The following is a 57,671-nucleotide window of genomic DNA, read 5'->3' as shown; positions in this document are numbered from 1 at the left end:
TATCGACCCGGAAGGAGGTGAGGGAATTTAATGCCTCCTCACCATTCTGAGCCACGCAGCAGATAGAAAAACCCAGCTCGTTCCAGTCAACCGCAGTCAGCATATAGTTTCTGAAAAGTATCTCATCATCAGCAATCAATACGTTAATCATAGTATTTCTCCTTCTATTAAAGAGTCTCTGTAAGAGGACTGGCAGGGATCATGATCAGGACAGTTGTGCCCAGTCCCGGTTTCGTGAATACACGGAATCTGCAGCTTGTGTTGTAATACAGGATCAGACGTTTTTTTACACTCTGCATTCCAAAATGGTGTTCTTGCTCCTCTGTTTCGAAGAGCTCTTTTAAGTATTCCTCTGTCATGCCGTTGCCGTTGTCAGACACGGCCAGCAGTATCTTACCGCACAGGAAACGGCCTATGATGCGGATGCAGCCGCCGTGACGGCTCTCCTTTAAGCCGTGGTAGAGAGCATTTTCCACCAGGGGCTGAAGAGTCATTTTAGGAACCTTGCATGAGGCGGTCATGGGATCCAGAACGATATCATAATTCAGGATATCCTGATAGCGGTATTTCTGGATAGCCAGATAATTTTTTACAATATCAAATTCATCCTGCAGGGAAATGACTTCCTGCCCGTTGCTCAGAGAATTCCTGTAGTAATTGGCCAGGTATCTTGTGACTGTGGCGGCATTTTCTGTATCCTTCTGATAACACATTACATATATCACATCCAGGACATTATAGAAGAAATGGGGATTTATCTGCGACTGGATCAGTGACAGTTCATATTTTCTTTTCTGCTTCTGCTCCTCCTTCATACATTCTGTCAATTTATCAATTTCTGAGACCATGGCATTAAAGCTGTCTGAGATCCTGCCTATTTCATCCTGGCGAGCCAAAGTAGAACGTGTTTTAAGATCGCCGTGTTCCACATTCTGTATTTTCGTATTTAAATATCCCAGAGGCTTTGTTATCATATGTGTAAAGAGCGCAATAAACATGAAAACAGTAAGACATGTCAGGATTCCCACACACAGCAGCAGAAGGCTGTTGTAGGAGATATTTGCTGTCAGTTCAGACATGGGGATCTGATTAACAAGGGTGAACCCCAGGCTGTCAATGGGATGCCAGGACAGGAAATATTCCATACCGCCTATTGTAAGCGATGTGTTTCCAGTAATGGAAGGGGAAACAGCTGTCGTTAATTCATCAGGACATTGTTTTAGCACTTCCGCCTTGTCAGTGGAAGACACGATCTGGTAAGCACCGTCTATCAGGTAATAGTGCTGGGAGGAGTTCGTAAAAAGGGCAGATACAGAAGATTCCTTCATGGTGAGAAGCAGGTGCCCCAGCGTTATCCCGGAATCAATATGTAATACCTTTTTATAGAATGTGAGCACCGGTTCGTCTGAAATACCCAGGCAGGGGCGCCATTCCAGGGGGAGAAAAATATTTTCAGGCGGCATGGGGCTGGTGAGGCTGTCCAGAATGGAGTCCCGGATGAGGGAGGGGTCTATAGTCCCTGATGAACCTGCAGCAATAGGCTGTCCGTCTTCAGGATAATAGATGATGGATGTGAGGAACGGAAAAAGGTGCAGGTTATAATTAAGAGAATAAGTGATGCTTCTTTGCAGTGATGCGCCTGATGTTTTTTTAGACAGGATCTGGTTTATTTCTTTAATCAATTCATTTGCACAAAGGGTTGTATTCTGATACATATTTTCCAGCTGCTTATTGATGAGAAAGCATTCATTATCCACATGCTGCTGGGCTGTTTTGATCTCCTGGCGGTTCAGCAGTCTGTTTGAAAACAGCAGCAGGAAGATATTCTGGGCAAAAATGCAGAACAGTATGATGAGTACAAGCTTTTTCTTCAGAGACAGTTCAAAAAAACGTGAGACAATCTTATTCCCGGTATTTTCCATAATTTTCACCTGCTTATAATGATATCTTCTTAGTGTCTATGTGCTTATTATAACATAGGAGGAGAAAGATAAAAGAGAATTGGCCAACCTGCCTGAATTTTACAAAAAGTCCTGATTTGTACAAATGGAAGGAATTGGATGGGAAAACAGTCTTGAATCTTTCTATTTCCGGCCCTCAGAAGCCTGGAAGATATAAAGAGGATATGGAATAATAAAGATATCAGAAAACATAAGGAGGAACGGTAATGAAGAAGAAAATGTTGAGCGTAATAATGGCCGGAGCGATGGCAGTGTCTATGCTGGCAGGCTGCAGTGCAGGAAGCGGAATACAGGATGGTGATAAGAAAATTCAGGATGAAGAAGAACAGGCCAGGATAGTGGAGACGAAGCAGGAAAGAACAAAGCAGGGAGAGGCAAAAAGAACACTGAAGATTTTTTCTCACTATGGCGAGGAAGAGAAGCCGGCAATAGACTATGCTGTAAGCAAAGTAAAAGAGAAGTACCCGAATCTGGAATTTGAAATCGAAGCACACCCCCAGGATGATGGACAGACATTAAAGACACGGGCGGCAACAGGTGATCTTCCTGATATTATGCATGTGAATGCAGGTGATGTGGCAGCTCTCTCTACCAGCGGCAGTCTTCTTGTTCTGGATGAATATGTGAAGTCAACAGGTTATGAGGACATTCTTCTGGATTCAGCTAAAGATACGCCTTATTATACGGACGGGAAAGCATATATTTTCCCGGATGGAGGGGCACAGGCACTGCTCCTGTATTATAATAAAAGAGTCTTCGAAGAGAACGGCATAAAGATTCCTGAAAATTACGAGGAACTGAAAGAGGCTTCAGAGAAGCTGATAGAAAAAGATATCATTCCCTGTTCAATCTTTGCAAAGGAAGGTTTTGTCATCGGCGGATTTTTTGATATGTTTGCCATGAAATATAATACAGGCGGCCTGAAGGCACTTTCAGAGGGAAAAGCCCATGCGTCTGATGAAGGATACACAAAGGCAATTACAAAAATGATAGACCTGGTTGACTTAGGGTTCTTTGAGGCAGGAGCCACATCTACTGATTATGAGACAGCCCAAAGCCTGTTTACTACAGGCCAGGCAGCAATGTTTATAAATGGAGACTGGGATATCAGCTCACTGACAGAAAAGCTGGGAGACGACCTGGGATATTTTGAGTCCTATCCTATGGCAGATGCGGGAAAAGAAAATGAGCAGAATCCATATGCGTTTGCAGGCGGCTTTTCCTATGAGGGTGTAGCTGTGTCAGCAACAACAGAAGATCCGGATCTTGTAGCAGATGTAGCTGCCATCTTTGCTGAGGAATCTATCATAGGAGGCTATATTTACCAGGCAAAGATACCGAAGATCATCTCTATTGATCCTGATATCAAACCAGAGATAGAGATCCCTGAACTTTCCATAAAAGAAGGGGAGGAGATATCAAAGATGACCTTCGATACTACATGGACACATGCGCTGCCAAACGTAGAATTTTCAACACCGTTTGTGGAAACGCTTCAGGAGATGCTGACAGGCATGGATGCACAGGAAGTGATCGACACGATCGATGATCTGGTGGATTCTGCAAACTGACAAAAACAGAGGGCCGCTGCGCGCGCGGAACAAAAGCTGCGCTATCCAAGTTACAGACTCGCGGGGGTGCGCATTGCGCACCTTCGTTCTTATAAGGAGAAATATATGAATAAAATGCTGGCTGATAAAAAGACGATTTTTATTTTTACAATGCCCTGTCTGCTGTTCTTCGGACTGATTGCCTTTTATCCGGTACTGCAGACCGGAATAAAAAGTTTCTATGACTGGGACGGGCTGACTGGCGGGACCTTTGTCGGAATAGATAATTACATAAAGCTGTTTCAGGACAAATTATTTGCCAGGTCTTTTAAGAATGGCCTTCTGGTGGCAGGGGTGCTGGTGCTGCTTCAGGTCATTGTGGGATTGTTTCTGACCCTGCTGCTTTTAGACAAACGCATAAAATGCAAAAAATTTATTAAAACCAGCTTCTTTATACCGGTAGTTTTATCAGTGACGGCAGTATGCCAGCTGTGGTCTTCCATACTGAATCCGGAGATCGGCCTGATCAACCGTGTCCTGGAAATGCTGGGATCTTCCTATCAGCAGGATTGGCTGTCTGATAAATCTATAGCGATCTTTGTCATTGCATTTGTGAATGCCTGGCAGTATATGGGATATGAGTTTGTCATCATGTATTCTTCTGCAAACGCTATACCCAGTGAATATATTGAGGCCAGCAGCATAGACGGGGCATCCAGATGGCAGACAAATTTCAGGATCATCATTCCTATGATGAAGGATACGCTGCGCACATGCCTTATCTTTGCTGTGACAGGCGGGTTTAATATATATGCGCAGATGCAGCTGCTTACCCAGGGAGGGCCGGGGACAGCTACTTACAGTCTGACATATATGACCTTCAGGAGTGCGTTTAAATTAAGAAAATACGGCTACGGATGTACGGTGGCAGTTGTCCTGATCCTTCAGTGCCTGTGTGCATTGATGCTGATAAATACACTGCTTTCCAATAAAGAGGAGGAGGGGAAAAGAAGATGGAGAAAAAGAAGCGTTCAATGAACAGAGTGAATCTTCCGGCAACGGTAATCCTGGTGGCATTTGCCCTGCTGAGTCTTTACCCTATTATCTATCTGGGATTTTATTCTCTGAAAACAAATGATGAGATCTTTTATTCAAATCCCTTTGGGCTGCCGCTCCATCCCCAGTGGATCAATTATGTGAAGGCAGTAACGACCTTTGATGTGCTGACTTATTTCAAAAACAGTGTCCTGACCACAGCGGCTTCCCTTGCAGGAATCTTTGTTCTCGTGCTGCCTTTCTCATACGCTGTAGCCAGGATGCGCTGGAAACTTAAAGGACTGGCTTCTATGTTTATTTCCATAGGGCTTTTTATACCGCTTCAGGTCAGCCTGATTCCCCTGTCAGTGCTGATCAAGGATCTGGGAATGGCTGATACCTACGGGGCGCTGATCCTGCCGTACATTGCATTTAATCTGGCATTTCCCTTTATGATCCTGTCTGTATCCTTTAGGGCGCTTCCCACTGAGCTGGAGGAAGCGGCATTCATCGACGGAGCCAGCGTGTACAGGACCTTCCTTTCCATTATGGTTCCCCTGGTAAAGCCTGCCATATCCTCTGCCATGCTGTTTTCAGCCCTGGGCATATGGAACGAATATATTTTACCCACTGTACTGATATCCAGCAATAAGCTGAAGACACTTCCGGCGGGACTGGCATCCTTTGTGGGACAGCACAGTACTAACTGGGGAGCAATGGGGGCTGCCATGATGCTGGCGAGCATTCCTACGATTATTTTATATTTGTGTTTTAGCGAAAAAATTGAAAATTCACTGACGATAGGAGGGGCTGTAAAAGGATGAGTAAAGAGCTGGAAAAAGAAATGCATCAATTATACTATCAGGTGCCGGGCACCTGGTTTGGGGACTGTATGCCCTTTGCATATGACGGAAAGTTTTATCTGTTCCACCAGAGGGATAACCGCAATCCTGTTCCCTTTGGGGAGCCGTTTGGATGGAGCCTCAGCGTGACGGAGGATTTTGTACATTATGAGGACTATGGGACTGTGATCCCGGGAGGTACGGATGAGGAACAGGACCAGTTCATTTTTGCTGGATGTGTATTTGAGGCAGAAGGCAGGTTCCACAGTTTTTATACAGGCTACAACAGAGAATACGAGAAACAGGGGAAAAAGCCCCAGGTCCTGATGCATGCCATGAGCGATGACCTGATACACTGGGAGAAATGCAAAGGCAGTCTCACCTTTACGCCTCAGGCCGGCTATGATCCTGGTGACTGGCGGGATCCTTTCGTACTCTGGGACAAGGAGAGACAGGAATACCTTCTGATCCTGGGGACTCGTAAAATGTCTCCTAAGACGGCACAGACAGGCTGCACAGTTTATTTTACGTCAAAAGACCTGAAGGAGTGGAGTTTTAAAGGTGATTTTTATGCTCCGGGCATATATACCATGCATGAAATGCCGGATTTGTTCAGGATGGGAGATTGGTGGTACCATATTTTCTCTGAATACAGTGACCGTGACAAGATGGTCTACAGGATGGCAAAAAGCCTGCATGGCCCATGGATAGCGCCAAAGGAGGAAGCGTTTGACGGGAGGGCTTACTATGCGGCCAGGACATGTGAGCTGGACAAAAAGAGATATCTCTTCGGATGGCTTCCCACGAGAGAAAATAATGAGGATACTGGAAATTTCCAGTGGGCCGGTGTCTTTGTCCCCCATGAGGTCTGTCAGAGGGAAGATGGTACGCTGGGGGTTATGCCTCCGGATACATTGTGGCAGGCATTTGGAAGAGAAAGGATATTGCAGGAAAGAGAGGCGGCCTGCGGGGACGGAAGGGCAGCTGTCAGGATCGGGAGCAGCCGGGAGGAACTTTTCAGGCTGGAGATGGAGATAGAGGCAGGTGAGGGCACTAAGGATTTCGGGCTGAGATTTCTGGAAAATGAGGAAACAGGACAGTCATTTCAGTATCATTTTTGCCTGCATGAAAACAGAGTGATTTTCGAAAAGAATCCAAACTGGCCCTGGTTCCAGTGCATGAATCTGGGCCTGGAACGCCAGCTTCCCACTCCTGAGGGCGGCAGGTTCCATATCCGTTTCATAAAGGACGGGACGGCATGTGTTCTGTATGTAAATGGGACTGCCCTCAGCAGCAGATGTTATGAAGCGCCGGGAGAAAGCATTTCTGTATTTGTAACACAGGGAAAGATCTGTGTCAGAGATATTTCAATTGCAGAAGGCCTGGTTTGAGCAGAAGGGAGAAAGTATGGAAAATAAATTGTGGTATGAAAGGCCGGCTGCTGTTTTTACAGACGCCCTGCCCTTTGGAAACGGCAGCTTTGGAGGGATGGCATATGGCGGGACGGCGGAGGATAAGATCACATTGAATCAGGATACTCTGTGGTCAGGAACGGGGACAAGGCAGGAGAGGCAGATACAGAAGGAAACTCTCCAAAGGGCAAGAGAACTCATATTCCGGGGAGATTACAGGGAAGCAGATGACTTCATACGGGATCATATGCTGGGCTTCTACAATGAATCCTACATGCCTCTGGGCACGCTCCTCCTGGAGTATGAAGGAATAGATAACACTTCCACAGAAAGCTACAGGCGCATACTGGACCTGGAGCAGGCTGTGATAACCACCTCATTTGCGGACAGAGGCAGGAGGATTGAGAGGCAGCTGTTTGCCTCCTTCCCGCAGAATGCAGTTTTCTGGAAGATCACATGTAAAGGGCAGGGAGGAATCTCTTTGCGGATGTACCTGGACTCTAAGCTGCGCCATAAGTGCATGGCAGATGGAGAAGCATACTGGATGGAGGGGGAAGCGCCTTCCCATGTGGAGCCAAATTATGTGGAATGTCCTGATGCGGTACTCTACGAAGAAGGTAAAAAGGGTATCCATTTTGTATGCAGTGTCAGGCTGCTGCATACTGACGGGAGAGTGAGACTTGACAGCGGGGGAATACATATCAGGGATGCCTCAGAAGCAGAAATATGCATTGTCTGTGAGAACGGGTATCAGGGCTATGGAAAGGAACTGGAATCAGACTTTTCCATACTGCGGGGAAGGGTCCAAAAGAGGGAAAAGTCTATACTGGAATCAGGTTTTGAAAAAGCCAAAAGGCTGCATATCCAGGATTACAGCCGGCTGTATAAAAGGGTTGTTCTGGATCTGGAAGAGGGAGCTTTTTCCGGCTGTCCAACAGACGTAAGGCTGGCTAAGTTCAGGGAAGGGGAGAAGGATCCGGCTTTTTCTGCCCTTTATTTTAACTATGGGAGATATCTGCTGATCAGCAGCTCCAGGAAGGGAGGACAGCCTGCCAACCTGCAGGGGCTGTGGAATGAGGAATTGAGGCCGGCATGGAGCAGCAATTATACGTTAAATATTAATACACAGATGAATTACTGGATGGCTGAGGAGTCTGGTCTGTGGGAATGCCTAGAGCCTTATATGGATCTGGTCAGGGATCTGAGCGTGCAGGGTACGATAACGGCCAGAGAACAGTTCCACTGCAGAGGGTGGGCAGCCTGCCACAACACAGATCTGTGGAGGCAGACTTCACCTGTGGCAGGGGAGGCAAAGTTTGCATACTGGCCCATGGGAGGAGTCTGGCTCTGCGCACAGCTGTATACGCATTTTATGTACAGCAGGGATCTGGAATATCTGCGGGAATGCGCTTATCCTTTACTGAGGGGGGCTGCTTTGTTCTGTCTGGACTGGCTGGTGGAGGGGAAAGATAAGAAACTTCATACATGCCCGTCAACCAGTCCTGAAAATGCCTTCAGGGATAAGAAGGGAAGAGTGTGCTCTGCCACATATTCATCTGCACTGGATATCAGCCTTATAAGGGAACTGTTTGAACATATGCTTTATATCAGGGAAGTCTTATGCCTGGAGGATGAGATCATGGAGAGGATCGAAAAGGCGCTGCCAAGGCTTCCGGAGTATAAAACAGGGGCTGATGGGTGCCTGCAGGAATGGCAGGAAGATTATGAGGAGACAGAGAAAGGCCACCGTCATTTTTCACTGCTGTACGGGCTGTATCCAGGAGAACTCATAACGGACAGCAGAAACAGTGAACTGACAGAGGCCGCGGAAAAACTGCTTGAGAAACGGACATCAAACGGCAGCGGACAGACGGGCTGGAGCTGTGCCTGGCTGATCAGCCTGTACGCCAGGCTGGGGGACGGACAAAATGCTTACAGGTATCTGGAACGGCTGATACGTATTTCACCGTATCTGAATCTGTTTGCATACCATCCGCCTCTGGGAGCAGGCTTTGAAGGTGAATCAGATGTGTTCCAGATCGATGGAAATCTGGGTGCGCCCGCGGGCATCATGGAGATGCTTCTGCAAAGCCAGGGAGGTGTGATAAGGCTTCTTCCGGCTCTGCCTGATGAATGGGAGAGCGGGAGAGTCAGCGGCCTTTGTGCCCAGGGCAATTTCAGGGCAGATATAACCTGGGAAAAAGGCAGGCTGAAGGAAGCAGTTATCTGTTCAGAAGCAGGCAGCCCGCTGAAGCTCAAGTACAGAGAACATGTCATGATCCTGGATGATGCAGGCAGACCGGCAGATCCATGTGTTTTGGAAAAAGGGACTGTGCCGGGCAGCAGTTATAAGGTCTTTGTGGTTTAGGGACGGTTCATCTTCATATAATCAGAGGGTGAATATCCATAGAAGCTTTTGAACCTTTTACTGAAGTAAAATACATCTGTATATCCAATCCTGTCGCAGATATCCTTCAGCTTCAGGCTGCCGTCGCACAGGAGGGCGCGGGCCTTTTCCATCCGGTATTTTGTTATATACTGGACGATGGAAAATCCTGTAATTTTTTTAAATGTAGTGCTCAGATAACTGGATGTATATCCCGTCTTGTCTGCGATAAAAGACAGGTCTAAATCAGGATCTGCAAAGGATGCTTCAATGATGCTTACGGCCTTGGAGACAAGGATATTTGGGCTGGCATGTTCAGCGGAGGAGGGATAATGGCAGGCAGAGGAAAGGTAACTGCTGCACCATGCGGCTATTTCTTCCAGCGAAAGATAGTTCTCCATTAATTCATGTACATAGAAGGCATTATCTGTACCTGAGGCTTCCTGGATCTCATTTGTATAGATGCTGCAGGAAAGGAAAAATTCAGAGAGAACAATCGAGAGGTTATATGCGGAAGGAGCCTCTTCCGCCATGCTGTAGAGTGCTTCTGTGAACACCTCACAGGCCTTCTCAGGATTGCCTGACCGCAGGCTTATAAGGAAGGCGGCGCGGAAATTGCACAGGAATCTCTGGGGGGAGGCTGTGATATCACGGCATTCATCCAGCCAGTAGATCCTGTTTTTCTTTAAAAATACGGAATGTCCAATAAGGGAGAGCAGGGCCTGGAATTCTTCGGGAAGACGGGTAAAATCAAGGCAGGGCTCCCCGGATATGATCACAAAAGGCCGGGAAAAAGTCTCCGGTATACAGCCGGATACCTTGTAATAACGGGCCTCCAGCCTTGTCAAAGACGGTTCAAATATAAGCAGGCCGCAGATATTATCTGTATAAATAAAGGGATAAAAATCCTCAAAAATATGCTGGTCTTTAATGAGCGACAGGAGATTTTTGAGGATATAAGGCTCTCCGTCTTTATTTTCTATTTTGATCAGGCACAGGGCAAAAGGGGTGTCATGGGGGAACTTATCTGTAAGCTCGTCAAAGAGCGGTTTATCTTCAGGGGGAAGGGTATCGCCCTGAAGATAATTAAGGAATATATTTGCCTGTTTTTCAGTATAGTACTGGTCTGCCATGGTGTGCAGATGACGGGATTCCATGATATTCTTTGACACATCCTGCAGCACGTCCGTGAGCATCAGCCTGTCCACCGGCTTTAACAGATAGGCAAAAACGCCATAATGTATTGACTCCTGGGCATAGGAAAAATAATCATAGCTGGTGAGGATTATGACTTTTGTCCCCAGCTGCTCTTCATGTATTTTCTGGGCGATATTCAGGCCGGACAACAGCGGCATTTTGATATCCAGTATTGCCAGATCAGGCTTTAATTCTCTGATCAGCTGCCAGGCTTTTTCACCATTGGCGGCTTCTCCTGCCAGTTCATATCCCAGTGACTGGTAATCTACAAGATGTTTCAAACGTTCACGTATAAAGTATTCATCGTCAGCTATGAGTATTTTCAGCATAAGTCTTATCCCTCCAGTTACAGCGCGGTATTTTAATGAGTATCTGTGTGCCGCATCCATAGCGGCTGTAAGCCTTCATTCCATAACTTTTCCCATAATACAGCTGAATACGTTCATGTACATTTCTAAGGCCAAAGCCTTTTTTGATGCTGCCGGGCGGGCTCTCACCGAACAGGGAGGAGAGAGTGTTTCTGTCCATTCCGGCTCCGTTGTCACAGACAGAGACGATCAAAAAGGAGGAGAAAGGCCTGATGCGGATCCTGATCATTCCTCCAGGCTCATGTGTCTCAAAGCCGTGGTAGACAGCGTTTTCCAAAAGAGGCTGCAGTGTCAGGCGCAGGGCGGTGTTCTCCATCACTGAGGCGGGGGCCTCCAGTGTATAAGAGAAGCTGTGGTAATAACGTATCTGCATGATTTTTAAATAGTTTTCAGCAATATGCAGCTCACGTTCCAGTGAGATCACAATGCTTCCCTTGCTGAGAACACCCCGGTAAAAATCGGTCAGGTTATTTACCATTTCAGACAATTCTTCGATCCTGTTCAGCTCTGCGAGAGCACATATGTTGTCCAGAGTATTGTACAGAAAGTGTGGATTGATCTGCTGGTTCAGCAGCTCCAGCTGGAATTCACGCTTTACCTTCTGCTCCTGTACGAGACTGTCTGTTTTTTTCTCTATTTCCGCCAGCATCTTGTTGAAGGTGTGGGTCAGGACCCCCACTTCATCCTGGGAATGATTCTCCACCTTTACCTTCCAGTTCCCATTCCAGACAGTCTTCATTGCACTGGTGAGATTGGAAAGATTGTGCGTCAGATTCCTGGATATCAAAGATGAGATAGCGATGCACAGAAGGATGAGACAGGAACCGATCATGAGCATATAGCGTATCATGGAGTTTAATCTATCCTGTATGATATGCTTTGGAAGGGAACTGATGAGCCAGGCGTCCAGCCTGTCATAATCCTCATACATGATATAGTTTTTATCTACGGAAATATAATTCCTGTCTGATGTAAACTGTTCAGTAGGCAGGGTACATTTCGTATAAAGAAGGCTGCTGTCGGGATTGCTGATCAAGATATTATCTCTTGAGATCATATACATGCTTTCTCCATCCACAATGCTGTCGGAATATGTCCTGGATATATATGACTCATCGATGCAGATACGCACAGTGCCTATCCTGCGCCCTGTCTGGTAATCAAAAATATGGCGTGTGAAGGAGACAACGGAGGGGCGTATTGTCTTGCCGGGGACTGCTATGTAGTAAGGGGCGTCTTCGGTGGGTATCCAGACAGGAAGATCTTCAGGAAGGTTCTCCTGGGCGCTTTCTTCATTCAGGAGGGTAATGCCCGAATCATATATATTTCCATATATGTCATAGATGAGAACTGCGCTGATCGTCTCAAACGATCCTACGATCGCATTGATCCTGTTCCTCATCATGATCTGATTCTGTGAAAGGACAGAGTCTTTTGGAGCATTCCTGGAGCTTAATATATCCTGTATTTTCTCGTCAGAAAGCAGGAGAATAGAATAATTCTCCACCATATTCAGCATATTATCCAGGTTATTCTGGGAAAACACCAGGTTTTTGCGGGCTGCTTCTATAGAGGATGACATCATATTTTTATAAGTATAAGTGATCGAAACAGCCATAAATGAGATCAGTATGGAGATGGATATAATTAACATGCCGATCCGTATTTTCCAGGTGATTGAAGTGCGCGCCAGTGTCCGCGAAAGCCATGAGTTTTTCAGGTGCCGCGCCTGCCCTAAAGGGTGTCCGGCGCCTTTTTTAAGTAGATTGTCCATATGTTTACCTCCGCTCAATATCCCCTGGGCCTATACTACCTCTTTGGGGTGTGGGACGTCAATAGGATTCAGAACTTATACCAATATTTGGATAATCTGCTGAAAATATAAAAAATGGATAAACAAACATTAAAAATTCCATGCCGCAGAAAAAAATTCCATGTAATTAATAAAAACCGGATGGTATACTGTGGTCACAATCAAATACAAGAGTGAGGAAAATCTCAAAGGAGGAATTAAGTATGAAGAAAAAAGTGATGAGTATCCTGTTGGCGGCAGCAATGGTATTGCCTTTCACAGGCGCGGCAGCTGTTGAAGCAGCGGACGGGGAGGGAAATGTAACGATCTCGATCCTTTCCAGGTATGGAGATGACACAGCAGTAGATGCAAAGGCTTTCAGAGAAGGTGTGGAAGAATATAAGGCGGCCCACCCGGAAGTTACGGTGGTTGACGAATCCATCACTGACGAGACTCAGTTTAATAACAAGTTTAAGACAGCCATGGCAACAGGAGATATGCCTACGATCTTTATGACATACGGAGGAGGTACTGCAAGGAGCTATGTGGAAAGCGGTCTGGTAGCTGACCTGACAAAAGATCTGGAGGCAGATGCCCAGTGGTATAATACTTTTAATGAGAACATGTTCGATATGATCAAATTTGACGGTATCGACGGCATATATGGAATCCCTTATGCGGCTTATGCAGATTCTCTTTTCTGCAATAAGGCCATGTTTGATAAGTATGGAATAGAACTGCCTGAGACGATTGAAGAATTTGAGGCAGCCTGTGACAAGTTTCTGGAAAATGGCGTGACACCGCTTCCTGTTGGAGATAAGAGTACATTCAGAGGCGGTCATCTGTTCGCTCTGCTGATGGCTAAACGCTCCGGAAATGAAGTTGCCTTAAAGCTAGCTTCCAGAGAAGCATCATATGAGGACGACGCAGTAAAGGATGTACTGACCACAATGAAGTCCTGGGCTGATAAAGGATATCTGGGCGACAGTATTACCACTCTGGACGGAGAAGGAGAATGCCAGCTCTTCCTTACAGGACAGTCTCCGATGACATTCAGGAATGCTTATTTTATTGGCAGGGTAACAGGAGAAATGGAAAATCCTGAGGATGTAGTGAACATGGCATTCCCATATTATTCAGATTACACCCAGTACCAGAACGCATGGCATGGCGGCAGCAGTGATATCTTCAGTATCTCATCAGGCGCCACAGAAGAAGAAAAAGCAGCAGCTCTGGAGCTTTTAAAGACATGTACCCAGGAAAAATATATGATGCAGAGAAATGAAGAATCAGCCGGCGGTTATGTGTCAGTACTTAAAGAGATCCCGCCCCTTGAAAACCAGCCTCAGATCACAACTGATTTCCAGGATAACTTTGCAAAGGCAGAGATTCTCCTTACAGAACCGGCAGAATATGATCCGAATGCAGGCCTGAGAGATGCCACACGTACCGCGATCCAGGCTATGTGGGCAGGTGAGTCTGTGGAAGATACCATCGAGACGATCCAGTCTGTGATAGACAGCGAATAAAATAGCCCTGTAAGGAGGAGATACCATGAATCATAGAAAGCGGAAGATAGGGGTGGCTGTGACGCTTCTCCTTATACCGGCTGTTATCTATTCACTGTTTTTTATCTACCCCATACTGTATACCTTCTACCTCTCAACAATGAAGTGGAACGGGATAGCGCAGGTGGACAAGGTATTTGTGGGTCTGGATAATTTTATTAAGCTGTTTTCACAGAAGGTCTTTTATAAATCCCTGTGGAATGCTCTGGTTTTCATAATCGTCAGCCTTGTAGTCATATTTCCCATATCGTTTTCACTGGCGATGATGGTTTCAAAGAAGAATAAGGTAAACGGCGCTTTAAGAACGATCTATTATATTCCGACCCTGCTGCCTATGGCCGCTACAGGAATGATGTGGACCTTCCTGCTGACAAAGAACGGCGGCGCTGTCAATGCCATACTGGAGTTTTTTGGCATGGCCGGGCAGGATTGGCTGGGAAACACAAAAATGGCCATATGGGTGGTTGCCCTGGTAAATGCGTGGATGTTTGTGGGAAGCAATATGCTTGTCTTTATCACCGGCCTGACAGCTATTCCGGGGGATATGATAGAAGCCTCCATTGTGGACGGGGCATCCAGCTTCCAGAGGATCATACATATCATTATTCCTAACATGAAGGAAACTTTTAAGATATTTCTGACGAGTGCGATTGCCGGCTCTATCAAGGTGTTTGACATTATCTATGTCATGACTGACGGAGGACCGGGGACTGCCACGGATGTGCCTGCCACTCTCATGTATGACCAGGCTTTCCTGTACAGCAAGTTCGGATATGGATCGTCCATCGGGGTTGTGATCCTTATGCTTGCCCTGATGATCACGTTTGGGCTGAACTATGTGCTGGATGAAAAGGATGAAGTACGGAAAATACATAAGAAAAGGAGGGGTGCAGTATGAACAGATACAGGTTTAAGAGATATCTGGGCAGATTCGGAACAGGCTTCTATGCAGCAGTCTATGTGGTGATCTCCTTATTCCCTCTGCTGTTCTCATTTTTAAGCTCCTTTAAAGACAATATGGGGATATATGGGGCGCCGTTCGCGCTTCCGGAGCACTTTTCATGGGATAATTATGTGTATGCATTTGAAAACACCTCCATACTGAGAGGCATGTTCAACTCCTTCATTTACTCTGTACTGTCTATAGCCCTGATCGTAGTGATGTCCCTCTGTATTTCTTTTGTGTACAGGATGGGCATTCCATATAAGAATGCAATATTTCTGTTTTTTATAGCTGGTATGACCCTGCCCGTACACGCGACACTGGTTCCCCTGGCCTCTATAGTGAACAGCCTGAATCTGAAGGACTCCACAGCAGGTATTGTTGGCGTATATGCAGCCACCAACCTGTCGCTGGCTGTATTTCTGGCAAATGGATATATGAAGGGGATAAGCAGGGAATTGGACGAGGCGGCTGAGATTGACGGGTGCGGCCAGTATAGGCTTTTATTTACAGTATTGACGCCTCTGATGAAGCCTGTTATATCAACGATTGTTATCATGACGTTTTTGAGAGTTTATAATGACCTGATATTTTCCATACTGCTGATCAGCGACAGGTCGAAGGCAACCTTGTCTGTGGCGCTGATGGCGTTTAAATCAGAATATGACATTAACTATGGAGGAACCTTTGCCGGAATCTGTATTTCCATCCTGCCTATGATCATTATCTACTGTATTTTCCAGAAGCAGATAGAAGAAGGTCTGGCAGCAGGGTCTGTGAAGGGATAGGAGGAGCAATATGTATTTTAATTATGAAGTACCGGAGGAATTTAAATGGTTTCCTGAAAGCAGATATGGATTATTCATACACTGGGGACCTTATGCGTTGACTGGCCGTGGGGAGCAGGCGCTGTTTCGTGACCATATGAATCAGAGAGAATATGAAAAGATGGCCTGCGGATGGAATCCCCAAAATTATGACCCCAGGGAATGGGCAGCCTTCTGCAGGGAGGCGGGTTTTAAGTATGCCTGCCTTACCACCAGGCACCACGACGGCTATTGCCTGTGGGACTGCAAGGTCACGGACTATACAAGTATGCGGCAGGCTCCCCACAGGGATTTTGTAAGAGAGTATGTGGAAGCGTTCAGGGAAGCTGGGCTGAAAATAGGACTTTATTATTCCTGGTGTGACTGGAGGATACCTGCCTATTATGAGGGACCTGGAAAGGATCAGGAGAAGTGGGATGAAATGCAGCAGTACATCTGGAAGCAGGTGGAGGAGCTGTGTACCGGATATGGAAAGATCGATTATTTCTTCTTTGACGGGGTATGGCCAAGGAATGCAGAGGATTTAAAAAGCCGCAGTCTTGTGGAGAAGATGCGCCAGTGGCAGCCGAGTATCATGATCAATAACCGTCTGGGCTTTTCCACAGATCCCGCGCAGCTGCTGGAACATGGCGGAGGCAATGAAGAGGGAGATTTTGGAACACCGGAGCACAATGTAAATCCGGAGGGAAGGCTCTGGGAGGCCTGCCGGGTCAGCTATTGGCGCTGGTGGGGCTACCACAGCGGAGAGCGTTTTCAGGAGACGGAAAGGCTTCTGGATACTCTGTGCACCTGTGCATCAGAAGGGGGAAACCTGATACTGAATGTAGGGCCGGATGCGGATGGCAGGATACCTGAAGAATTCAGGAGAAGGGCGCTTGAGATAGGCGGATGGCTGAAGAAATACGGGGAAGCAGTATACGGAAATGACGGAGGCAGCATGACAGAAGCGCTGACATACGGCTTCCAGACTATAAAAGGAAATGACCTGTATCTGATTTTCAGGTTCTGGGACGGAAAAACAAAATTTGTGCTGCCGGATCTGACAAGCGGGGTGGTGTCTGCAGAACTCATGGGCACGGGAGAAAAACTAAAGTTTGAGAAAAAAGGTGATGACCTTATCCTGTACGGACTTCCGGAAAAAACAGAGGAGCCGTTGTTTCCTGTTATAAAAATCGAATGCAGCACAAGACCTGATACAAATAGCTGGGGCCGCCAGAGACTCTGGGAGGGGGATCCGGGACGTGTAGCTGACTGGGCCAGGGAGCAGAGAGGTTCAGGATTATGGACCAGCATCTGACAGAAATTGTTCAGGATCTGATAAGGCTTGAGAGTGAGGCGCCGCCCGGAAGAGAGGCAGGAACAGGGGAATATATCTATGATTTTCTGAAGGAAGCGGGATTGAAGCCGCACAGGCAGTACTGTACCCCGGACAGGTTCAACGTGACGGCAGAACTGGGCAGGGGAGATGAGGGAAGCCTTTCATTTCTATACTGCGGACATATGGATGTGGTACCGGCTGGGGAAACTTCGGCCTGGACCACACCGCCCTACGAACCAAATATCAGGGAAGGAAGGCTGTACGGCAGAGGAGCATGCGATATGAAAGGGAGCCTGGCCTGCGCCCTGTATGCGGCAAAACAGCTTGCGTCCAGGTCGGACCAGTTTTCGGGCAGGCTGCAGCTTTTCTTTGATGTGGATGAAGAACACCGGAACATAGGGCTTTGGCGCTTTCTTAAGGACAATCCCAGCGCAGACTTTGTCATTGTGGGCGAGCCGACGGATATGGAGATAGCCCTTGGCCACAGAGGAGTCATGGCTTTTGAAATCACCTTTACAGGTAAAAGCGCCCATGCAGCCAGGCCGGGAGAAGGAAATAATGCCATTTATGCTGCAGGCAGTTTTATCGCCCGGATACAGAAGCTTCAGGAAGAGATGGACGCGGCCTGGAAATCCGGCAGCACGGACATCCGGCTTCCGTCCAGCGCTGTGCAGGTGACTGTCATTAAAGGCGGCACAAAAGTAAATATGATCCCCCAGGAATGTACTACAGAGCTGGACTGCAGGCTGGGGATGGGGGAGACACAGGAGAGCATGGAAGAGAAGATCCGCCAGATACTGGAACAGGTGTCAGAAGAGTCAGGCTGCGGATACAGCTTCAGAAGGCTTACAAGCTGCCCTGCCGGGTGGTGCAGCCCGGATGGCAGTGAAATTGCAGCTATAGAAGAGATACTGATGGAATACAGAGGCAGGCAGCCTGTGCCCGGTGTGTTTGGGGCCTCGTGTGAGGCCGGCCTTCTGCAGAAGTACCTGAATGCTCCGGCTGTCATACTGGGCCCGGGATCTATCAGACAGGCGCATGTGACGGATGAATATATTACTCTGAGTCAGCTGGAGGAGGGGGCTTATCTCTATACCAGGATATTTGAAAAGCTTATGAATGCAAAAGTGCAGAAAAGGAGTGAGTGAAATGTATGATTATCTGCCCACGCCGGCGGTAGTGATAGAGCTGGCACAGATGGAGGAAAATATCAGGAAAATGACAGAAGCGGCTGCAGGATATCAAATAAAGGTCAGGCCTCATATCAAACCCCACAAGAGTGTGGAGATTGCCAGACTTCAGCTTAGAATGGGATGCAGCGGCATCACCTGTGCAAAGCTGGGGGAGGCAGAGGTCATGGCAAAAGGTGGGATCGATGATATCCTGATAGCTTTCCCGCTCATAGGCCAGGAAAAGATGCAGCGGCTGAAGATTCTGAGCAGAAAGGCCAGGGTCATCACTATTGTGAACAGCGAAGAGGGCGCCAGGCAGCTCTCGGAGACATTTCAGAACAGTCCTGATAAGATCGAAGTTCTTATAGAGGTGGATGGGGGGATCAACAGGGGCGGGAAAAAGCCTTATGAGCCAACGCTGGAATTTGCCCGTCAGATAGCCGGCCTTCCAGGAATAGATATAAAAGGCATACTTTATTACGGCGGAACCATCTATGGGGAGACAGACCGTGAGGGCTTTGAAAAGACATCGGCAAGAGAGCGGGAGGAGATGCTTGGGACGGCCAGAATGCTGGAAAATGCCGGATTCCATATGGAGATACTCAGCGGAGGAAATTCCTATTCGTCCAAGATGCCGTGGCTTCTGGAAGGTATCACAGAGATAAGGCCAGGACATTACCTGTTTAATGATGTGGGCCAGCTGATGTCGGGTTTTGCAAAAGAGCAGGAATGTGCGCTGCGCGTGACGGCGTCAGTTGTGAGCATAGTGGATGAAAGGCATGCGATCATCGATGCCGGGAGCAAGACGCTCACAACAGACATATGTGCCAGAAAAGAGGGATATGGGTATGTGGTTGGAAGACCGGATATCACAATCAGCAAATTGAATGAGGAACACGGCTTCATTGAATCAGAGGGCCGGCTGGGCCTTGAAATAGGGGACAAGATCGCTGTGATACCCAATCATGCATGTGTAGTTCCGAATCTGGCTGAAGAAGTTTATGGCATAAGAAACGGAAAACTGGATCATTTGATAAGGATAGACGCCAGGGGAAAGAACAGGTGATGTAATGAGGACCCTGATAAGAAACGGGCTTGTATACGACGGCAGCGGCAGCAGTCCTGTATTGCATGACATCCTGATCGAAGGAGACAGGATACAGGAGGTCAGAAAAGCGGGGACGGCCAGCCTGGAGGGAGATATTTGTGTAATAGATGCTTCCGGCCTGGCAGTGACGCCGGGATTTATAGACAGCCACAGGCACTGTGATGCTGCAGCTATCTTAGATGAAGGCTTTGGGAAGGCTGAACTGGCCCAGGGGATCACCACGGCTCTGGCCGGGAACTGCGGGATGAGTTTATATCCCTCCTCTGACGCGTCCAGACAGGAAATGTATGATTTTCTGGAACCGTGCCTGGGAAAGATACCGGCGGGGCTGGCAGCAGAAGATGTGGACAGCTACCTGGACCAGCTCAGGCGCAGGCCGCTGCGCATTAACCTGGGAAGCCTGACAGGGACAGGAGCTGTGAAGATCGCAGTGAAAGGTTTTTCAAAAAGCGCATTTTCAAAAGAGGAACTGGACAGGGCTTGTGCACTTGTGAGGGAATCGCTGGAGGGAGGCGCTTTCGGACTCTCCTCCGGTATCATGTATGTGCCGGAATGCTACAGCAGCCATACAGAGTACATCCGGCTTTTAAAGGAGCTGCAGACGTATTCCAGGGTATTGTCCTGTCACATCAGAGGGGAAGGCGACAGTCTTGTGGAGTCTGTGAAAGAGATCACAGGCCTGGCAGAGGAGGCAGGGATTCCCCTGAACATAAGCCATTTTAAATCAGTGGGCTGCCAAAACTGGGGCAGCCAGATCTACAGGGCCATAGAAGTGATCGAATCCTCCAAAGCTGATGTGACGGTAGATTTCTATCCCTATACAGGAGGCTCCACCACACTGATGACACTGCTCCCCCCTGAATTTGTGGAGGAGGAGATGGCAGGGACCCTGGCAAAGCTGGAGACCGCCCGGGGCAGGGATCTGCTCAGGCACATGCTGAAGGAGAAAACTCCCGGATGGGACAATATGGTACAGGATATAGGCTGGGACAGGATCATAGTCTCATCTGCGGCCAGGCCGGAAAATGAAAAATACACAGGCAGGAGCATTGCGGATAATACACAGAAATATGGATTTGAGGATGAGGTGGGTTTTTTGGCTGAACTTCTCTGCGGGGACGGGGGAAAAACAGGGGGGATACTCATGAGTATGGACCAGAGGGACGTGGATACCGTGGCCTCCCTGCCTTATTCTATGGTGATATCTGATTCACTCTATGGCAGTGCAAGTTCCCCTCATCCCAGGCTGTATGGGGCTTTTCCCAGGTTCATACGGGAATATGCCGTTGAAAGAAAGATATTATCCATGGAAACAGCAGTGCGGAAGATGACAGGGCAGACAGCGGACAGATTTGGAATACCCCGCCGGGGTTACATACGGGAAGGATATTTCGCAGACATCAATATCTTTGACCCGGAGAAGGTAAAGGACGGGGCTGATTACAGCAGGCCGGTATGCTTAAGCAGCGGAATGGACTATGTATTTGTAAATGGGAAACTGGCCTGGGAAAAAACAAAGGCAGAGGGTGCCGCCGGAAGGGTGCTGTCACCAGGAAAATAAAGATAAAAGGAGTGTTGGATATGGATGTATATGAAAAGCTTAAGGAAATGAACCTCAGCCTGCCGCAGGCTCCGGCTAAGGGAGGCGTATATGCTCAGGCGAAAAGGATAGGAAATATTATATATATATCCGGCTGCGGACCAGTCACAGACAGGGAGGTAAAGGGAAGGCTGGGAAGAGAATTCAGTACAGAGCAGGGTAAGGAATTTGCAAGAGACTGTATGCTGAATGTGCTGGCTGTCCTGGAAAAGGAAACAGGGGACTTAAATAAAGTGAAAAATGCAGTAAAAGTGCTTGTGTTTGTAGCTGGGACAGAAGACTTTTATGAGCAGCCTGTGGTAGCCAACGGCGGTACCGGACTTCTTACAGAACTCTTTGGGGATAAGGCGGGAGCGCCTGCCAGATCCGCCATCGGCGTGTACAGTCTGCCCGGAAATATACCAGTGGAGATAGAGGCACAGTTTGAAATATGAAGCAGGATTTAGAATACTTAAAAAAATCAAAGCTTTAATTAAACTTTTCTAAACCCCCTTGACGGATGTATGAATTTTCCATATAATTAGCCCAATTATCCAGCAAAAGAAAAGATAACTGTCTGTCAGAGTCAATTATCCGGCACCTGGCTTGACTTTGCCCGATGCTGGCGGGAATTAACGGACAGCTATGGAAATGGCGCTAAAATGAAAATTCCGCAGCAACACAGTCATCATCAAGAAGAACTTATAAATTTAAAATAATAAAGGCATGACCCGCGTATGATAGAGAAGGGGGTCATGCCTTTTTGTGCCTGCGGCAATATTAAGGAAAGGATAGAGTATGGACAGTCTGGGAGAAAATGTCGAGAGACGGAAGAGATTTATCATTAATTTTATGTACTGGCTGATTATAGGAGGAATCGTTTTCCTTTTGCTTAAATACGGCCTGACGTATATCATGCCTTTTCTCATTGGTTTTGGGATTGCATGGATACTCAGGAAGCCTATCAGGTTTTTGGCAGATAAATGCCGCATAAAGCAGTCTATAGTAGCAGTATTGCTTGTAATAGTGTTTTATGGCGCAGCAGGAACCCTGCTGTCACTGCTGGGAATACGGATCGTGACTGCCTGTATGGATCTGTTCGCAGCCATACCGGGCTGGTATACAAAGGATATCCAGCCGGCCCTGATGGATCTCATTGCATCCCTGGAAGTAACAATGTCCAGATTGGATGCATCCGTTGTAGAGACATTGAATGAGGTGGCTTTGAACCTTGTCAAATCACTGGGAGAGATGCTTTCAGGATTTTCAGTGAAGGCAATCGGCGCTGTTTCAAATTATGCGTCCGCGTTGCCGGGATTCCTGATCAGGGTATTGTTTGCAGTTATCTCCTCCTTTTTCTTTGCAGTGGACTACGAGAAAGTGACAGGCTTTGCCATGCGCCAGATGAAGGAGAAGCACCAGAAGATGGTGATCGTGGTTAAGGATTATGTAGTAAATACTTTATTTAAATGTGTCCGCTCCTATGCTCTTATCATGTTTATCACATTTGTGGAACTGTCTATAGGGCTGACAGTCCTGGGGATTGAGAATTCAGTATTTATTGCATTATGTATAGCCGTCTTTGATATTCTGCCGGTATTGGGGACCGGCGGTATTATGATCCCGTGGGTAGTACTGGAGGCTATCCAGGGCAACTATCCGCTGGCCTTAGGCCTGCTGGCGGTATATCTTGTGGTGACAGTCATAAGGAATATTATTGAGCCTAAAATCGTGGGAAGCCAGGTGGGTCTGCATCCTCTGGTGACTCTGATGTCTATGTTCATAGGCGCGCAGCTGTTTGGCGTACTGGGGCTTTTTGGACTCCCGATTACACTGTCACTTTTAAAAAATCTAAATGACCAGGGAGTAATCCATATATTTAAATAATAAACAGGGGGAAATGAATGCCTGACAAAAAGAGTTTAAAGGAAACAGCTGTGACCGGAATAAAAGGTGCATGGGTTGGAGGCACAATGCTGGTGCCGGGTGTCAGCGGCGGTTCTATGGCCATGATACTGGGGATATATGACAGACTGGTGTCAGCAGTAAGTTCATTTATGGAGGAGCGAAAAGCAAATCTGGGGTTTTTGTGCTCCTTCAGTATAGGGGCGCTGCTTGGAATGCTGCTCTTTGCAGTGCCGATCCTGAAACTTTTACAGAAGTATCCCATGCCCGTGATCTATTTTTTTCTGGGCGCAGTGGCTGGGGGAATACCAATGATAATCAGGAAGGCAGGAATGAAAAAATTCAGCTGGAAGACGATAGTGTATCCGGCAGCGGGGGGAGCGGCAGTCATGCTTCTGTCCCTGGTCCCGGCAGGAAATCTGGCGGCTGGTATGGATATGGGACTGCTCAAGATATTGTTTTTGCTGGCGGCAGGCATGGTGGCGGCTGTGGCCTTAGTGCTGCCGGGAATCAGTGTCTCTTACCTTCTGCTCCTGCTGGGCCTGTATGAGGAGACTATGAAGGCTATCGGGAGCCTGGATATTGCTTTTCTGCTCCCGCTGGGGACAGGAGTCATTCTGGGTATACTGCTGTCTACTAAGGCGCTGGAGAAGGCCATGGTCAAATATCCTCAGATGACCTACCTTGTAATACTGGGATTTATACTGGGCTCTGTGGCAGAGATATTTCCCGGGATACCCACAGGGAGCGGGATCCTGCCCTGTATCCTTCTGTTCGCAGCAGGGTTTGCAGTCATATGGGGAATGTCCAGGTTAGAGAGATTACAAAAACCAAATTCAGATCAGAAAAAGGAAATTCTTGCAGAATCATCCATGTGATATTATAATAAAAAAGAAAAAGAAGTTACTAATAAATTAAAAAGTGGCAGCAGTTAACTGTTTTAACGGCTGTCTGGAATCCACAGAGGAGAAATATTATGAGCATTAGAATTGGAATTTTAGGTTATGGCAATTTAGGAAGAGGTGTAGAGTGCGCCATCAAACATAATCCGGATATGGAGCTGGTAGCAGTGTTCACACGCAGGGACCCGAAGGATGTCACTATTCTTACAGAGACAGCTGCCGTCTGCAGGACAGAGGAAGCTAAGGACTGGAAGGATAAAATTGACGTGCTGATCCTGTGCGGAGGCAGCGCCACAGACCTGCCTGTCCAGACACCGGAGTATGCATCCATGTTTAATGTAGTGGACAGCTTTGATACACATGCCAGGATACCGGAACATTTTGCAAATGTTGACGCAGCGGCTAAGAGCGCCGGAAAGGTGGGCATTATCTCCGTGGGCTGGGATCCGGGAATGTTCTCACTGAACAGGATGTATGCAAACGCTGTGCTCACAGAGGGATGTGATTATACATTCTGGGGAAAAGGCGTAAGCCAGGGGCATTCAGACGCAGTCCGCCGTATAAAAGGAGTAAAGGATGCCAAACAGTATACAATACCTGTAGAGTCAGCCCTGGAATCAGTCAGGAAAGGTGAAAATCCAAAGCTTACAACACGTGAGAAACATACAAGAGAATGTTTTGTGGTTCTGGAAGAGGGCGCAGATGCAGCCAGGGTGGAAGAAGAGATCAAGACCATGCCAAACTATTTTTCAGACTATGACACAACAGTACATTTTATCAGTGAGGAGGAGCTGAAGAGGGATCACAGCGGCATACCTCATGGAGGATTTGTATTAAGGAGCGGAAAGACCGGCTGGAATAATGAGAACAGTCATCTGATCGAGTACAGCCTTAAATTAGATTCTAATCCGGAATTCACATCATGTGTGATCGTTGCATATGCCAGGGCAGCTTACCGCATGGCGGCAGAAGGACAGACAGGGTGCAGGACAGTATTCGATGTGGCTCCGGCGTATTTAAGTGCTATGAGTCCGGAAGAACTCAGGGCATCAATGTTGTAAAAGGTTTTGATGCATATATAGTTGACTTTCAGCAGGTTTTCCTATAATATGAAAGCAGGAGTTGGGGGGGTTGCGCTTTGCAGCTCCCCCCTTTTGCTAATATTCTGAAGGAGGAATAGAATATGGTACTAAATGAGGCAATGAATGAACTGAATATGGATTCAGAGAAGATTTTGAGACGGTTCGGGGGGAACAGCGCCCTTCTTCATAAATTTATGAAAAAATTTATAGATGATGAGACATTTAACAAGCTTGCAGAGGCGCTAAGTAATAAGCAGGCAGATGAGATAGAGATCCAGGCCCACACGTTAAAAGGTATTGCAATGAATCTGGGCTTTGATGCACTTGGAGCTAAAAGCGCTGCCATAGTAGAATGCATGCGCAGTAATGACAGTGAGTGCCTGTGTATAGAAAAGGCCGGTCCGCTATTTGATTCTGCCCGGGAGGAGCATGAGAAAATAATTAATGTTCTGAATCAAATGGACTAAAGGAGACGGGTATGGAACCTCAGGATAAAATAATGCTTGTAGTAGATGATATGGAGCTGAACAGGGCTATCCTGAATGAGCTGTTCAGCAGTTCATATAAGATACTTGAAGCGGAAAATGGGAAAGAAGCGTTGAAGCTGATTGAGGAATACGGTACATCTATCGTCATAGTGCTTTTAGATTTGATCATGCCTGTGATGAACGGGTTCGAAGTATTGAGACACTTATCTAACAGCGGACTGATCGAGGAAATACCAGTTGTAATGATCACATCAGAGAGTTCAGAGCAGGCTATACTGGAAGGGTATAATCTGAATGCCACAGATGTGATCACAAAGCCTTTTAATCCTGATATTGTGAGGAAAAGGGTGGAGAACACTGTAGAGCTGAATTCTTATAAGCAGCATCTGGAGAACAAGGTCCAGAGCCAGGTGGATACTATAGAAAAGCAGTCTCAGGAGCTGGAAAAGGTCAATAATTTTATAATCGATACGTTAAGCACAATAGTAGAGTTCAGGGATGTGGATACAGGACAGCATGTGAAGCGCATCAGGATGCTGACCAAGGTCCTGCTGTATGCAGTTGTAAGTGAGCACAGGGAATATGCCATGTCAGAGGAAGATATCAATGTGATCTCCAGCGCTGCTGCTATGCACGATATCGGGAAGATATCTATACCGGATCATATCCTTTTAAAGCCGGGAAAGCTGACGAAGGAAGAATTCGAGATCATGAAGACGCATACAACAAAGGGCTGCAAGCTCCTGGATTCCCTGAATTACGTGAAGACAAGCGACTATTTCAGGTTCAGCTATGATATCTGCCGTTATCACCATGAGAGATGGGACGGAGGCGGTTATCCCGACGGCCTGAAGGGGGACGGGATACCTATCTGGGCGCAGGTTGTAGGGCTTGCAGATGTCTATGACGCCCTGACTAGAGAGCGTGTATATAAGCCGGCCTATTCTCATGAGACTGCGGTAAAGATGATCCTTGACGGGGAATGCGGAATTTTTAATCCGGTCCTTTTGGACGCTTTCCTCAAGGTCCAGGATATCATCAGGCTGGATGAAGAGCTGCTCAATGAAGAGATGCCCTCCGCGTCCATGTCAGTGGAAGTGCTTCCTGAAGAGAAGAGGAAAGATACTCAGATGGCGGCGCTCAAGGAGAGGACCCTCTGGCTGCTAGAGATGGAGAGAGAGAAATACAGAATACTGGCAGAGCTTTCAGGAGAGGTGATCTTTAATTATGATCTGCAGAAGGACTGTGTTGAATTTTCTGAAAAGTGCAGGGAGCAGCTTGGCTGTGAAGAGTATATAGAAAACTTCAGCGCTTATATGGAAAAAAATATATGTGTCTATCCGGAGGACAGGCAGGAGGCTGAGAAGCTCTCATATCTGCCGAAGCGCAAACATCCTAACGGGAGGGTCCAGGTCCGTCTGTTGACAGCGCGGGGTGATTATGAGTGGTTTGAAATCAATGCCTATGTGCTTACGTCCAATGAGGGGGCCCATGAGAATATTGTATATATAGGCAAGCTCTCAAACATTAATAAACAGAAACTGGAGAAAGAGAAACTGAGGATCGATGCAACTACGGATAATCTCACGGGGCTCTGCAATTATAAGAATGTGAAGGACATGATAAGGAAATACCTGAAGGCGGGACACGGCGGAGTAGGGGCATTTGTCTTTATCGATATAGATGATTTCAAGGCGATCAACGATACTTTTGGACATCTGGCAGGCGATTCTGTGCTGAAGGCTATGGGAAATGAACTGAAGAAGCTGTTCAGGAGTTCTGATATCATGGGCAGGATCGGCGGGGATGAGTTTATTGTCTTCATTAAGGATATTGATTCTGACATTCTTCTTGCCAAGAAGATGGACGAGCTTTTGAGGAAGGTAGAGAATATCAGAATAAAAGAAGACAATTCCTGCAGGGCGTCAGTCAGCATAGGACTGTCCTGCTGTCCAAGGGACGGAAAAGATTACAGAGAGCTGTTCATAAAGGCAGATAAAGCGTTGTATGACGCGAAGCATAAAGGAAAAAACCAGTTTACCATATATAATGCGGAGCTGGAGACCAGAGGGCATGCAACTGTCCTGACTAAATTTGACTAAACGTGGCGGAAAGTGATGAGAAGACAATATGGAATATCAGATAATCAGTGATGGTTCCTGCGATCTGGGGGTCCGGACTGCAAAGGAGAATTATATAGAGATCGTACCGTTTTATGTATCATTTGACGGGGAGAATTACAAGAAAGAGATTGAGGAAATCGGAGTGAGGGAGTTCTATCAGAAAATGGTGGATAATCCCACGCTGTATCCCAAGTCTTCGCTGCCGAATGTGGAAGACTATCTCAGGGTGTTCAGACCGTATGCAGCAGAGGGAATACCTGTGATCTGTATATGTATCACTTCTAAATTCAGCGGCTCCTATACATCAGCCGTAAATGCAGGACAGATCATTAGTGAGGAATTTCCAGGGGCCAGGATCGAGGTGATCGACAGCAGTGTCAATACAGTCCTTCAGGGGCTGGTAGTGCTGGAGGCAGCTAAGATGAGGGACGCAGGCTTTACATTTGAGGAAAATGTCAGAAGGCTTGAGGAAATAAAATCCACGGGGAGGATATTTTTTACCATCGGTGGTATGGAATATCTCGTCCACGGGGGCAGAGTCGGAAAACTTATGGGCGCGGCAGGGGCGACACTTGGTATCAGACCGCTGATCACCCTCAAAGAGGGGGAGATCTTCCCGTCAGGGATCAGCCGCAGCAGAAAAAAATCCATGCAGAAAGTCATTGAGCTGGTGAGGAAGCATTTCCATGAGACAGGGGAAGATCCAAACAGCTACAGCTTTGTGACAGGATATGGCTATGATTATGAGGAGGCAGTGGGATTCAGGGATGAGCTTCTCAGATCCCTGTCAGAGTATTCCAATGTCAGGCAGATGGATATTTATCAGATCGGAGCAACTATCGGGGTCCATACAGGCCCCTATCCGATAGGCACAGGTCTTGTCAAAAAAGCGGTTTAGTTAAGAGGGATGCCCGAAATATGGCATCCCTCAAAATTTTCTTAACGAATACCGCAGATATGAATAAGATAGTAGTAGACTCATTGAAATGTCAGATAAGGAGAATTCTATGATTTATGATAATGTGCTGGAGGCCATAGGCCATACGCCTATGATCCGGCTGAACAGGATGAGAGAAGAAGGCATGGCGGAGATTCTGGTAAAATATGAAGGTGTGAATATCGGAGGCTCCATTAAGACAAGGACTGCCTGGAACATGCTGAAGGCTGCTGAGGAAGCGGGGGATATCAGGGAAGATTCTATTATCGTGGAACCTACAAGCGGGAATCAGGGAGTCGGCATAGCTCTGGTGGGAGCGGTGAAGGGCTACAAGGTACGCATCATTATGCCGGATTCTGTAAGCGAAGAGAGAAGGAAGCTGGTGCAGCAGTATGGAGCAGAAGCAGTTCTTGTACACGATGACGGCGATATAGGAAAATGTATAAGCGAATGTCTTCAGATGGCGCTGAAAATGGCAGAAGAGGATGAAAGGGTCTATGTACCGCAGCAGTTCTGCAATCCCAATAACCCCCTTGTGCATAAGTATTATACGGCTGTGGAGATCCTGGAGCAGGCAGAGGGCCCGATCCACGGGTTCTGCTCAGGCGTAGGGACGGGAGGGACCCTCTCAGGCATAGGAGAAGTGCTGAAGAACCAGTACCCGGATATAACCATCTGGGCTGTGGAACCGGAGCATGCTGCCATATTGTCAGGAGGCAGCATCGGGACACATCTGCAGATGGGGATCGGTGACGGGCTCATTCCGGAGAATCTGAATATGGATATCTATGAGGATATCTGTGTGGTGACGGACGAGGAAGCCCTGGAAGTCTCCAGAAGGCTGGCAAGGGAAGAAGGACTGCTGTGCGGGATATCCAGCGGCTCAAATGTGGCGGCGGCCCTGAAGCTGGCCAGGAAACTGGGGCCGGGCCGGCGTGTTGTAACCATTTTGCCTGATACGGGGGAGCGGTATTTCAGCACACTTTTGTTCCGGTAATATTTGAATAGAGAAGTGCCTTATGTTATAATAGCTGCATTATAGATATTATAACATAAGGTGTGACATATGAGAGAGGAGAAACTATGAGCAATTATAAGATTGAGACTAAATGTATCCAGTCCGGCTGGAAGCCTGAGAAGGGGGAACCAAGAGTACTGCCTATCTATCAGAGTACCACGTTCAAATATGATACGACTGAGGAGATGGGGAAGCTCTTTGCACTTGAGGAGAACGGGTATTTCTATACAAGGCTCCAGAATCCCACCAATGATGCGGTGGCGTCCAAGATAGCCGACCTGGAGGGCGGAATCGCGGCTATGCTGACTTCTTCAGGGCAGGCGGCCAATTTCTATGCAGTGTTTAATATCTGCGAAGCAGGGGACCACATTGTATCCGCAGCGTCTATCTATGGAGGTACATATAATCTTTTCGGGACTACATTAAAGAAGCTGGGCATTGACTGCACATTTGTAGATGCAGATGCCCCGGCGGAGGAGATCGCAAAGGCATTCAGGCCGAATACGAAGGTATTATTTGCGGAAACCATCGCCAACCCGGCGCTTGTTGTCCTGGATATTGAGAAATTTGCAAAGCTTGCCCATGATCATGAGGTTCCTCTTATTGTTGACAATACATTTGCTACGCCGGTCAACTGTAGGCCTTTTGAGTGGGGGGCAGATATAGTGACACATTCCACCACAAAGTATATGGACGGCCATGCAATGCAGGTGGGCGGAGCTATAGTGGACAGCGGAAATTTTGACTGGATGGCATACGGGGATAAATACCATGGCCTCACAAAGCCTGATGAATCTTACCACGGTGTGGTCTACGCAGAGAAGTTTGGGAAGGCTGCGTATATACAGAAAGCAACGGCCCAGCTGATGCGTGACCTGGGCTCAATCCCGTCACCTATGAACTGCTTCCTGCTCAATGTAGGCCTTGAGACACTCCCACTGAGGGTGGAACGCCATTGCAGCAATGCGCAGAAGACAGCTGAGTTTCTGGATGCCCACGAAAAGGTTTCCTATGTAAATTATGCGGGCCTTCCGGGAGATAAATATTATGAGCTGGCAAAAAAATATATGCCGGACGGAACCTGCGGGGTCATTTCCTTTGAGTTAAAGGGCGGCAGAGAGACAGCTGTGAAATTTATGGACAGCCTTAAAATGGCGGCGATCGTCACACATGTGGCAGATGCCAGGACAAGCGTTCTGCATCCGGCAAGCCATACACACAGGCAGATGAATGACCAGCAGCTGGCCGAAGCCGGAGTGTCACCAGGACTCATCCGCCTTTCCGTTGGAATAGAAAATATAGAAGATATCATTGCAGACCTGGCTCAGGCTCTGGATAACGTAGAATAAACAGGTGCAGGTACAGTGAAATTTATTCATATAGCAGATGTGCATCTGGGGGTAACTCCGGATGCAGGTTTTAAATGGAGTGAGAAGAGGGCAAAAGAAATCTGGGACAGCTTTGGCAGGATAGTCGGACTGGCCCGTGAACAGGAGGCAGACCTGCTGCTGATAGCGGGAGATCTGTTCCACAGGCAGCCACTGGTACGTGAGCTGAAAGAGGTGGACTATCTTTTTTCAACGCTGACAAACACTCAGGTAGTGCTGATAGCGGGAAATCACGATTATCTGAAGGACGGTTCTAATTATTGGAATTTTCACTGGAGTGAAAACGTACATTTCCTGTATCAGCAGGAATGTGAAAGCGTCTTTTTCCCTGAACTAAATACCAGGGTATATGGCCTGAGCTATCACACAAGGGAGATCACGCAGCCGCTCTATGATGAGCTGATGCCCGTGAAGGATGGAAGCTGTTCCATCCTTCTGGCACATGGCGGTGATGCCCGCCATATTCCCATAGACAGGAGGAAGCTGGCTTTGGCCGGCTTTGATTATATTGCGCTGGGACATATCCACAAGCCCCAGGTACTGATTCGGGACAAGATGCAGTACTGCGGTGCAATAGAGGCGCTCGACAGGGATGATACAGGAGTCCACGGACACGTGGAGGGAATTATTGAGAATGGAAAGGTGTGTGCCAGATTTGTGCCGGATGAGGGCAGGGAGTACAAGGAGCTGGATATCAGAGTTGATTCAGGGAGTACAGACCTGTCAGTTATGCAGCAGATATCAGAGAAGATAGAACTCCTTGGAAGAAAACATTTTTATAAGATAAGGCTGGCCGGTTTCCGTGATCCTGATATTATCTTTAATATAAAGAGATATTATGAGCTGGGGCAGGTGGCGGATGTCAGAGATGAGACAGAACCTGATTATGATTTCACAGTCCTGGAGGAAGAATACAGGGACGGGATCATAGGTGAGTATATCCGCCAGCTTAAGGGGGACACCCTTATGGACCATCTGGATGAAATAACAAAAAAGGCCCTCTATTATGGAGTACAGGCTTTGCTGGAGACAAAGGAGTAGATATGCAGTTACTGGAATTGCGGTTAAAGAATTTCGGCAAATTTTCCGGCCAGAGGATCTGTTTTCATCCCGGAGTCAATATTATCAGCGGTGAAAATGAGATGGGGAAGACGACCATCCATTCCTTTATCAGGGGAATGCTCTTTGGAATCATTGCACAGCGGGGAAGGGCCGCAAAAAATGATGAGTATACGCTCAGGGAGCCGTGGGAAAACCCTTATTATTATGCAGGAACGCTGAAGCTGGAAAGCGGCGGCAAGGTATTCAGGATCGAGAGAAACTTCCAGAAGCGTGATAAGAGTGTCTCGCTGGTGTGTGAGACAGATGGTGAGGAGATGAGTGTGGAACACGGAGACCTGGAGGTTCTGCTGGAGGGGATGAATGAGCAGGCCTTCAGGAATACTATTTTTATCACGCAGAAATCCAGCGCTACTGATGCAGGCCTGGCTGAAGAACTGAAGAATTATATGACTAATTTAAGAGAGGCCGGGGACGCAGGTATTTACGTGGAAGCAGCTCTTAAAAGCCTGAATGAGAAGAAGAAGAGAACGCAGTCAATCATCAGCCAGGAAGAAGCCGGAAACGAAGAGCAGGCGGAGCAGATATCCCGCCGTATGGAATATGTCAGGCAGGAACTGGATTCTGCCGAAAGAGAAGTCCAGGAGCGCCGGATGAAAAGCAGGGAGCTGGAGGAGCGGTGGAAGCTGGCTGTCATGCAGTACAAGAAGGCGGCAGACGCCGCCAGGCAGCAGCATAAGGAATCAGAAGATGTGATAAGAGACAGTATAGGCAGAAGCCGCCGGGAGGAGGCAGAACGGAGGGCAGCTCTCAGAAAGAAGAGAAGGGCGCTGCAGCTGACGGCGGCCTTTTTAAGCCTGGCAGCCTTCCTGGGATGTATCTTCCTGCCGTCTGTCACAGGGAAAGCGGCGGTGGCGGCAGTGTGGCTGCTTTGTATGCTCGCAGGTGTATGGTATGTGATCAGAAGCGGCGGATCATCACAAAACGAGGAAATGGGCGCGGATACATACAGAGAGCCCGGCCCGGAAACAGGACGCATCAGGGAGCCGTCATACGGCACAGGAACAAATGCAGCCAAAGAGGCTGCAAAGCTGGCTGAAGGCCTGGAATCGCTCCAGGGTGAACGCCAGAAGATGTCATGGGGCATAGAACATCTGAAGGCGGAAATAGCAGAAAAGAAAATACTGCTGGGAAATCTGGAGGAGAGCCTGGAGGAAGCACACAGCCTGAAGGGGAATCTGGAAAGCCTGAAGAAGGAACTGGAGGCCCTGGAGCTGGCTGACAGGACCATACGGACAGTATCCAGGGAAGGGTATCTGACTCTTGCAGAACAGGTGGAGGAAAAGGCATCCGGGATCATCAGAGAGATTACGGAAGGAAAGTACACAAGCATCAGTCTGGATGAGAATATGGACGTGAAGGTGAATACCCCTGACAGGCTTCTGAAGCTCTCACAGGTCAGCAGGGGTACAGCAGACCAGATGTATTTTGCAGTCAGGATGGCAGCGGGGGAGGTATTCACAAAGGGAGCCTGCATGCCTGTAATACTGGATGAGGCATTTGCCATGTATGATGACAGGAGGCTGTTCAATACCCTGAAATGGCTGAAGAAGAGCGGCAGACAGGTGATTTTATTTACCTGCCACAGACGGGAAGAAGAGATGATGAAAAGAATATAACTATTCAGCTGGTCTGTGCATTTACTGCACAGACCGTAAGAAAATGATTCAAGTGTGTAAAAATAATCACAGCAGAGAGACAGATCAGGCCGCGGAATATTTCCGCGGCCTGAATTTAAATGTATTAAATGTACGTAATATGATCTACTGATTATGCTTTGCCAGGAAGTTATTGATCCTGTCTACAGGGCTTAACAGGCTGCTGATAGAAGCGTCATGGTTAAGAGTATCAATGATATAAGCAATATATTTGCTGAGGTCACAGTTCATATAGTAAGGCTTCTGAAGCAGCTCAGGTGTCTGGTAGATGAGGTTTGTCGTAAGGACAAAGTCAAAGATACCATCTTCATGTGCCTTGTCAAACTTATCCATACCATTGGTGAAGAGGCCGAAGGTCGCACAGATGAATATCCTTCCGGCTTTCCTCTTCTTGAGTTCAGCTGCTACTTCCAGCACACTTGTACCTGAGGAGATCATGTCATCTATAATGATCATGTCCTTGCCTTCCACATCTGAGCCTAAGAATTCATGGGCTACTATGGGGTTGGAGCCGTTCACGATAGTGGCATAGTCACGGCGCTTATAGAACATACCCATATCCAGGCCCAGGACATTTGCCATATAGATAGCGCGGTTCATTCCGCCCTCATCGGGGCTGATGACCATGGTATTGTCTTTGTTGATCTTCAGTGTGGGAACTGCGCGGAACAGACCCTTGATAAACTGGTATACAGGCTGTACAGTCTCAAAGCCTTTCAGGGGGATGGCATTCTGTACCCGGGGATCATGGGCATCAAAGGTGATGATGTTGTCAACACCCATGCGCATAAGCTCCTGGAGCGCCAGTGCACAGTCCAGGGATTCACGTCCGGTGCGCTTGTGCTGACGGCTCTCATATAAGAAAGGCATGATGACATTGATCCTTTTTGCTTTTCCGGCCACTGCTGCGATGATACGTTTCAGATCCTGAAAATGATCATCAGGAGACATATGGTTTGTGTATCCGCACAGAGAATAGGTCAGTGAATAATTGCAGACATCCACAAGAATATACAGGTCATCACCGCGGACAGATTCATTGATGATTCCCTTAGCTTCTCCGGAACCAAAACGCGGGACCTTTGTATTAAGGATATAGCAGTCCCTCTGATAGCCTTCAAAAGCGATGGTTGTTTTATGCTCCATCTCACGTTCTTTACGCCAGGTGACAAGATAATTGTTGATCTTTTCACCGATGGTCCGGCAGCTCTCCAGAGGTATGATCCCCAGCGGTCCTACAGGGATAGTTTCCAGATTGCGTTCTTCTATTGGTTGCATGATTGATTCCTCCGTTAGTTTTACATTTCTTCCAGATGCGGCAGAAGCGAAAAATGTAATTTTTTGCCGCATAACAGTATGAATATAGTTTATATCATATTGTATACAAAGGTCAAGGTTGTAAATTGCTTAATTTTTTTAATATTTCGACAGCTTCTTTTGTATACGTATGTCATCGCCAATGAGCTTCAGCATTTTATAGTTGCTTGTGATACGGGAAAAAACTCTTTCAGAATAAGTGTCTGCAAATATGTCAATAGGCAGATTTGTAGAAATTATCGTGGATTTCTTCCGGAGAAGCCTTTCATTGATAGTCAGGAAGAGCTGAGATGAGACAAAAGAATTTGTCAGCTCAGTCCCCAGGTCATCGATGATCAGCAGGTCACAGTCAAATATATAAGAATAAAGCTCTGCCTGTTCATCCTCTTTTACGCCTTTTCTGAATGTATTTTTGGCAAAGGTATCAAACAGCTCAAATGCCGAAAAATAGATCACGGAATGAGCAGAGTCGATCAGTTCCTTTGCAATGCAGTGGGAGAGGAAGGTCTTTCCCACGCCTGTATCTCCGTAGAAGAAAAGGCTCTCGTGCACCTCATCAAAGTTGTCGATAAAATGGCCGCATTCCGCGACTATTTTTTTTATGGTCGCCAGGGCCGAGAGTCCTGTGGCCGGTTCAATTATCAGGTCAGAATAATAACCGTAAGAAAAATTGGAGAAATTCTCTTCCTTTAAAACTTCACGGATATTTGACTGAGTATAGAGCAGGTCTATGATAGCCTGCTTGAAGCAGTGGCATTTTTCATTTCCTATATAACCTGTGTCTTTGCAGTCCTCACAGAAATATCTGGGTTCCAGATAGTCAGGGGGATAACCGTTTGATGATAAAAGGTGGGGACGCATAGCCGCAAGGCGGCTGATATCATTTTTGAGGCCGTCGAGCGCCCTGTCATCGCCTTCAAGGAGCTTGCGTCCTCTGGAAACGCTCAGGGCGGCGATCTGCTGGTCAATCTCCCTGAGGGCAGGGATAGCCTCATATGCCTCATCTATGCGTTTCATCTGGTCACGCCTGCTCTGAAGCTGCTTGCGGTTATACTCACGGATGATCATGTCGTATTGTGAATTCTTCAGTGCCAATTTTCACATTCCTTTCTCAGAGTCTGTCTGAAAACAGACATGCGCTAGCGGTTCAGAAGCTGCTCCTCCAGTTTCTTGTAATCGTATTCCCTCTGGTGGAAGTTATTGAATTTATTGCCGGAAGGAGCGGAGGGCGCCTTTTGTTTTGGGGCGGCAGCCTTTTTATTCTGCTGGTGCCTGATATCCAGCTGTCTGATGTCATTTATATGTTTGATTCCGTTTTTGTGCCAGTCCTCTAAAATCTTATTGGCATACTGGAAGTTGGGCTGGTGCGTTTGGGCTATTGTCCTGCTGCAGGCTTCCTGGATGATGTCCAGTGTAAAGTGGTATTCATTGAGCCAGCAGTTCATATAGTCAGTCTCTGGTTTGGCAGGCCCTCTGCCCTTTATACCGAAAGTATTTAATATAGTATAATAATTTTTATTATAAAGGTTGGTGCTGTCTTTTGCCTCCTGGACGGTCTTGATGCCCTCCTGTGACCATGCGAGGGCGACAGTCTCTATGTAGCGTGCACTTTTGCTGCCCTTTGAAACACAGTATTCAATCAGGTATTCGATCAAGTCTGCTGAAAAGTGCAGTACGTCATAGAAATACAGGATATTTGACACCTCTGAAGGACTGAGAGTCTTGCCTAGGTATTGTTCTGCAATAAAAATGAGCTGCCTGATGTCCTCAGAATCCTTAAGCGCCTTGACCCTGTCAGGGCTGAGGGCAGGTTTGGGGATGGAAACGGGAGCGCTTGCTGCAGGCTCATCGGAAGAAGTAAGATATTCAGACTCCTCCTGTACGCCCTGCAATGTATCCGCAGGCTGTTCTTCAGCAGCGGCAGCAGCGGTCTCTTCCACGGGAAGATCCAGGAAGGAGACTCCCAGAAGCTCATCGCCTTCCCCGTATGTGAGTTCAAGAAGGCCCAGCTTTTCCCAGTAAGACAGTCCCCTGCGTATATCCTTCTCTGTGTGGTCAAAGGTATCGGCCAGGGCGGAGACTGTTATGGCCCGTCCGGCGCAGGCACAGCGGAACAGGAACAGGTACAGCTTTACATATTCTCCGTTTGCGGCCGGCAGATAGTGGTCAAGAAAGTAATTTTGTATGATCGTCACGTCATTAGTGGGTCTTGTGTATAAAGATATTGATTTCAATTTATTCACCTGGATTTTCGTTCTTATTAATAATGGAATATTTATCGAACCCCAGTATAACACAGATTTTTTGAAAAGAGAATAGCAGTTTTCAGGAGCAGGGCTGTCCACAGGCCGGAGGAAAAACTTTGTGGATAATGTGGATAATGTGGATAAAATGGGGACAGAAAAAAAGTGCAACCTGTAGAATCCTTATAAAATAAGGGATTGTCGAATGTTGTGGATTTACGTAATGAAAGTTATGTAAACACAGGTATCCACAAAAAAATCCACATGTCCGGACACAATATAATGTGCATAAACATGTGGATAATGTGGATAACTATTGTCCAAGCAGGCTTTCCCCTATTTTTACAACGTCTCCGGCGCCCATAGTTATCAACAGGTCACCGTGCATACAATTTTCTAATAAAAAATTTTCTATTTCGTCAAAAGACGGGAAGTAATATGCATCTGAGCCTCGATCCTGAATATGTTCCATCAAAGTCTCGGAACTGATCCCCAGATTATCTGTCTCACGCGCGGCATATATATCAGCCAGCACAACTTTGTCAGCCAGAGACAGGGCTTCTGCAAACTCGTCCATAAGCGCTTTAGTACGTGTATAAGTATGTGGCTGGAACACGCACCATATAGTTTTATGGGGATATTTTCTGGCGGCATTTAAGGTGGCACGGATCTCGGTGGGATGGTGGGCATAATCATCGATCACTGTCACGCCTCCGATTTCTCCCTTTTTCTCAAAACGGCGGTTTGTGCCTGAAAACTCCATAAGGCCTCTCTGCATTGTCTCCAGCGGGATACCCATGATATCCGCCAGTGCCAGGGATGCACAGGCATTTGATACATTGTGGCTGCCGGGTACACTCAGGCAGAAATGTCCGAAAGTCTTTCCTCCTTTTATAAGGTCAAAGGAACCTAAGGCCAGCTCGTCATAGGTGATATCTGCCGGGGAATAGTCACTCTCGGGGGATGAGCCGTAAGTCACAACACGGCACTTGAGGCCGTCTGTGATTTTCTGGTAATCAGGTATGTCACTGTTGATAATGAGGATACCGTCTTCAGGAAGCCTTTCTGCAAAGAGCCTGAAGGAACGGCGGATATCATCCAGGTCTTTGAAGAAATCCAGATGATCTGCGTCAATGTTCAGGATAATGCTTATCTTTGGATAAAAATGCAGGAAACTGTTCGTGTATTCACAAGCCTCTGTAATAAAAGTCTCATGTCCGCCCACACGGATGTTTCCGTCTATTGCTTTCAGGATGCCGCCCACTGAGATAGTAGGGTCCATTTCAGCGGCGAGGAAGATATGGGAAATCATAGAGGTGGTAGTAGTCTTTCCGTGAGTGCCGGATACAGCAATAGGTGTCTTATAATTTCTCATCATCTGTCCCAGAAGCTCAGCTCTGGTCATCATTGGCACACCCATTTTTACAGCTCCCTCATATTCGGGATTGTCGGGATGGATGGCGGCTGTATAAACGACGAGTTCAGTATTTTCTTTTATATTAGAAGCACGCTGTCCGTAATACACGACAGCGCCTTTTTCCTCCAGCCATCTGGTCAGAGGGGATTCCTTTGCGTCAGAGCCTGAGACGACAAAGCCCCGGTCCAGCAGGATAGCGGCCAGTCCGCTCATACTGATTCCTCCGATGCCGATGAAATGGATGCTGAGTGGTTTTTTGAAATCTATCTGATACATAATAACGTTCTCCTTTGTTTCTGATAAAGGCGGATCTCCCTATAAGAAGTATCCGGTCCTGGCAGCAGACTGGGTCTGTGCTTTTTATATTATACCATATTCCGGGAAAATGGAAAGGGTTTCTTAATTCCGTACATATTTTAATGGAAGCAGAGGCAGAGGACGGGGGAAGATTGCCTTAAAACAACATAAAAGCAAAATAATAGACAAAAACAGACAGGAAATAACAAAGAATGGAACATGGAAAGAACAAACTGTCGAATAAAGATTGTGACTTTGTAAATTCAAAACAAAAATATGAAGCATTTGTCATAAAATGTAGTAAAAAAAATTCAAAAATATGTAAAATGTGTTCACTATTTCCAGGATGTGTGTTATAATAAAAAAACAAATAATTACAACAAGAGGTGATAGCGTGATTAAAAAAGAAATGATTGCAATGTTACTTGCAGGTGGACAGGGCAGCCGGCTGGGAGTCCTGACTGAAAAAGTGGCTAAGCCAGCCGTAGCTTTTGGCGGAAAATACAGAATCATAGATTTCCCGCTGAGCAACTGTATTAATTCTGGTGTAGATACAGTAGGTGTACTGACACAATATCAGCCCCTCAGGCTTAACACACACATAGGGATCGGTATCCCTTGGGATCTGGACAGAAATATCGGCGGAGTTACCGTTCTTCCTCCATACGAGAAGAGCGGAAACAGTGAGTGGTATACAGGAACCGCCAATGCAATTTACCAGAACCTCACCTATATGGAGAATTATAATCCGGAATATGTTCTGATGCTTTCCGGAGACCATATTTATAAGATGGATTATGAAGTCATGCTGGATTTCCATAAGGCCAGCAATGCAGATATTACGATTGCAGTAATGCCGGTGCCCATCGAGGAGGCCAGCCGTTTCGGCGTAGTCATCGCAGATGAGCAGAACAGGATCACTGAGTTCCAGGAAAAGCCGGAGCATCCGAAGAGCAATCTGGCTTCAATGGGTATATACATATTCTCGTGGAAAGTTTTAAAAGAAGCTCTCATTGCTATGAAAGACCAGAGCAATTGTGACTTCGGCAAGCACATCATCCCTTACTGCCACGAAAGAGGGGACAAGCTGGTAGCCTACGAATATAACGGATACTGGAAAGATGTGGGGACATTGGGCTCCTATTGGGAGGCCAACATGGAGCTGATCGATATTATTCCTGAATTCAATCTTTATGAAGAGTTCTGGAAGATATATACAGGCAGTGAGATCATTCCGCCGCAGTATATTTCTGCTGAGGCAAAGATCACAAAGAGTATTATTGGCGATGGTACAGAGGTATACGGGGAAGTCCAGAATTCCGTAATCGGTGCCGGTGTTACCATTGGCAAGGGGAGTGTCATCAAGGATTCCATCATTATGAAAGGAACGACCATTGGTGAAGGAGTAGTTATGGATCGCGCTATCATCGCAGAAAATGTTAAAATTGATAATAATGTGGTTCTTGGAGTGGGAGAAGAGGTTCCAAATAAAGTAAAACCAAATGTGTACTCCTTTGGATTGGTAACGATCGGGGAAGGAAGTTATATTCCGCCAAATGTTAAAATTGGTAAAAATACAGCGATTTCTGGTACTACGGTGCCGGAAGACTATCCGGACGGCTTACTTGAGAGCGGCGAGACTTTGAAAAAGGACGGTGAGGAAGCATGAGAGCGGTAGGAATCATTTTAGCAGGTGGAAATAACCACCGTATGAGAGAACTTTCAAATAAAAGGGCCATTGCGGCCATGCCAATAGCGGGCAGTTACAGAAGTATCGACTTTGCGCTGAGTAATATGTCCAATTCTTCCATACAGAAGGTAGCGGTGCTGACACAGTATAATGCACGTTCTTTAAACGAGCATTTAAGCTCCTCAAAATGGTGGGATTTCGGAAGAAAACAGGGAGGCCTGTTCGTATTTACACCTACCATTACCGCTGACAACAGCTTCTGGTACAGAGGCACGGCAGATGCCATCTATCAGAATCTGGATTTCCTCAAAAAATGCCATGAACCGTATGTGATCATTGCATCCGGGGACGGTGTGTACAAGCTGGATTACAATAAGGTACTTGAGTACCATATTGAGAAAAAAGCGGATATCACAGTTGTCTGCAAGGATATTGAGCCGGGCGAGGACGTGACCAGGTTCGGTGTTCTGAAAATGAATGAGGACTCCAGGATAGAAGAATTTGAGGAGAAACCTATGGTGTCCGCCTATAACACGGTGTCCACAGGTGTCTATGTCATCCGAAGAAGACAGTTGATCGAGCTGATTGAACGCTGTGCACAGGAAGACCGTCATGATTTCGTAAAAGATATCCTTATCCGTTATAAAAACCTGAAGAGGATCTACGGATATAAGATGAAAAACTACTGGAGCAATATCGCTACAGTTGAGTCTTATTATAAGACGAACATGGATTTCCTGAAACCGGAAGTAAGAGACTATTTCTTCCGTCAGTATCCTGATGTATATTCCAAGGTGGACGACCTGCCGCCGGCAAAATATAATCCTGGATGTGAAGTGAAGAACAGCCTTGTATCAAGCGGATGTATCCTGAACGGATATGTGGAAAATTCCGTGCTGTTTAAGAAAGTTTTTGTGGGAGAAAACTGTGTGATCAAGAATTCCATCATTTTAAATGATGTATACCTGGGAGACAATACCCATATCGAGAACTGTATCGTTGAGAGCCGTGATACAATACGGGCAAATTCATACCACGTCGGGGAAGACGGAATAAAGATTGTTATAGAAAAAAATGAGCGTTACGTGCTATAACGGAAAATGATGACAATACAGGGAAAGGGGCACATGAGCTATGAATATAACTGACGTAAGAGTACGCAAAGTTGCAAAAGAAGGAAAGATGAAGGCCGTTGTTTCTATTACAATTGATGACGAGTTTGTGGTTCACGATATCAAAGTAATTGAAGGTGAGAAAGGATTATTTATTGCGATGCCGAGCAGGAAGGCATCAGACGGAGAATACAGGGATATAGCACATCCTATTAACTCACAGACACGTGAGAAGATACAGGAAATTATCCTTAAACAGTATGAAGTTGCAGCAGCGCAGGAAGAGGAAGCACAGGAATAAGTCGGGGGTTTCTGATTACGCTGCATATAAACTTAAGATGAAAGGCCGCTGCGTTTGCAGCGGTCTTTCAATTTGACATGGACATTTCAGGATATTTACTGTAGAATATCATTTGAAATTTGTAAAATAGAATAAGGATGTGATGATGTGTACGTGATCGTAGGGCTTGGGAATCCGGGCAGACAGTATGAGCATACCAGGCATAACGCAGGCTTTGATGCTGTTGACCTGCTTGCAGATAAATATAATATTGATGTTGATACGAAGAAATTCAAGGCATTGTATGGAAAAGGGATAATAGAGGGACAGAAGGTGGTCCTGGCCAAACCGCTCACTTTTATGAACCTGAGCGGGGAGAGTGTAAGAGAGCTTGTGGATTTTTATAAGATAGATGAGAAGGACGAACTGATCGTCCTGTATGATGATATCAGCCTGGAGCCGGGACAGCTGCGCCTCAGGGGTAAGGGAAGCGCCGGAGGGCATAATGGCATCAAAAGTATAATTGCCCATCTGGGACATCAGGAGTTTAAAAGAGTAAAGATAGGGGTGGGAGAAAAGCCGCCCGGATTCGATCTGGCAGATTATGTGCTGGGGCGTTTTCCAAAGTCTCAGAGGGAGGCCTTTGCGGATGCATTAGAGAGGGCAGCCGGGGCTGTCGTGTCTATTATGACAGACGGCATGGATGCTGCTATGAACAGCTTTAATAAGAAAGCCTGAAATGGAGGGTATGATGAAGGCCTTTACACAGCCAATCAGCAACCTGGGGGAATTTGAGCAGATAACACGGAGCCTGTCAAAGACAAAAGGCATGGTAGAGGTTACCGGCTGCATTGATTCTTCGAAATCTCATTTTATCTATTGTGCGGGTGAGGCATACTCCTGCAAGGTCATTGTCACCTACAGTGAGCTCCGTGCAAAAGAACTATATGAAGATTATAGATTTTTTGATAAGAAGGTCCTTTTATATCCGTCTAAGGATCTTATATTTTACAGCGCCGATATCCACAGCAACCTGCTGGTACAGACAAGGATCTCGGCGCTAAAAGCGCTTCTGGAAGAGGAAGAAGTAACCATCATTACCACTATGGGAGGCTGCATGGACCATCTGGTCCCCCTGTCTGACTGGAAAAAATATATCTTCAGGCTGGACGCTGCCAGCTCTGTGGATGTGGAGAAGATGAAAAAGCAGCTGGTTGAGATGGGATATGAACGTGTGGGCCAGGTGGAAGGCAGCGGACAGTTTGCAGTACGCGGAGGGATCATAGATATATATCCTCTGACAGAAGAGAATCCTGTGAGGATCGAACTGTGGGGGGATGAAGTTGATTCTATAAGAAGCTTTGATGTGGAGAGCCAGCGGTCTATAGAGAATCTGGATGCAATAACTGTCTATCCGGCAGCAGAAGTTATTGTGGATAAGCAGCGGGCAGAAGCCGGTATCCTGAAAATGGAAAAAGAAGTCAAAAAGCTCCGCAGACAGTTGAGGGATGAGAACAAAACTGAAGAGGCACATCATCTGTCAGAGCTTCTTGAGGAATGCAGAGAAAAGCTGGAAGAGTATGGGGTAGGCGCAGGGCTTGACAGCTATGTAGACTATTTTTATGACAAGACAGTATCTTTTCTGGATTACTTTACAGACAGAGACACTCTTGTTGTACTGGATGAACCCAACAGAATCTCTCAGGAGGGGGATGCGATTGAGCAGGAGTTCAGGGAAAGCATGATGAACAGGCTGGAGAAGGGATATGTCCTGCCCGGACAGACGGGTATCCTCTACAGCAGCCAGGAAGTGACGGGAAGACTGAATGCCATGAGGTGTATGGGGCTGTGCACTCTGGAGGCTGCCAAGGGCAGTTTCAGGATCACGGATAGGTACAGCATTTTCGTTAAATCCGTAAATCCTTATAACAACAGCTTTGAACTGCTGGTTAAAGACCTGAAAAGATTTAAAAAGGAAGGATACCAGGTTATCCTGCTCTCAGGTTCCAGGACCAGGGCAAAACGGCTTGCTGAGGATCTGCGTGAGTATGAGCTGAACAGTTTCTATACAGATGATATGGAGAGAGTGGTTCAGCCAGGAGAGATCCTTGCAGCCTATGGAAATGCCAGAAAGGGATATGAATATCCCCTTATTAAGTTTGTTGTCATCTCGGAGAGTGATATCTTCGGCAAGGAAAAGAAAAAGAAAAAGCGAAAGGTGTATGAGGGGAAGAAGATCCAGAGCTTTTCGGAGCTGGCTGTGGGTGACTATGTGGTGCATGAAAACCACGGCCTGGGCGTCTACAAAGGCATAGAAAAGATAGAGGTGGACAAAGTCACCAAGGATTATATGAAGATAGAGTATGCAGGCGGCAGCAACCTCTATATCCTGGCGACACAGCTGGACGTGATCCAGAAATATGCAGATTCCCAGGCAAAAAAGCCAAAACTGAATAAGCTGGGATCCCAGGAGTGGAACAAGACAAAGACAAGGGTGAGGAGCGCTGTAAGGGATGTGGCCAGAGATCTGGTGCGCCTCTATGCAGTCCGGCAGAAAAGTGAGGGGTTCCAGTTCAGTGAGGACACTGTGTGGCAGAGGGAATTTGAGGAGATGTTTCCCTATGAAGAGACGGATGACCAGGTGCTTGCAATAGAGTCCACCAAGAAAGATATGGAAAGCCGCAAGATCATGGACCGTCTTGTCTGCGGTGACGTGGGATACGGCAAGACCGAGGTGGCTATCCGTGCTGCATTTAAGGCAGCCCAGGATGGGAAACAGGTGGTTTTCCTGGTACCCACTACCATACTGGCACAGCAGCATTACAATACCTTTGTTCAGCGTATGAAAGATTTTCCCATCAGGGTAGACCTGATGTGCCGGTTCAGGACCGCAGCGGAACAGAAAAAGACGCTTCAGGATCTGAAGAAAGGCCTGGTGGATATCCTTATCGGAACACACAGGGTGCTGTCTAAGGATGTGGAATTTAAGGACCTGGGGCTTTTGATCGTGGATGAGGAGCAGCGCTTTGGCGTCACTCATAAAGAGAGGATAAAGAAGCTGAAAGAAAATGTGGATGTGCTCACTCTGACAGCTACGCCGATCCCCAGAACCCTGCATATGAGCCTTGTGGGCATACGTGATATGAGTGTACTGGAAGAGGCGCCCCAGGAGCGCCAGCCTATCCAGACATATGTCATGGAATACAATGAGGAGATGGTCAGAGAGGCCATAAGCCGTGAACTGGCAAGAGGCGGCCAGGTATATTATGTATATAACAGAGTTAACACCATCGTGGAGATGACAAATACAGTGGCAAAGCTGGTGCCGGAGGCAAATGTGGCATTTGCCCATGGGCAGATGAAGGAAAGAGAGCTGGAGCGCATCATGTATGATTTTATCAACGGAGAGATAGATGTGCTTGTATCCACAACCATCATTGAGACAGGACTGGACATCTCCAACGTGAATACCATGATCATCCACGACGCCGACAGTCTTGGGCTTTCACAGCTGTACCAGTTAAGGGGAAGAGTCGGCCGTTCAAACAGGACGGCATATGCCTTTCTGATGTACAGGCGCAACAAGATGCTGAAGGAGATTGCAGAAAAGAGGCTTCATGCCATCAGGGAATTTACTGATCTGGGAAGCGGCTTTAAAATAGCCATGAGAGATCTTGAGATCAGAGGCGCGGGGAACCTGCTGGGAGAAGAGCAGCACGGCCATATGGAAGCAGTGGGATATGACCTGTACTGTAAGATGCTCAATGAATCTGTCAAGGAATTGAAGGGGGAGGCAGAGCCGGAGGAAGAATACGGCACTTCCATCGATCTGGATATCGATGCCTTTATCTCTGAAAAATATATCCGCAGTGAGTCCCAGAAGCTGGATATTTATAAGCGTGTGGCCGGTATCGAGAGCGAGGAAGAGTATGATGATATGATGGAGGAGCTGATGGACCGTTTTGGAGAACCGCCTAAATCAGTACAGAACCTTCTGGCTATCGCAAATCTGAAGGCCATGGCCCACAAAGCGTATATTACTGAGATATCCCAGAAGGGTGACTCTATCAGGTTCACCATGTTTGAGCGTGCCAAAGCAGACCCGGCTAAAATCGAACATCTGGTAGAGAAGTACAAGAATAATAACAAGAACCAGCTTAATTTCAAAGTAGATACAAATCCTTACTTTGAATACAAAAAACCACGCAAGAGCCTGAAAGACAATGATGATATACTGCAGGTGGTCAGGGAGCTGGTGGAGGAAATTGCGCTGGTGAAGAGCGTGTGAATGGATCAATTTCATATCTTTGCCCAAAAATCGGGATGAAAGTCATTTTTTAAAAAGCTTTCATCCCGATTTTTAATCAGATAAAGTTCCAAGTTCGGGCGTCAATACAAGAGAAAAGAGCTATTTATAGGGTATGGATAAATATCACTCTTTCGTATAATTATATCACTTTTTAGCGGACTATTTGCCGCGGATTCTTCTGAATGCCAAAAAACAGCGGTTTTAAGCCTTTTTTGCGCTCTATATAAATTTATGACAAAAATTACCTTGTTTTTTTGAAGTTGCAAAAAGCATTTTTCTTGCTATAATGATTTAAGTATAAAGATTATAGATATTTTGTAACTGCTCAGTACTTTCACAGTTACCTGCAAAATCCATTTAAAATCGCCTTTGGCGATGGGATTTTTGCACTCTTGAATCATTTTCTCACGGTCTGTGCAGTAAATGCACAGACCTGCTGAATAGTTACGATATTTTATACATTATCGTGCGAAGCACGCCTATCCGTAAGGATCTGAATTATGGGATGCACGGAGTGTATACATTATCGTGGGATGCACGGAGGTGTATAAAATTTCGCGGAAATAAAACAGAGAGAGCAGTTCTGCAAAGATAAGGTTTATAGAATATGAGGAAATACATATGAGCAGACTCATTCCAGAAAATGTAGGTAAAAGTTCGGGGGTACGTTATGAAATAGTCCTGTGTCAGCACGGCCGGGGCTTGTTTGATGTTCCGCAGCAGCAAAGCTGCATTAAGGTATTGTATGTTCTCCGCGGACAGCTTCAGATTGATGTCAATGGCAATTCCTGTATAGTAGGCACGGGGGATTTGTTTGTTGTTTTGGCGGAGGAACTGCATATGATCACATCTTCATCAAAAGATGATGCTGCATTTTGGGAGATTGCGTATGACCAGGAGCTGTTATATTCGGCCAGTCAGTCTGCCTCGGATAATAAGTTTTTGTTTTCATTTACAATTTCCGGCCGTCTTGGACAGCGTCTGTTTACACGAAATACTCTGGTGGAAAGCCGTATATCTTCGCTGATAGAGGATATGCTGGAAGAATATGAAAATCCTGAATTCTGTTCAGATATTGCCATCAGGCTGTTCCTTTGCCAGCTTTCACTCTGGTTCTTACGCAGCTGGAAGGCACAGGATGAAGAAAAGGATCTTACCAGTATCAATGATATTTATTCCATGGATCTGCTGCAAAAAATATTTACTTTTGTGGATCAGGAATATATGAATAAAATCAAGATGGAAACGATTGCGAGCCAGTGCAACATGAGTTATCATTCATTTTCAAAATTCTTTATTGCACATACAGGTAAAACCTTCCCAGGGTATGTGAACGAGGTACGTCTCACAAAATCCAAGATATTACTTACTACCACAGGAATGAACATTACGGAAATAGCAATGGAAGTAGGCTATATCTCCACGAGCCATTTTATTCAGCGTTTTAAGGAAAGCAACCAGATGACACCGCAGCAGTTTCGCAAGGAATTTAATAAATAGGGATTTATTAAGTATATTACATAAATTAAAGAAAGCAGGAATATTTTTATGACTAAAACTATTAAAAAAGATCTTCTGAACATTAAGATGTATCCTTCAAGGAGTGAGATGGGATGTGGGGCGGCCTGTGATATAGAAAAGGCCGTTTCTTCCGTAATCGCTCAGCGCGGTGAATGCAATATTATTTTTGCGGCAGCGCCTTCCCAGCGTGAGGTGCTTGATGCACTTTCGATATCCTCCAAAATTGACTGGGATAAGGTCCATGCTTTCCACATGGATGAATACGTAGGCATCAGCCCTGAAGCGCCCCAGGGGTTTGCAAAATTTCTGCGGGATGCTCTTTTTGATAAAGCAAGGCCTGGTTCAGTGGAGTATTTGAATTCTACGGCAGACCCGGAAACTGAGTCAGAGCGCTATGCTGCACTTCTAAAAAAATTTCCTGCGGATATTGTAATTATGGGAATTGGGGAGAATGGGCATATTGCTTTTAATGATCCCCATGAGGCGGATTTTAATGATGATGCGCTGGTAAAAATCGTGACACTGGATGAAAAATGCAGGCAGCAGCAGGTAAACGACGGCTGTTTTTCCAGGCTGGAAGATGTACCTGAAACTGCATTGACGCTGACGATTCCAGCTTTAGTTGCTGCCCCTCAGGTTTTCTGTATAGTTCCGGCAAGGACAAAAGCCGCTGCCGTGTATGATACAGTACATGGTCCGGTTTCAGAAACATGTCCGGCCTCTGTTCTGCGCCGTCATCCAAATGCTGTGTTATATCTGGATCCTGACAGCAGCAGTCTGATGGCTACTGTTTAAATGACGCCGTGCTGCTTGGAGGGTTTGCTGAGGGAGGTATAAACAAATGAATAATGAGCCTGCAGTTGCTTTTTATATTAGAAGTTAAACTTGAAATGTAATGACTTTTGCGTTACAATTGCATTAAAAGAAGGAGGTGCTGTCTTATGGAAAAAACAGCTACATTGAACTTAAGAGTTAATCCAATTGTAAAAGAACGTGCAGAAGCAGTGTTATCAAGATTAGGTGTGCCGATGTCAACTGCAATCGATATTTATCTAAATCAGATCTCTTTGACTGGTGGAATTCCATTTAATGTTACATTGCCAAAAGCACCAGATGTTATTAACGCTGATTTGATGACAGATGAACAGTTTCATAGAAAACTTAAAAAAGGTTATGATGATATTGAAGCTGGCAGAGTACAGAATGCAGCGAATGCTTTTGAAAAGTTTAGGGAAAATCATGGAGCATGATACAATACATTGTAGAAATTACAGATGAAGCATTGGCAGATATGGAACAGCTTTATAATTATATTGCGTTCTCGCTTCTTTCGCCGGAAAATGCAATCGGACAGTATAATCGAATTGCAGATGCAATCTTAAAACTGGATATGCTACCAGAACGTTTTCGTATTATGGATTCAGAACCAGAACATTCAAAAGGGATTCGCCAAATGCTGGTAGACAACTATTCTGTTTTCTATGTGATACAAGGCGAAAAGGTTACAGTGACAGATGTATTGTATAGTGCATCAGATATTGATAAGCGATTAAAGGGATAAAAGTAAAGGAATGGCTGCAAAGTAATAAGCTATAACAATAATAAAGACCTGAATGATGGTGAGCACATCAATCAGGTCTTTTTGCTGCTGCTAAAAGATGATACATCTTGCCTAAATAACGCTATACACACAGCAGATATCTATCTATAATGAAATCAAATACTTTGAATATATCCAAAAGGATCGGGACCTATGAAAAAAGTTGAATTAAGAGAAGAGAACCTTTATGTTGACGGCCGCCCGTTTTTAGTACGAGGGGCAGAAATCCAGTACTTTCGTTTGAATCCGGAAAATTGGGAGGAGATTCTTTCTAATGCCCAAAAAAGCGGAGTGAATCTTGTTACTACCTATATACCCTGGTTTTTTCATGAGGAGGAAGAAGGGGATGTAGACCTGGATGGACATACTCATCCATCCAGAAACCTGCGCCGTTTTTTTGAGATTGCATGCAGTCTTGGCCTCTATCTTGCTGCCAGGCCAGGCCCGTTTATTAACAGCGAATTACGTGACGGCGGTTTTCCCCGCTGGTTGTTTGAGAAGTATCCAGGGACTTTAAGCCGCAGTGCCGCAGGCGGTTACTGCCTGGGACGTCCATGCCCCGCAGAAGGGGAGCCCGTCTACCGGGAAAAGGTATACAACTGGTACAAAGCAGTTATACCTCTGATCGCAGAATTTCAGGACAGGGAAAAGGGCGGTGTGATATTATTTCAGCCGGATAATGAGCTGTCAAGCGCCTGGAGCTTCGGGCTGCTGAATTCACTGTACGACCCTGAGATTATTAATGTTTACTGGCCGCAGTATCTTCAGGAATGTTATAAAGAGATTGAAATTCTGAACAGGCACTATGAAAGCAGCTATATGCAGTTCTCTCAGGTAAAACCTCCCAGGGCTTTTCCAGGGTCACCTCTGGAGAAAAAACTTGCGGATGACTGGATGAACTTTAAGCGCCGTTTTTTTGCCGACTGGGGTATTGATATGACACGCTGCGCAATGGACCTTGGAATCCATGTACCGGTTACGCTGAATGAGCCTGTAGCAGGATTTTTTAATCACGGGGATCATTCCGGGGTGGGAGCACGCATAAAAGAAACAGGTCTGCCTGTTTTTACCTCCTGTCATACATATTCAGACCGGCTGCAGGATTGGGAGGGATGTGCCGACAATGCCATGTCTGTGCGGTTAAACCGTTCCAGCCCCTTAAATTCTGTCGCATTGGCTATGGAGGCGGGGGCAGGCTGCTATAATGAGCGGCTCAGAAAATCCGATATTAACTGGGATATGCTGCTGCGCAACAATCTTATGGACGGGCTTGCCGGAAGTGTGGTTTATTCGTATGTAAACGGCAGTTCACCTCTGGAACAGACCATTGAAGGTCCCGAGTACTGGCCTCTTGCACCCCTTTCAGCAAAAGGTGAGACAAACAGGCTGACAGAAAAGATACACACCTTCCATCGCTTTGTGGAAGCCTGGGAGAAAGAAATCGCATCGGCAAAATGTCCTGAAGAGCTGAACCTTGCTTTTACACCTGGAATGCGCCTTTCTGACTTTTTTGGGACTTATCCGCTTATGGGCAGCGGGGGAGAGGGGGCTCCGGGGGGTGAACGTTTCAGCGCAGAACCTAAGATAGACCGTGGTGAAGTTGCCTTTAGCCATGACTGGCTGGATGGATATGAAGGTGTCTCTAAACAGACTGTAAAAGTAGAAAGCAGCGCATGGCGCAAGGTGCGTGAAGCGCTGGTACTCTCAGTACGTCTGGGATTGTCCGGACGGATGGTAGATCTGGCAAATCCATGCTGCCCGCCGGACTGTCATACTCCGCTGATCGTTCCTAATGCGGGATGTCTGGAAACGGAAGCATTTGATTATTTATGCGAATACATCAAGAGCGGCGGCACCGCTATCTTTACCCCCATGATCCCGCAGTTTGATCTGTACGGCAACTATAATAATTCAATACTGAAGCTTTTAGGGGCAGAACTGACAGAAATGATCCGCCCGGCAGGCGGTGAAATACTGGATTATGGAAGCCGTGTGGTACAGGCTTGGGGCGGACAGGAATTATCTGTCCACAGCTGGATGTCTGTGTATAATTTCAGCAGGGAAAATAAACCGCTGGCTTTTTATAAAGGCAAAGCCGTTGCGTCTTCTGTCACGGCAGAGCAGGGCAAGGCTGTTGTAGCAGGCTTTGAGGCCCTGTACAACAACGGGCAGAGCGTGTCGTTCTGGAAGGATGTTTTCGAAAAGGTATGTGGTATATCACCTGCGGTCAGTGAAAAGAACGGATACTTCAGCCTGTTTTCACGAAAAAATGAGGCAATGCATTTTCTTTCCGTGGGTAATGCTGCAGGCACTCTTGAGCCGGGGATAATCAGATGCGCAGGTTATGAATTTTTGCTGGAATTAATGCCTCATGAAGGCCGCATCCTGATTTTTAATATGCCGGTCCTGGATGGGAAAAATCATATCTGCTACTGTACAAGTGAAGTGATCCCCCTTGATCCTGAGCGCAGCAGACTGGAACTGCACGGTGCGCCGGGAACCCAGGGTAAGATCGTCTTCTCCGAACCGTGCACAGTATGCCTGAACGGAAGTCCTGTCCCTCTCTCAAAGGAAAAAGAGGGTTTTGCACTTTTATATGAACATACAAGAGAAGCCTGCCTTATTTCTATTTATGAATGACGCTGTAAAGCTCTTTAGAAAGGAATATATTATGAAAAAGTTGAATTTTGCTGTAATCGGCTGCGGAGCGCTTGCCCAGGGTACCCACATTCCCTGTCTGGCACAATCTGAAAAAGCAAACCTCCACACCTGCTGCGACCTGTCAGATTATATTTTGACTCTATGTCAGACAAAATTTGGTGCGCAGCATATTTGTAAGGACTGGAAAGCTGCTATTGAAAACCCGGAGGTTGATGCCATCTGTCTTTGTACTACTGAAAAACTCCGTTTTCCTGTTATTTCTTATGCGGCACAATTTCATAAGCCTGTTTATGTTGAGAAGCCGCTTGCAACCAGTATGGAGGAGATTTATAAGATACAGAAGGCAGTACATGAGAGCGGCATACCATTCTGTATCGGACATAACCGCCGTAACAGTCCTGCTATGAGAGATGCACATGATATCTTTCGTAAACATATGGAAGATAATCGGCAGGAGCCATGGCGCTGGAAACGTGAGCCGGGCCGCCCTAACCGTAAAGATGACGGCCGTGCTTCCATGAGTGTGCGTGTAAATGATGACTGGTACAGCTGGAAGGGATGGGTGTTTGACCCTGTTCAGGCGCCATACGGTCCCATGCTGTTTGAAATGACTCACTTCACTGACCTGTGTAACTGGTTTATGGATTCTGAACCTGAGGAAGTTGTGGCGATGGAGACAGGTATGCTTAATCATGCCATTATCATCAAATATAAGACAGGAGAGCTGGCAACTTTAAATATGTGCGCAAACGGTACTTTTGGCTATCCTAAAGAGCTTTATGAGATTATGGGAAATGGAGCTATTGTTGTCGTGGATCATATGTGCGAGGTCCGCACAGCAGGAATTCCCGGAGCACCTGCAGTGAAGAAATATGACTTTATAAAAGACCGTCATCAGGATGTGGGAATTCAGGGAGGAATCGAAGGCTTCCGTGAAAAGAAGGCCGCAGCCTTAAAAGAAGCTGCAGAAGCAAATGATCCGATGCTGCAGTTTACCGCAGAGCCAGACAAGGGGCATTCAGCGGCGCTGGAAAATTTTATAGACCAGATCAATGGACTTCGCGGCGAGGTGTGCGGTGTAGATGATGCTGTCTGTGCATCGCAGGTTGCATTTGCAGCCATCAAAAGTGCAAGGGAAAAACGTTTTGTACGTGTGGATGAGATTTAATAAGAAAGCTGCCTGGCAAAAACAGGCAGCTTTTTTTATAAATATCGAATTTTTGCGAAACTCCCCAAAAGATGTTATAAATCGGCTAAAGAATGATATTCAGCAGCAAACATCAGATGGTAGTATATAGATATAAAATTCAAAGGCACCATTCAAGTTTTTCTGACAGGGTTCTCGTCTGAAATCCTGTGAACGGCGCTGATGCAGATGGAAGAGCACGTGACCGGAGCGGTAAGTGTAGATCCAAATTTATGGGGTATAGGAGGTATATAAAAATTGAGGAAAAAAGGAAAGGAAAGAGGGCATGGCACCACGCCTAGGAAAAGGAAGAAATTCCGCCGGGATGATCTTGAATTGTTTTTGATCTCTCTGCCGACTGTTATCTGGTACATATTATTTGCCTACATTCCTATGATGGGAGTTGTGCTGGCATTTAAAAATTATCGTTTAGTACAGGGAAAAGGCTTTTTTGGAAGTTTATTTGCATCCGACTGGGCCGGCCTTAAAAATTTTGAATTTTTGTTCGTGAGAGGTGACTTTTTAGCAATTATCGGACGTACTGTCGGTTACAACCTTATATTCATCATCCTGCAGATGGTTGTTCCGGTGGCATTGGCAATCATGATATCACTTTTGCTGAATAAACGTCTGTCTAAGATCTGCCAGACAGCCATGTTTTTCCCGCATTTTATGTCATGGGTTGTTGCCAGCTACTTTGTGTTTGCTTTTCTGAGTACAGATAACGGTTTGATTACAAGGTTTTTGCACAGCATAGGGATCGACTATAATTTCTACGGAAAGGACGCCAACTCCATATGGCCGTTCCTGCTGGTATTCCTGAATCAATGGAAGACAGTGGGATACAACATGGTAGTGTATCTGGCAGCAGTTACAGGCCTTGACCGTACTTATTATGAGGCAGCCATGATCGACGGCGCTACAAAGTGGCAGCAGATTAAAGAAGTGACGATACCTCTTTTGAAACCAACCATTATTATTATGGGGATTATGGCGATCGGCGGAATCATCAAATCCGATTTCGGCCTGTTCTATCAGGCAACAAAAAATTCAGCAGCCCTGTATCCATCAACGATGACGCTTGATGTGTACATCTTTAATGCACTCACACAAAATAATAATATTAATATGAGTGCCGCGGCATCTTTCTTCCAGTCGATTGTCGGTTTTGTGACAATTTTGCTTGCCAATGGTATTGTTCGGAAAATCGAGCCGGAAAACTCATTTTTCTAAGAAAGGGAGTGGTTATATATGAGGAAAAAGAAAAAGCAGGATTGGGAGACAGGAGAAAACCGGTTTATGCAGGTATCAAAACCTGTAAACATGGTTTTAAGTATATTCTTTATTATACTGGCACTTTGTTGTTTTGTTCCGTTTTTGTTCGTAGTGATCATTTCTTTTACAGATCAGACATCAATTTTTAAAAACGGATATCAGTTTTTTCCGGAGAAGTGTACCCTTGACGCATATATCACATTGTTTGAAAATGGGGCATCACTTATTAATGCAATTTTTATATCTGTTTTAGTTACTGTAGCGGGAACAATGATGGGTGTACTGCTGAATGCTCTGATGGGGTATGTGTTATCACGTAAAAATTTTGCACTCCGCAAAGCGTACACAATGCTGGTATTTATCCCCATGTTATTTAATGGCGGACTGACAGCAAGCTACCTTGTCAACACACAGCTTCTGAATCTGAGAAATAGTATATGGGCGCTCATTTTGCCTGTGGCTGTAAATTCATTTTATATTATTGTATTCCGGACATTTTTTACATCTACAGTTCCGGAGGAACTTATTGAATCTGCAAAGATGGATGGTGCATCCCAGCTGCGTATATTCTTCAAGGTCGTTATTCCAATCTCACTGCCTGCAATGGCGACGATCGGCCTGTTTCTTTCATTTGCCTATTGGAATGACTGGCAGAATGCGCTGCTGTATGTAGTTGGAGATCAGAAACTCTGGCCTCTTCAGTATATGCTGATGCGTATCGAGAAGGATATTATGTTCCTGGCGGATAACCCTTATCTGTCAGATATGACAATGGCAGCTATGAGGCAGAATCTGCCGGAGGATGGTATACGTATGGCGCTGGTAGTAATTACGGTGACACCTATCGCGCTGATCTATCCTTTTTTTCAAAAATACTTTATTTCAGGTCTTACTGTAGGTGCGGTAAAGGGCTGATGGCAAAAACGTCGTTTCGCGCTGTAAAAACTGAACAGTTACGGGAAATTAATTCCTTGAGGGGGTTAATAATAAATAAAAAACAGGAGGATATTCTTATGAGAAGAACAAAGAAAATGGTTTCTGCATTATGGGCAGGGACAATGCTGGCAACTACGCTGGCAGGCGGGAGTTTTGGAACTTTTGGCGGTGATCTGTCTGCAGGGGTAAAGGCAGCGGGAGAAGATGAAACAGTTAATCTGGTCTGGTATATTGCGGGTACAGCCCCTAATAAACCGGCTGACGTAGTAAAGGCATTGAACGAAAAATCAGCAGAGGATATAGGGATAACTGTGGATTTCCAATTCCAGGGTTCAGATGATGCCCCCACCGTGTCTGCTTTAACAGCGGGTGACAGCGATGTAGATATCGTGACATCTGCAAACTGGTTTGCAGATTACCGTGGTTCTGCCATGAATAATTATTTTGTTGATCTGACAGATATACTGCCGGAGCAGGCACCGGAGCTGTGGGAGAAGATTCCAGGTATTTTGTGGGATGGCGTAAAGGTTAATGACCGTATATTTGGTGTGCCTACATGGAAAGATACTGCTGAGACACAGTTCTGGATCGGTGAAGAAGATCTTCTGGCAGAGCTTGGCGCTACGGATGATTTTAACAAGGCTAATGTACGTCTGGACAGCATGACGCCGGCTCTGGAAAAGATAAATGCATGGATGAAAGAGGCGCCTGAAAGCAACCGTTCTGCTGAGGAGGCTACGAATGCGTACATGATGGACAAGCGCGGCGACTGGAGTATTAAAATCGAATGGGATATCCTCAGTGCACAGGATCTGGAGATAGGTGTTAAAAACTTTGGGGATGAGCATCCTACGGTACAGTGGATGTATGATGATCCGGAATATGTTGAAGATCTGAAGACGTTGAAAAAGTGGGCTGATGAAGGTCTGTCCAACGGTATCGCTGCTGCTCAGGTAGACAGCCATCCGCGCGGAGTGATCTCCAGAGGTGTAGGCTGGGATGGCGCACAGTACACAGTATGGGGAGGCGAAGCAGTAGGTTATGACACAATACTGGCAGATGCCGGAGGACCGTTTTTGAAGTCAACTGCAGCATTAGGCAGCGTGAACTGTATTCCTCTGAATTCAAAAAAGGTTGATGCAGCTGTTAAATATCTGCAGTATGTCAATACAAATGCTGATTACCGTAATATGCTTGCCTATGGTGTAAAAGGTGTGAACTATGAGGAAGTAGATGGCAGATTCAAGTCACTTACCGGTTATGACTGGGTAACTCCAAACTACACAATGGCCAGTTTTGATATGCTGTTGGCGCCGGAAGCAGTGCCGGATGCTGATATGTACAAGAAAATTTGCGACGGTGTGAACACTGCTCCGGATAATACTCTGATGGGATTTGCTCCCGACCTGTCTGCTGTCCAGAATGAGATCGCAGCCTGCTCATCTATTGTGTCAGAATATGCCTATGAACTGCACAGGGGCGATGTGAAAGACGTTGACGCTGCCATTGCTGAGTACAGAGAAGCATTAGACGGCCTTGGCCTGCAGGAGATCATAGATGAGCTTCAGCGGCAGGTAGATGAATTTGTAGCTTCTAAATAAACAGACAGGCGCATTGCTGTTCACTCCGTGACCGGCAGCACAGGCGAGACTGATTTACGAAAGTGAAATAGAACCTGCTCATAGCCTTACATATATTTTTTACGGCTATGGGCAGGTTTCTAAAAACAGAAAGAAAAAAATGAGAAAGTATACATGTAAATATACAGATTCAGAAAAAGTGGGAGCGGAAAGCTCCTGCTGGGAGCAGGCCGGGCTCCAGTTTATTGACCAGTATCCGTGGAAAGACCCGCGTTACTTAAGCTTTGAAATCAACCCGTTAGGTGCCCTGCTGATTGGGCTGGGCAGCACGGGAAACAATATATCCTATCTGACAGACAGCCGTGGGCAGTTTCAGATACAATAAAAGGTAATTTTATGAAATGCGCAGATCGTTCCGTGACGCCTCATCATGGCTGCTGGAATCTTATCTGCACAGACATTCCGATGTTTCATGTACCGCAGTACTTTGGAAGTTACTGTTCACACGTCACCATCCCGCGAGGTGTTTTCGTGCGTATTTGCACGAAAATCCCGAGGGCTGCAGCGCG

The 57,671-nt window shown here is 46.4% G+C and carries 47 protein-coding genes (1 of these 47 running past the window's edge); 39 read left to right on the top strand and 8 right to left on the bottom strand.

Translation table 11 applies throughout. The annotated features are described in order from the left end of the window. Positions 1–151 carry the 5' end (the start) of a response regulator gene (locus tag NSB28_RS22255; RefSeq protein ID WP_109747856.1) on the bottom strand. 1,439 nt of this gene lie to the left of the window's left edge, so 151 of the gene's 1,590 nt are visible here — the first part of the coding sequence; the start codon lies at positions 149–151; the stop codon falls past the left edge of the window. Positions 152–167: 16 nt separating this feature from the next. After that, entirely contained in the window at positions 168–1,922 is a 1,755-nt protein-coding gene (locus NSB28_RS22250) for a cache domain-containing sensor histidine kinase (protein WP_109747855.1), read from the bottom strand. Positions 1,923–2,167: 245 nt separating this feature from the next. Between NSB28_RS22250 and NSB28_RS22245 the strand changes: the two genes are divergently transcribed. The 5 genes from NSB28_RS22245 to NSB28_RS22225 all read left to right on the top strand — a co-directional run bounded on the left by NSB28_RS22245 (position 2,168) and on the right by NSB28_RS22225 (position 9,168). Continuing rightward, positions 2,168–3,532, top strand: a complete 1,365-nt coding sequence (locus NSB28_RS22245; RefSeq protein WP_109747854.1) for an ABC transporter substrate-binding protein — start codon at positions 2,168–2,170, stop codon at positions 3,530–3,532. 105 nt (positions 3,533–3,637) lie between these two features. Beyond that, a complete protein-coding gene (locus NSB28_RS22240; RefSeq protein WP_109747853.1) occupies positions 3,638–4,549 on the top strand; it encodes a carbohydrate ABC transporter permease in 912 nt (303 codons plus the stop codon). Further along, entirely contained in the window at positions 4,525–5,370 is an 846-nt protein-coding gene (locus NSB28_RS22235) for a carbohydrate ABC transporter permease (RefSeq protein WP_109747852.1), read from the top strand. Before NSB28_RS22240 ends, NSB28_RS22235 begins: the two co-directional genes overlap by 25 nt. Continuing rightward, complete coding sequence (locus tag NSB28_RS22230) at positions 5,367–6,779, top strand: glycoside hydrolase family protein (protein WP_257497813.1); 1,413 nt, start codon at positions 5,367–5,369, stop codon at positions 6,777–6,779. Before NSB28_RS22235 ends, NSB28_RS22230 begins: the two co-directional genes overlap by 4 nt. A 16-nt stretch (positions 6,780–6,795) precedes the next feature. Next, the gene (locus NSB28_RS22225; protein WP_257497812.1) at positions 6,796–9,168 is read left to right on the top strand and encodes a glycoside hydrolase family 95 protein; all 2,373 of its coding nucleotides are present in this window, start codon (positions 6,796–6,798) and stop codon (positions 9,166–9,168) included. Here the strand turns inward: NSB28_RS22225 and NSB28_RS22220 are convergent. Further along, entirely contained in the window at positions 9,165–10,712 is a 1,548-nt protein-coding gene (locus NSB28_RS22220) for a response regulator transcription factor (protein ID WP_257497811.1), read from the bottom strand. The genes NSB28_RS22225 and NSB28_RS22220 overlap by 4 nt on opposite strands. After that, entirely contained in the window at positions 10,690–12,525 is a 1,836-nt protein-coding gene (locus NSB28_RS22215; RefSeq protein ID WP_109747849.1) for a cache domain-containing sensor histidine kinase, read from the bottom strand. The genes NSB28_RS22220 and NSB28_RS22215 overlap by 23 nt, the downstream gene beginning before the upstream one ends. 242 nt (positions 12,526–12,767) lie before the next feature. Here NSB28_RS22215 and NSB28_RS22210 point away from each other — a divergent pair, with 242 nt between their 5' ends. From NSB28_RS22210 to NSB28_RS22125, 18 genes are all read left to right on the top strand, one after another. Next, on the top strand, positions 12,768–14,072 hold the full coding sequence (locus NSB28_RS22210) for an ABC transporter substrate-binding protein (protein WP_109747848.1): 1,305 nt from the start codon (positions 12,768–12,770) through the stop codon (positions 14,070–14,072). Between the two features lie 25 nt (positions 14,073–14,097). Beyond that, positions 14,098–15,009, top strand: a complete 912-nt coding sequence (locus NSB28_RS22205; RefSeq protein WP_109747847.1) for a carbohydrate ABC transporter permease — start codon at positions 14,098–14,100, stop codon at positions 15,007–15,009. Further along, positions 15,006–15,842 carry a carbohydrate ABC transporter permease gene (locus NSB28_RS22200; protein WP_109747846.1) on the top strand — a complete coding sequence of 279 codons (837 nt, stop codon included), beginning with the start codon at positions 15,006–15,008 and terminating at the stop codon, positions 15,840–15,842. Before NSB28_RS22205 ends, NSB28_RS22200 begins: the two co-directional genes overlap by 4 nt. 10 nt (positions 15,843–15,852) lie before the next feature. Beyond that, positions 15,853–17,178, top strand: coding sequence for an alpha-L-fucosidase (locus NSB28_RS22195; RefSeq protein ID WP_109747845.1), 1,326 nt, complete (start codon positions 15,853–15,855; stop codon positions 17,176–17,178). Continuing rightward, positions 17,163–18,347, top strand: coding sequence for a M20 family metallopeptidase (locus tag NSB28_RS22190; protein WP_109747844.1), 1,185 nt, complete (start codon positions 17,163–17,165; stop codon positions 18,345–18,347). Before NSB28_RS22195 ends, NSB28_RS22190 begins: the two co-directional genes overlap by 16 nt. 1 nt (position 18,348) lies before the next feature. Further along, a complete protein-coding gene (locus NSB28_RS22185) occupies positions 18,349–19,437 on the top strand; it encodes an alanine racemase (protein WP_257497810.1) in 1,089 nt (362 codons plus the stop codon). 4 nt (positions 19,438–19,441) lie between these two features. Beyond that, on the top strand, positions 19,442–21,040 hold the full coding sequence (locus tag NSB28_RS22180) for an N-acyl-D-amino-acid deacylase family protein (protein WP_109747842.1): 1,599 nt from the start codon (positions 19,442–19,444) through the stop codon (positions 21,038–21,040). A 20-nt stretch (positions 21,041–21,060) separates the two neighbouring features. Next, positions 21,061–21,513, top strand: coding sequence for a RidA family protein (locus NSB28_RS22175; RefSeq protein ID WP_109747841.1), 453 nt, complete (start codon positions 21,061–21,063; stop codon positions 21,511–21,513). Between the two features lie 343 nt (positions 21,514–21,856). After that, entirely contained in the window at positions 21,857–22,945 is a 1,089-nt protein-coding gene (gene ytvI, locus NSB28_RS22170; protein ID WP_109747840.1) for a sporulation integral membrane protein YtvI, read from the top strand. A gap of 17 nt (positions 22,946–22,962) precedes the next feature. Then, positions 22,963–23,841 carry a DUF368 domain-containing protein gene (locus NSB28_RS22165; protein ID WP_109747839.1) on the top strand — a complete coding sequence of 293 codons (879 nt, stop codon included), beginning with the start codon at positions 22,963–22,965 and terminating at the stop codon, positions 23,839–23,841. 98 nt (positions 23,842–23,939) lie between these two features. Further along, complete coding sequence (locus NSB28_RS22160) at positions 23,940–24,926, top strand: diaminopimelate dehydrogenase (protein WP_109747838.1); 987 nt, start codon at positions 23,940–23,942, stop codon at positions 24,924–24,926. Positions 24,927–25,048: 122 nt separating this feature from the next. After that, positions 25,049–25,414 carry an Hpt domain-containing protein gene (locus NSB28_RS22155; protein ID WP_109747837.1) on the top strand — a complete coding sequence of 122 codons (366 nt, stop codon included), beginning with the start codon at positions 25,049–25,051 and terminating at the stop codon, positions 25,412–25,414. 11 nt (positions 25,415–25,425) lie between these two features. Then, on the top strand, positions 25,426–27,537 hold the full coding sequence (locus NSB28_RS22150) for a bifunctional diguanylate cyclase/phosphohydrolase (protein ID WP_109747836.1): 2,112 nt from the start codon (positions 25,426–25,428) through the stop codon (positions 27,535–27,537). Between the two features lie 28 nt (positions 27,538–27,565). Continuing rightward, complete coding sequence (locus tag NSB28_RS22145) at positions 27,566–28,456, top strand: DegV family protein (RefSeq protein ID WP_109747835.1); 891 nt, start codon at positions 27,566–27,568, stop codon at positions 28,454–28,456. A gap of 109 nt (positions 28,457–28,565) precedes the next feature. Beyond that, positions 28,566–29,492: a PLP-dependent cysteine synthase family protein gene (locus NSB28_RS22140; RefSeq protein WP_109747834.1), complete on the top strand. Its 927-nt coding sequence runs from the start codon at positions 28,566–28,568 to the stop codon at positions 29,490–29,492. Positions 29,493–29,578: 86 nt separating this feature from the next. Next, positions 29,579–30,862, top strand: coding sequence for an O-acetylhomoserine aminocarboxypropyltransferase/cysteine synthase family protein (locus NSB28_RS22135; protein WP_109747833.1), 1,284 nt, complete (start codon positions 29,579–29,581; stop codon positions 30,860–30,862). A 15-nt stretch (positions 30,863–30,877) separates the two neighbouring features. Beyond that, positions 30,878–31,942, top strand: coding sequence for a metallophosphoesterase family protein (locus tag NSB28_RS22130; protein ID WP_109747832.1), 1,065 nt, complete (start codon positions 30,878–30,880; stop codon positions 31,940–31,942). 2 nt (positions 31,943–31,944) lie between these two features. Next, complete coding sequence (locus NSB28_RS22125; RefSeq protein ID WP_109747831.1) at positions 31,945–33,639, top strand: ATP-binding protein; 1,695 nt, start codon at positions 31,945–31,947, stop codon at positions 33,637–33,639. Positions 33,640–33,783: 144 nt separating this feature from the next. On the opposite strand, the gene NSB28_RS22120 is transcribed toward NSB28_RS22125, so the two are convergent. From NSB28_RS22120 to murC, 4 genes are all read right to left on the bottom strand, one after another. Then, positions 33,784–34,956 (bottom strand): ribose-phosphate pyrophosphokinase, encoded by a 1,173-nt coding sequence (locus NSB28_RS22120; RefSeq protein ID WP_109747830.1) that lies wholly within the window; start codon positions 34,954–34,956, stop codon positions 33,784–33,786. A 138-nt stretch (positions 34,957–35,094) separates the two neighbouring features. Next, complete coding sequence (locus tag NSB28_RS22115; RefSeq protein WP_109747829.1) at positions 35,095–36,090, bottom strand: ATP-binding protein; 996 nt, start codon at positions 36,088–36,090, stop codon at positions 35,095–35,097. Positions 36,091–36,134: 44 nt separating this feature from the next. Then, positions 36,135–37,238, bottom strand: coding sequence for a DnaD domain protein (locus tag NSB28_RS22110; RefSeq protein WP_257497809.1), 1,104 nt, complete (start codon positions 37,236–37,238; stop codon positions 36,135–36,137). Between the two features lie 313 nt (positions 37,239–37,551). Next, the gene (gene murC, locus NSB28_RS22105) at positions 37,552–38,931 is read right to left on the bottom strand and encodes a UDP-N-acetylmuramate--L-alanine ligase (RefSeq protein ID WP_109747827.1); all 1,380 of its coding nucleotides are present in this window, start codon (positions 38,929–38,931) and stop codon (positions 37,552–37,554) included. Positions 38,932–39,346: 415 nt separating this feature from the next. On the opposite strand from murC, the gene NSB28_RS22100 reads away from it, so the two are divergent. The 16 genes from NSB28_RS22100 to NSB28_RS25200 all read left to right on the top strand — a co-directional run. After that, a complete protein-coding gene (locus NSB28_RS22100) occupies positions 39,347–40,621 on the top strand; it encodes a glucose-1-phosphate adenylyltransferase (RefSeq protein WP_109747826.1) in 1,275 nt (424 codons plus the stop codon). Continuing rightward, positions 40,618–41,736 carry a glucose-1-phosphate adenylyltransferase subunit GlgD gene (gene glgD, locus NSB28_RS22095; RefSeq protein WP_109747825.1) on the top strand — a complete coding sequence of 373 codons (1,119 nt, stop codon included), beginning with the start codon at positions 40,618–40,620 and terminating at the stop codon, positions 41,734–41,736. Before NSB28_RS22100 ends, glgD begins: the two co-directional genes overlap by 4 nt. Before the next feature lie 40 nt (positions 41,737–41,776). Then, entirely contained in the window at positions 41,777–42,055 is a 279-nt protein-coding gene (gene spoVG, locus NSB28_RS22090; protein WP_109747824.1) for a septation regulator SpoVG, read from the top strand. A gap of 147 nt (positions 42,056–42,202) precedes the next feature. After that, positions 42,203–42,772, top strand: a complete 570-nt coding sequence (gene pth, locus NSB28_RS22085; protein ID WP_109747823.1) for an aminoacyl-tRNA hydrolase — start codon at positions 42,203–42,205, stop codon at positions 42,770–42,772. A 13-nt stretch (positions 42,773–42,785) separates the two neighbouring features. After that, complete coding sequence (mfd, locus tag NSB28_RS22080; RefSeq protein WP_109747822.1) at positions 42,786–46,322, top strand: transcription-repair coupling factor; 3,537 nt, start codon at positions 42,786–42,788, stop codon at positions 46,320–46,322. A 642-nt stretch (positions 46,323–46,964) separates the two neighbouring features. Then, the gene (locus tag NSB28_RS22075; protein ID WP_109747821.1) at positions 46,965–47,843 is read left to right on the top strand and encodes an AraC family transcriptional regulator; all 879 of its coding nucleotides are present in this window, start codon (positions 46,965–46,967) and stop codon (positions 47,841–47,843) included. Between the two features lie 48 nt (positions 47,844–47,891). Then, a complete protein-coding gene (locus NSB28_RS22070; RefSeq protein WP_109747820.1) occupies positions 47,892–48,659 on the top strand; it encodes a glucosamine-6-phosphate deaminase in 768 nt (255 codons plus the stop codon). Between the two features lie 146 nt (positions 48,660–48,805). Continuing rightward, complete coding sequence (locus NSB28_RS22065; protein WP_109747819.1) at positions 48,806–49,114, top strand: type II toxin-antitoxin system RelB/DinJ family antitoxin; 309 nt, start codon at positions 48,806–48,808, stop codon at positions 49,112–49,114. Beyond that, positions 49,111–49,425: a type II toxin-antitoxin system RelE/ParE family toxin gene (locus NSB28_RS22060; protein ID WP_109747818.1), complete on the top strand. Its 315-nt coding sequence runs from the start codon at positions 49,111–49,113 to the stop codon at positions 49,423–49,425. The genes NSB28_RS22065 and NSB28_RS22060 overlap by 4 nt, the downstream gene beginning before the upstream one ends. A gap of 192 nt (positions 49,426–49,617) precedes the next feature. Then, complete coding sequence (locus NSB28_RS22055; RefSeq protein ID WP_109747817.1) at positions 49,618–52,104, top strand: beta-galactosidase; 2,487 nt, start codon at positions 49,618–49,620, stop codon at positions 52,102–52,104. 31 nt (positions 52,105–52,135) lie between these two features. After that, complete coding sequence (locus tag NSB28_RS22050) at positions 52,136–53,293, top strand: Gfo/Idh/MocA family oxidoreductase (RefSeq protein ID WP_257497808.1); 1,158 nt, start codon at positions 52,136–52,138, stop codon at positions 53,291–53,293. A gap of 276 nt (positions 53,294–53,569) precedes the next feature. Further along, on the top strand, positions 53,570–54,544 hold the full coding sequence (locus NSB28_RS22045) for an ABC transporter permease subunit (protein WP_243134675.1): 975 nt from the start codon (positions 53,570–53,572) through the stop codon (positions 54,542–54,544). An 18-nt stretch (positions 54,545–54,562) separates the two neighbouring features. Continuing rightward, positions 54,563–55,501 (top strand): carbohydrate ABC transporter permease, encoded by a 939-nt coding sequence (locus NSB28_RS22040; protein WP_109747815.1) that lies wholly within the window; start codon positions 54,563–54,565, stop codon positions 55,499–55,501. Positions 55,502–55,599: 98 nt separating this feature from the next. Continuing rightward, complete coding sequence (locus NSB28_RS22035) at positions 55,600–57,123, top strand: ABC transporter substrate-binding protein (RefSeq protein WP_257497807.1); 1,524 nt, start codon at positions 55,600–55,602, stop codon at positions 57,121–57,123. Between the two features lie 139 nt (positions 57,124–57,262). Next, on the top strand, positions 57,263–57,487 hold the full coding sequence (locus NSB28_RS22030; protein ID WP_109747813.1) for a hypothetical protein: 225 nt from the start codon (positions 57,263–57,265) through the stop codon (positions 57,485–57,487). Between the two features lie 11 nt (positions 57,488–57,498). Next, positions 57,499–57,671: carbohydrate-binding family 9-like protein (locus NSB28_RS25200; RefSeq protein WP_416388935.1), on the top strand; the 173-nt coding region annotated here is incomplete at its 3' end.

Origin of the sequence: Murimonas intestini (assembly GCF_024622195.1) — a bacterium.
GTDB classification, from domain to species: Bacteria; Bacillota; Clostridia; order Lachnospirales; family Lachnospiraceae; genus Murimonas; species Murimonas intestini.
Note: the sequence above shows the minus strand (reverse complement) of the source record. Positions and strands in the feature narration are given on the sequence as shown.

Bases quoted from the DNA above. Each gene is read 5' to 3' on its own strand.
- NSB28_RS22205 (WP_109747847.1), top strand. From the start codon at position 14,098: ATGAATCATAGAAAGCGGAAGATAGGGGTGGCTGTGACGCTTCTCCTT.
- NSB28_RS22070 (WP_109747820.1), top strand. From the start codon at position 47,892: ATGACTAAAACTATTAAAAAAGATCTTCTGAACATTAAGATGTATCCT.
- NSB28_RS22140 (WP_109747834.1), top strand. From the start codon at position 28,566: ATGATTTATGATAATGTGCTGGAGGCCATAGGCCATACGCCTATGATC.
- NSB28_RS22175 (WP_109747841.1), top strand. From the start codon at position 21,061: ATGGATGTATATGAAAAGCTTAAGGAAATGAACCTCAGCCTGCCGCAG.
- NSB28_RS22215 (WP_109747849.1), bottom strand. From the start codon at position 12,525: ATGGACAATCTACTTAAAAAAGGCGCCGGACACCCTTTAGGGCAGGCG.
- NSB28_RS22230 (WP_257497813.1), top strand. From the start codon at position 5,367: ATGAGTAAAGAGCTGGAAAAAGAAATGCATCAATTATACTATCAGGTG.
- NSB28_RS22165 (WP_109747839.1), top strand. From the start codon at position 22,963: ATGCCTGACAAAAAGAGTTTAAAGGAAACAGCTGTGACCGGAATAAAA.
- NSB28_RS22200 (WP_109747846.1), top strand. From the start codon at position 15,006: ATGAACAGATACAGGTTTAAGAGATATCTGGGCAGATTCGGAACAGGC.
- NSB28_RS22160 (WP_109747838.1), top strand. From the start codon at position 23,940: ATGAGCATTAGAATTGGAATTTTAGGTTATGGCAATTTAGGAAGAGGT.
- NSB28_RS22035 (WP_257497807.1), top strand. From the start codon at position 55,600: ATGAGAAGAACAAAGAAAATGGTTTCTGCATTATGGGCAGGGACAATG.
- NSB28_RS22145 (WP_109747835.1), top strand. From the start codon at position 27,566: ATGGAATATCAGATAATCAGTGATGGTTCCTGCGATCTGGGGGTCCGG.
- NSB28_RS22190 (WP_109747844.1), top strand. From the start codon at position 17,163: ATGGACCAGCATCTGACAGAAATTGTTCAGGATCTGATAAGGCTTGAG.
- NSB28_RS22055 (WP_109747817.1), top strand. From the start codon at position 49,618: ATGAAAAAAGTTGAATTAAGAGAAGAGAACCTTTATGTTGACGGCCGC.
- spoVG (WP_109747824.1), top strand. From the start codon at position 41,777: ATGAATATAACTGACGTAAGAGTACGCAAAGTTGCAAAAGAAGGAAAG.
- NSB28_RS22075 (WP_109747821.1), top strand. From the start codon at position 46,965: ATGAGCAGACTCATTCCAGAAAATGTAGGTAAAAGTTCGGGGGTACGT.
- NSB28_RS22250 (WP_109747855.1), bottom strand. From the start codon at position 1,922: ATGGAAAATACCGGGAATAAGATTGTCTCACGTTTTTTTGAACTGTCT.
- NSB28_RS22235 (WP_109747852.1), top strand. From the start codon at position 4,525: ATGGAGAAAAAGAAGCGTTCAATGAACAGAGTGAATCTTCCGGCAACG.
- NSB28_RS22220 (WP_257497811.1), bottom strand. From the start codon at position 10,712: ATGCTGAAAATACTCATAGCTGACGATGAATACTTTATACGTGAACGT.
- glgD (WP_109747825.1), top strand. From the start codon at position 40,618: ATGAGAGCGGTAGGAATCATTTTAGCAGGTGGAAATAACCACCGTATG.
- NSB28_RS22180 (WP_109747842.1), top strand. From the start codon at position 19,442: ATGAGGACCCTGATAAGAAACGGGCTTGTATACGACGGCAGCGGCAGC.
- NSB28_RS22185 (WP_257497810.1), top strand. From the start codon at position 18,349: ATGTATGATTATCTGCCCACGCCGGCGGTAGTGATAGAGCTGGCACAG.
- NSB28_RS22210 (WP_109747848.1), top strand. From the start codon at position 12,768: ATGAAGAAAAAAGTGATGAGTATCCTGTTGGCGGCAGCAATGGTATTG.
- NSB28_RS22120 (WP_109747830.1), bottom strand. From the start codon at position 34,956: ATGCAACCAATAGAAGAACGCAATCTGGAAACTATCCCTGTAGGACCG.
- NSB28_RS22050 (WP_257497808.1), top strand. From the start codon at position 52,136: ATGAAAAAGTTGAATTTTGCTGTAATCGGCTGCGGAGCGCTTGCCCAG.
- NSB28_RS22060 (WP_109747818.1), top strand. From the start codon at position 49,111: ATGATACAATACATTGTAGAAATTACAGATGAAGCATTGGCAGATATG.
- NSB28_RS22125 (WP_109747831.1), top strand. From the start codon at position 31,945: ATGCAGTTACTGGAATTGCGGTTAAAGAATTTCGGCAAATTTTCCGGC.
- NSB28_RS22155 (WP_109747837.1), top strand. From the start codon at position 25,049: ATGGTACTAAATGAGGCAATGAATGAACTGAATATGGATTCAGAGAAG.
- NSB28_RS22135 (WP_109747833.1), top strand. From the start codon at position 29,579: ATGAGCAATTATAAGATTGAGACTAAATGTATCCAGTCCGGCTGGAAG.
- NSB28_RS22195 (WP_109747845.1), top strand. From the start codon at position 15,853: ATGTATTTTAATTATGAAGTACCGGAGGAATTTAAATGGTTTCCTGAA.
- mfd (WP_109747822.1), top strand. From the start codon at position 42,786: ATGAAGGCCTTTACACAGCCAATCAGCAACCTGGGGGAATTTGAGCAG.
- NSB28_RS22040 (WP_109747815.1), top strand. From the start codon at position 54,563: ATGAGGAAAAAGAAAAAGCAGGATTGGGAGACAGGAGAAAACCGGTTT.
- NSB28_RS22150 (WP_109747836.1), top strand. From the start codon at position 25,426: ATGGAACCTCAGGATAAAATAATGCTTGTAGTAGATGATATGGAGCTG.
- NSB28_RS22030 (WP_109747813.1), top strand. From the start codon at position 57,263: ATGAGAAAGTATACATGTAAATATACAGATTCAGAAAAAGTGGGAGCG.
- murC (WP_109747827.1), bottom strand. From the start codon at position 38,931: ATGTATCAGATAGATTTCAAAAAACCACTCAGCATCCATTTCATCGGC.
- ytvI (WP_109747840.1), top strand. From the start codon at position 21,857: ATGGACAGTCTGGGAGAAAATGTCGAGAGACGGAAGAGATTTATCATT.
- NSB28_RS22065 (WP_109747819.1), top strand. From the start codon at position 48,806: ATGGAAAAAACAGCTACATTGAACTTAAGAGTTAATCCAATTGTAAAA.
- NSB28_RS22225 (WP_257497812.1), top strand. From the start codon at position 6,796: ATGGAAAATAAATTGTGGTATGAAAGGCCGGCTGCTGTTTTTACAGAC.
- NSB28_RS22240 (WP_109747853.1), top strand. From the start codon at position 3,638: ATGAATAAAATGCTGGCTGATAAAAAGACGATTTTTATTTTTACAATG.
- NSB28_RS22245 (WP_109747854.1), top strand. From the start codon at position 2,168: ATGAAGAAGAAAATGTTGAGCGTAATAATGGCCGGAGCGATGGCAGTG.